Annotated in this window: 63 protein-coding genes (2 of these 63 only partly in view); 31 read left to right on the forward strand and 32 right to left on the reverse strand. The window is 37.9% G+C overall.

The annotated features are described in order from the left end of the window. Nucleotides 1-321 carry the start of an SDR family oxidoreductase gene (locus tag AC07U8_RS12405; RefSeq protein ID WP_096734377.1) on the reverse strand. It extends 426 nt beyond the left edge of the window, so the window shows 321 of its 747 coding nt (coding positions 1-321); its start codon is at nt 319-321; its stop codon lies beyond the left edge, outside the window. A gap of 95 nt (nt 322-416) precedes the next feature. Here AC07U8_RS12405 and AC07U8_RS12410 point away from each other — a divergent pair, with 95 nt between their 5' ends. The 4 genes from AC07U8_RS12410 to AC07U8_RS12425 all read left to right on the forward strand — a co-directional run bounded on the left by AC07U8_RS12410 (nt 417) and on the right by AC07U8_RS12425 (nt 3,083). After that, entirely contained in the window at nt 417-983 is a 567-nt protein-coding gene (locus AC07U8_RS12410) for a TetR/AcrR family transcriptional regulator (protein WP_096734378.1), read from the forward strand. Nucleotides 984-1,050: 67 nt separating this feature from the next. Continuing rightward, nucleotides 1,051-1,767, forward strand: coding sequence for a glutamine amidotransferase (locus tag AC07U8_RS12415; RefSeq protein ID WP_494737968.1), 717 nt, complete (start codon nt 1,051-1,053; stop codon nt 1,765-1,767). A gap of 311 nt (nt 1,768-2,078) precedes the next feature. Then, nucleotides 2,079-2,348, forward strand: coding sequence for a putative hemolysin (locus AC07U8_RS12420; RefSeq protein WP_494737969.1), 270 nt, complete (start codon nt 2,079-2,081; stop codon nt 2,346-2,348). Nucleotides 2,349-2,549: 201 nt separating this feature from the next. Continuing rightward, nucleotides 2,550-3,083 (forward strand): ClbS/DfsB family four-helix bundle protein, encoded by a 534-nt coding sequence (locus AC07U8_RS12425; RefSeq protein ID WP_494737970.1) that lies wholly within the window; start codon nt 2,550-2,552, stop codon nt 3,081-3,083. Nucleotides 3,084-3,172: 89 nt separating this feature from the next. Here the strand turns inward: AC07U8_RS12425 and AC07U8_RS12430 are convergent, their stop codons facing one another. After that, nucleotides 3,173-3,328, reverse strand: a complete 156-nt coding sequence (locus tag AC07U8_RS12430) for a hypothetical protein (protein WP_494737971.1) — start codon at nt 3,326-3,328, stop codon at nt 3,173-3,175. A 211-nt stretch (nt 3,329-3,539) separates the two neighbouring features. On the opposite strand from AC07U8_RS12430, the gene AC07U8_RS12435 reads away from it, so the two are divergent. Together AC07U8_RS12435 and AC07U8_RS12440 are read left to right on the forward strand one after the other, a co-directional pair. Then, complete coding sequence (locus AC07U8_RS12435) at nt 3,540-3,749, forward strand: hypothetical protein (RefSeq protein WP_034615229.1); 210 nt, start codon at nt 3,540-3,542, stop codon at nt 3,747-3,749. A gap of 76 nt (nt 3,750-3,825) precedes the next feature. Beyond that, nucleotides 3,826-4,380 (forward strand): lipocalin family protein, encoded by a 555-nt coding sequence (locus AC07U8_RS12440; RefSeq protein ID WP_494737972.1) that lies wholly within the window; start codon nt 3,826-3,828, stop codon nt 4,378-4,380. A gap of 81 nt (nt 4,381-4,461) precedes the next feature. Here the strand turns inward: AC07U8_RS12440 and AC07U8_RS12445 are convergent, their stop codons facing one another. Continuing rightward, nucleotides 4,462-5,688, reverse strand: a complete 1,227-nt coding sequence (locus AC07U8_RS12445; protein ID WP_494737973.1) for an MFS transporter — start codon at nt 5,686-5,688, stop codon at nt 4,462-4,464. 66 nt (nt 5,689-5,754) lie between these two features. On the opposite strand from AC07U8_RS12445, the gene AC07U8_RS12450 reads away from it, so the two are divergent. Beyond that, nucleotides 5,755-6,156, forward strand: coding sequence for a helix-turn-helix domain-containing protein (locus AC07U8_RS12450; RefSeq protein ID WP_494737974.1), 402 nt, complete (start codon nt 5,755-5,757; stop codon nt 6,154-6,156). Nucleotides 6,157-6,415: 259 nt separating this feature from the next. Next, nucleotides 6,416-6,721, forward strand: a complete 306-nt coding sequence (locus AC07U8_RS12455) for a hypothetical protein (protein ID WP_494737975.1) — start codon at nt 6,416-6,418, stop codon at nt 6,719-6,721. Nucleotides 6,722-6,809: 88 nt separating this feature from the next. On the opposite strand, the gene AC07U8_RS12460 is transcribed toward AC07U8_RS12455, so the two are convergent. Next, complete coding sequence (locus tag AC07U8_RS12460; RefSeq protein ID WP_004719471.1) at nt 6,810-7,388, reverse strand: YceI family protein; 579 nt, start codon at nt 7,386-7,388, stop codon at nt 6,810-6,812. Nucleotides 7,389-7,698: 310 nt separating this feature from the next. On the opposite strand from AC07U8_RS12460, the gene AC07U8_RS12465 reads away from it, so the two are divergent. Next, nucleotides 7,699-8,109: an OsmC family protein gene (locus AC07U8_RS12465; protein ID WP_494737976.1), complete on the forward strand. Its 411-nt coding sequence runs from the start codon at nt 7,699-7,701 to the stop codon at nt 8,107-8,109. Between the two features lie 207 nt (nt 8,110-8,316). Here AC07U8_RS12465 and AC07U8_RS12470 read toward each other — a convergent pair whose 3' ends face one another. The 3 genes from AC07U8_RS12470 to AC07U8_RS12480 all read right to left on the reverse strand — a co-directional run bounded on the left by AC07U8_RS12470 (nt 8,317) and on the right by AC07U8_RS12480 (nt 10,992). Continuing rightward, a complete protein-coding gene (locus AC07U8_RS12470) occupies nt 8,317-8,532 on the reverse strand; it encodes a hypothetical protein (RefSeq protein WP_004719469.1) in 216 nt (71 codons plus the stop codon). Nucleotides 8,533-8,705: 173 nt separating this feature from the next. Continuing rightward, the gene (gene tkt / locus AC07U8_RS12475; RefSeq protein ID WP_096734390.1) at nt 8,706-10,694 is read right to left on the reverse strand and encodes a transketolase; all 1,989 of its coding nucleotides are present in this window, start codon (nt 10,692-10,694) and stop codon (nt 8,706-8,708) included. Nucleotides 10,695-10,857: 163 nt separating this feature from the next. Continuing rightward, nucleotides 10,858-10,992, reverse strand: coding sequence for a hypothetical protein (locus AC07U8_RS12480; protein WP_262086376.1), 135 nt, complete (start codon nt 10,990-10,992; stop codon nt 10,858-10,860). Nucleotides 10,993-11,262: 270 nt separating this feature from the next. Here AC07U8_RS12480 and metK point away from each other — a divergent pair, with 270 nt between their 5' ends. Next, nucleotides 11,263-12,429 (forward strand): methionine adenosyltransferase, encoded by a 1,167-nt coding sequence (gene metK, locus AC07U8_RS12485; RefSeq protein WP_004719464.1) that lies wholly within the window; start codon nt 11,263-11,265, stop codon nt 12,427-12,429. 256 nt (nt 12,430-12,685) lie between these two features. Here metK and AC07U8_RS12490 read toward each other — a convergent pair whose 3' ends face one another. Beyond that, the gene (locus AC07U8_RS12490; protein ID WP_419301554.1) at nt 12,686-12,937 is read right to left on the reverse strand and encodes a hypothetical protein; all 252 of its coding nucleotides are present in this window, start codon (nt 12,935-12,937) and stop codon (nt 12,686-12,688) included. A 296-nt stretch (nt 12,938-13,233) separates the two neighbouring features. On the opposite strand from AC07U8_RS12490, the gene AC07U8_RS12495 reads away from it, so the two are divergent. Beyond that, nucleotides 13,234-13,422 (forward strand): hypothetical protein, encoded by a 189-nt coding sequence (locus AC07U8_RS12495; protein ID WP_056512843.1) that lies wholly within the window; start codon nt 13,234-13,236, stop codon nt 13,420-13,422. Here AC07U8_RS12495 and AC07U8_RS12500 read toward each other — a convergent pair. Both AC07U8_RS12500 and AC07U8_RS12505 read right to left on the reverse strand, forming a co-directional pair. Continuing rightward, on the reverse strand, nt 13,419-14,048 hold the full coding sequence (locus AC07U8_RS12500) for a LysE family transporter (protein ID WP_056512737.1): 630 nt from the start codon (nt 14,046-14,048) through the stop codon (nt 13,419-13,421). The two genes, AC07U8_RS12495 and AC07U8_RS12500, sit on opposite strands and share 4 nt — an antisense overlap. A gap of 464 nt (nt 14,049-14,512) precedes the next feature. Further along, on the reverse strand, nt 14,513-15,082 hold the full coding sequence (locus tag AC07U8_RS12505) for an FxsA family protein (protein WP_034616867.1): 570 nt from the start codon (nt 15,080-15,082) through the stop codon (nt 14,513-14,515). Nucleotides 15,083-15,393: 311 nt separating this feature from the next. On the opposite strand from AC07U8_RS12505, the gene ruvC reads away from it, so the two are divergent. After that, nucleotides 15,394-15,939 (forward strand): crossover junction endodeoxyribonuclease RuvC, encoded by a 546-nt coding sequence (gene ruvC, locus AC07U8_RS12510; protein WP_004719459.1) that lies wholly within the window; start codon nt 15,394-15,396, stop codon nt 15,937-15,939. A gap of 130 nt (nt 15,940-16,069) precedes the next feature. Here ruvC and AC07U8_RS12515 read toward each other — a convergent pair whose 3' ends face one another. From AC07U8_RS12515 to AC07U8_RS12530, 4 genes are read right to left on the reverse strand one after another with little or no spacing between them, the layout of a single operon-like run. After that, a complete protein-coding gene (locus AC07U8_RS12515; RefSeq protein WP_096734393.1) occupies nt 16,070-16,411 on the reverse strand; it encodes a hypothetical protein in 342 nt (113 codons plus the stop codon). Continuing rightward, a complete protein-coding gene (locus AC07U8_RS12520; protein ID WP_494737977.1) occupies nt 16,404-17,288 on the reverse strand; it encodes a hypothetical protein in 885 nt (294 codons plus the stop codon). The genes AC07U8_RS12515 and AC07U8_RS12520 overlap by 8 nt, the downstream gene beginning before the upstream one ends. Nucleotides 17,289-17,338: 50 nt before the next feature. Continuing rightward, complete coding sequence (locus AC07U8_RS12525; protein WP_270383953.1) at nt 17,339-17,611, reverse strand: acylphosphatase; 273 nt, start codon at nt 17,609-17,611, stop codon at nt 17,339-17,341. Further along, nucleotides 17,611-19,098, reverse strand: coding sequence for an NAD(P)H-hydrate dehydratase (locus AC07U8_RS12530; RefSeq protein WP_494737978.1), 1,488 nt, complete (start codon nt 19,096-19,098; stop codon nt 17,611-17,613). The genes AC07U8_RS12525 and AC07U8_RS12530 overlap by 1 nt, the downstream gene beginning before the upstream one ends. Before the next feature lie 46 nt (nt 19,099-19,144). On the opposite strand from AC07U8_RS12530, the gene queG reads away from it, so the two are divergent. Together queG and bioB are read left to right on the forward strand one after the other, a co-directional pair. Continuing rightward, complete coding sequence (gene queG / locus AC07U8_RS12535) at nt 19,145-20,254, forward strand: tRNA epoxyqueuosine(34) reductase QueG (RefSeq protein ID WP_004822356.1); 1,110 nt, start codon at nt 19,145-19,147, stop codon at nt 20,252-20,254. Between the two features lie 290 nt (nt 20,255-20,544). Next, nucleotides 20,545-21,534 carry a biotin synthase BioB gene (gene bioB / locus AC07U8_RS12540; protein ID WP_004719449.1) on the forward strand — a complete coding sequence of 330 codons (990 nt, stop codon included), beginning with the start codon at nt 20,545-20,547 and terminating at the stop codon, nt 21,532-21,534. 111 nt (nt 21,535-21,645) lie between these two features. On the opposite strand, the gene AC07U8_RS12545 is transcribed toward bioB, so the two are convergent. The 9 genes from AC07U8_RS12545 to AC07U8_RS12585 all read right to left on the reverse strand — a co-directional run bounded on the left by AC07U8_RS12545 (nt 21,646) and on the right by AC07U8_RS12585 (nt 30,815). Then, nucleotides 21,646-23,538 carry a M48 family metalloprotease gene (locus AC07U8_RS12545; RefSeq protein WP_239045418.1) on the reverse strand — a complete coding sequence of 631 codons (1,893 nt, stop codon included), beginning with the start codon at nt 23,536-23,538 and terminating at the stop codon, nt 21,646-21,648. Between the two features lie 85 nt (nt 23,539-23,623). Beyond that, nucleotides 23,624-25,168, reverse strand: coding sequence for an amidophosphoribosyltransferase (purF, locus tag AC07U8_RS12550; RefSeq protein ID WP_004719445.1), 1,545 nt, complete (start codon nt 25,166-25,168; stop codon nt 23,624-23,626). A gap of 24 nt (nt 25,169-25,192) precedes the next feature. Continuing rightward, nucleotides 25,193-25,786 carry a CvpA family protein gene (locus AC07U8_RS12555; protein ID WP_004719444.1) on the reverse strand — a complete coding sequence of 198 codons (594 nt, stop codon included), beginning with the start codon at nt 25,784-25,786 and terminating at the stop codon, nt 25,193-25,195. A gap of 3 nt (nt 25,787-25,789) precedes the next feature. Next, nucleotides 25,790-26,794, reverse strand: a complete 1,005-nt coding sequence (locus AC07U8_RS12560; RefSeq protein WP_270383963.1) for a quinone-dependent dihydroorotate dehydrogenase — start codon at nt 26,792-26,794, stop codon at nt 25,790-25,792. Between the two features lie 89 nt (nt 26,795-26,883). Then, nucleotides 26,884-27,363, reverse strand: a complete 480-nt coding sequence (locus tag AC07U8_RS12565; RefSeq protein WP_239045417.1) for a type II secretion system protein M — start codon at nt 27,361-27,363, stop codon at nt 26,884-26,886. Next, a complete protein-coding gene (gene gspL / locus AC07U8_RS12570) occupies nt 27,363-28,505 on the reverse strand; it encodes a type II secretion system protein GspL (protein WP_004719438.1) in 1,143 nt (380 codons plus the stop codon). Before gspL ends, AC07U8_RS12565 begins: the two co-directional genes overlap by 1 nt. Before the next feature lie 38 nt (nt 28,506-28,543). Continuing rightward, nucleotides 28,544-28,999 (reverse strand): SixA phosphatase family protein, encoded by a 456-nt coding sequence (locus AC07U8_RS12575; protein ID WP_004822364.1) that lies wholly within the window; start codon nt 28,997-28,999, stop codon nt 28,544-28,546. Between the two features lie 91 nt (nt 29,000-29,090). Beyond that, the gene (locus AC07U8_RS12580) at nt 29,091-30,164 is read right to left on the reverse strand and encodes an NAD(P)H-dependent glycerol-3-phosphate dehydrogenase (RefSeq protein ID WP_151957715.1); all 1,074 of its coding nucleotides are present in this window, start codon (nt 30,162-30,164) and stop codon (nt 29,091-29,093) included. A 75-nt stretch (nt 30,165-30,239) separates the two neighbouring features. Further along, the gene (locus AC07U8_RS12585; RefSeq protein WP_494737979.1) at nt 30,240-30,815 is read right to left on the reverse strand and encodes a nitroreductase family protein; all 576 of its coding nucleotides are present in this window, start codon (nt 30,813-30,815) and stop codon (nt 30,240-30,242) included. Between the two features lie 325 nt (nt 30,816-31,140). Here AC07U8_RS12585 and AC07U8_RS12590 point away from each other — a divergent pair, with 325 nt between their 5' ends. Further along, nucleotides 31,141-31,521: a hypothetical protein gene (locus tag AC07U8_RS12590; RefSeq protein WP_004719430.1), complete on the forward strand. Its 381-nt coding sequence runs from the start codon at nt 31,141-31,143 to the stop codon at nt 31,519-31,521. A 93-nt stretch (nt 31,522-31,614) separates the two neighbouring features. Here AC07U8_RS12590 and rhlB read toward each other — a convergent pair whose 3' ends face one another. Then, nucleotides 31,615-32,766 (reverse strand): ATP-dependent RNA helicase RhlB, encoded by a 1,152-nt coding sequence (gene rhlB, locus AC07U8_RS12595; RefSeq protein WP_004719428.1) that lies wholly within the window; start codon nt 32,764-32,766, stop codon nt 31,615-31,617. Between the two features lie 106 nt (nt 32,767-32,872). After that, entirely contained in the window at nt 32,873-33,085 is a 213-nt protein-coding gene (locus AC07U8_RS12600; RefSeq protein WP_004822370.1) for a cold-shock protein, read from the reverse strand. A 382-nt stretch (nt 33,086-33,467) separates the two neighbouring features. Here AC07U8_RS12600 and AC07U8_RS12605 point away from each other — a divergent pair, with 382 nt between their 5' ends. The 8 genes from AC07U8_RS12605 (at nt 33,468) to AC07U8_RS12640 (ending at nt 38,684) form a co-directional block, all read left to right on the forward strand. After that, a complete protein-coding gene (locus AC07U8_RS12605; protein ID WP_004822372.1) occupies nt 33,468-33,707 on the forward strand; it encodes a sulfurtransferase TusA family protein in 240 nt (79 codons plus the stop codon). A 138-nt stretch (nt 33,708-33,845) separates the two neighbouring features. Continuing rightward, the gene (gene rpoH / locus AC07U8_RS12610) at nt 33,846-34,715 is read left to right on the forward strand and encodes an RNA polymerase sigma factor RpoH (protein ID WP_004719424.1); all 870 of its coding nucleotides are present in this window, start codon (nt 33,846-33,848) and stop codon (nt 34,713-34,715) included. Nucleotides 34,716-34,891: 176 nt separating this feature from the next. Next, nucleotides 34,892-35,257, forward strand: coding sequence for a DUF423 domain-containing protein (locus AC07U8_RS12615; protein WP_004719421.1), 366 nt, complete (start codon nt 34,892-34,894; stop codon nt 35,255-35,257). A 50-nt stretch (nt 35,258-35,307) separates the two neighbouring features. Next, entirely contained in the window at nt 35,308-35,505 is a 198-nt protein-coding gene (thiS, locus tag AC07U8_RS12620; RefSeq protein ID WP_004719420.1) for a sulfur carrier protein ThiS, read from the forward strand. A gap of 14 nt (nt 35,506-35,519) precedes the next feature. Then, nucleotides 35,520-36,320: a thiazole synthase gene (locus AC07U8_RS12625; protein WP_004719418.1), complete on the forward strand. Its 801-nt coding sequence runs from the start codon at nt 35,520-35,522 to the stop codon at nt 36,318-36,320. Between the two features lie 77 nt (nt 36,321-36,397). Further along, nucleotides 36,398-37,078: a hypothetical protein gene (locus AC07U8_RS12630; protein ID WP_494737980.1), complete on the forward strand. Its 681-nt coding sequence runs from the start codon at nt 36,398-36,400 to the stop codon at nt 37,076-37,078. Then, on the forward strand, nt 37,078-37,782 hold the full coding sequence (locus AC07U8_RS12635; protein ID WP_494737981.1) for a hypothetical protein: 705 nt from the start codon (nt 37,078-37,080) through the stop codon (nt 37,780-37,782). The genes AC07U8_RS12630 and AC07U8_RS12635 overlap by 1 nt, the downstream gene beginning before the upstream one ends. Before the next feature lie 194 nt (nt 37,783-37,976). Beyond that, complete coding sequence (locus tag AC07U8_RS12640) at nt 37,977-38,684, forward strand: hypothetical protein (protein WP_494737982.1); 708 nt, start codon at nt 37,977-37,979, stop codon at nt 38,682-38,684. A 109-nt stretch (nt 38,685-38,793) separates the two neighbouring features. Here AC07U8_RS12640 and AC07U8_RS12645 read toward each other — a convergent pair whose 3' ends face one another. The 3 genes from AC07U8_RS12645 to AC07U8_RS12655 all read right to left on the reverse strand — a co-directional run bounded on the left by AC07U8_RS12645 (nt 38,794) and on the right by AC07U8_RS12655 (nt 40,551). Next, nucleotides 38,794-39,108, reverse strand: coding sequence for a putative quinol monooxygenase (locus tag AC07U8_RS12645; protein ID WP_096734404.1), 315 nt, complete (start codon nt 39,106-39,108; stop codon nt 38,794-38,796). A 49-nt stretch (nt 39,109-39,157) separates the two neighbouring features. Further along, nucleotides 39,158-39,739: an NAD(P)H-dependent oxidoreductase gene (locus tag AC07U8_RS12650; RefSeq protein ID WP_151801503.1), complete on the reverse strand. Its 582-nt coding sequence runs from the start codon at nt 39,737-39,739 to the stop codon at nt 39,158-39,160. Nucleotides 39,740-39,939: 200 nt separating this feature from the next. Beyond that, nucleotides 39,940-40,551 (reverse strand): glutathione binding-like protein, encoded by a 612-nt coding sequence (locus tag AC07U8_RS12655; RefSeq protein WP_004719407.1) that lies wholly within the window; start codon nt 40,549-40,551, stop codon nt 39,940-39,942. Between the two features lie 214 nt (nt 40,552-40,765). Between AC07U8_RS12655 and AC07U8_RS12660 the strand changes: the two genes are divergently transcribed. The 3 genes from AC07U8_RS12660 (at nt 40,766) to AC07U8_RS12670 (ending at nt 45,242) form a co-directional block, all read left to right on the forward strand. Then, nucleotides 40,766-42,217 (forward strand): SulP family inorganic anion transporter, encoded by a 1,452-nt coding sequence (locus tag AC07U8_RS12660; protein WP_494737983.1) that lies wholly within the window; start codon nt 40,766-40,768, stop codon nt 42,215-42,217. Between the two features lie 446 nt (nt 42,218-42,663). Then, on the forward strand, nt 42,664-43,356 hold the full coding sequence (locus AC07U8_RS12665) for a LuxR C-terminal-related transcriptional regulator (protein ID WP_096735528.1): 693 nt from the start codon (nt 42,664-42,666) through the stop codon (nt 43,354-43,356). Continuing rightward, the gene (locus AC07U8_RS12670; RefSeq protein ID WP_494737984.1) at nt 43,302-45,242 is read left to right on the forward strand and encodes a sensor histidine kinase; all 1,941 of its coding nucleotides are present in this window, start codon (nt 43,302-43,304) and stop codon (nt 45,240-45,242) included. Before AC07U8_RS12665 ends, AC07U8_RS12670 begins: the two co-directional genes overlap by 55 nt. A gap of 185 nt (nt 45,243-45,427) precedes the next feature. Here the strand turns inward: AC07U8_RS12670 and AC07U8_RS12675 are convergent, their stop codons facing one another. From AC07U8_RS12675 to AC07U8_RS12690, 4 genes are all read right to left on the reverse strand, one after another. Then, nucleotides 45,428-47,893: an ExeM/NucH family extracellular endonuclease gene (locus AC07U8_RS12675; protein ID WP_494737985.1), complete on the reverse strand. Its 2,466-nt coding sequence runs from the start codon at nt 47,891-47,893 to the stop codon at nt 45,428-45,430. 216 nt (nt 47,894-48,109) lie between these two features. Further along, on the reverse strand, nt 48,110-49,756 hold the full coding sequence (locus AC07U8_RS12680) for an AMP-binding protein (protein WP_494737986.1): 1,647 nt from the start codon (nt 49,754-49,756) through the stop codon (nt 48,110-48,112). Between the two features lie 274 nt (nt 49,757-50,030). Next, a complete protein-coding gene (locus AC07U8_RS12685; RefSeq protein WP_494737987.1) occupies nt 50,031-51,164 on the reverse strand; it encodes an acyl-CoA dehydrogenase family protein in 1,134 nt (377 codons plus the stop codon). Between the two features lie 206 nt (nt 51,165-51,370). Next, on the reverse strand, nt 51,371-52,141 hold the full coding sequence (locus AC07U8_RS12690; RefSeq protein ID WP_209828552.1) for a 3-hydroxyacyl-CoA dehydrogenase: 771 nt from the start codon (nt 52,139-52,141) through the stop codon (nt 51,371-51,373). Nucleotides 52,142-52,333: 192 nt separating this feature from the next. Here AC07U8_RS12690 and AC07U8_RS12695 point away from each other — a divergent pair, with 192 nt between their 5' ends. From AC07U8_RS12695 to AC07U8_RS12715, 5 genes are all read left to right on the forward strand, one after another. Next, a complete protein-coding gene (locus tag AC07U8_RS12695) occupies nt 52,334-53,362 on the forward strand; it encodes an AraC family transcriptional regulator (protein WP_494737988.1) in 1,029 nt (342 codons plus the stop codon). 227 nt (nt 53,363-53,589) lie between these two features. Beyond that, on the forward strand, nt 53,590-53,937 hold the full coding sequence (locus AC07U8_RS12700) for a hypothetical protein (protein ID WP_004719389.1): 348 nt from the start codon (nt 53,590-53,592) through the stop codon (nt 53,935-53,937). 276 nt (nt 53,938-54,213) lie between these two features. Further along, nucleotides 54,214-55,197 carry an aliphatic sulfonate ABC transporter substrate-binding protein gene (locus AC07U8_RS12705; protein WP_494737989.1) on the forward strand — a complete coding sequence of 328 codons (984 nt, stop codon included), beginning with the start codon at nt 54,214-54,216 and terminating at the stop codon, nt 55,195-55,197. Then, on the forward strand, nt 55,197-56,030 hold the full coding sequence (locus AC07U8_RS12710) for an ABC transporter permease (RefSeq protein ID WP_151801495.1): 834 nt from the start codon (nt 55,197-55,199) through the stop codon (nt 56,028-56,030). The genes AC07U8_RS12705 and AC07U8_RS12710 overlap by 1 nt, the downstream gene beginning before the upstream one ends. Before the next feature lie 112 nt (nt 56,031-56,142). After that, nucleotides 56,143-56,921, forward strand: the 5' portion of a protein-coding gene (locus tag AC07U8_RS12715; RefSeq protein ID WP_004822414.1) for a bestrophin family protein. Its footprint extends 133 nt past the window's final position; 779 of the gene's 912 nt are visible here — the first part of the coding sequence; it begins with the start codon at nt 56,143-56,145; its stop codon lies beyond the right edge, outside the window.

Here is a 56,921-nt window from a genome sequence, read left to right on the forward strand (position 1 = left end):
TGTTTCTTCAAGTATGCTACATGGAACATTGGCACCGATATTAAAAACCAGTACCTCTATTTCGCCAATGTTGCTTTCAATTTCTTCGATCAATTGTATAACTTGCTGTTCTTTTCGAGCATCAGATGCAAAACCATATGCTGTTCCACCTGCCTGTTCAATCTCATCAATCAGTGGTTGTAACTTGTCAGCATTACGACGGGTCATACAACTAATATATCCCCCTTTGGCAAAACGTTTCGCAATTGCGCCACCTGTTGCATCACCTGCTCCAATAATCAATGCAACCTTCTGATTTGATGTTGTTATTTCATCTTGCATATCATGCTTCCCTTTTTGCATAACGATCGTTATTATAACGATTACTATGTTATAGTTTTACTAGAGCGTCAAGGAAAAATTTGATCGAGGAAAATATGCGATACAAATCTGGCTATAAAGAAGAAAAAAGAAAAGAGCTATTAAAAATCAGTGGACAGCTTGCTAAAAAAGATGGTTTTGCTGCAACCGGTGTAGATGGCTTTATGAAAGCTGCTGGTGTGACCAGTGGTGCATTCTATTCACATTTTTCTTCCAAGCAGGATTTGTTTAAAGCATTGATTGAAAACGAACTCAAAAATAGCATTCAGATGTGGCAAAACAATCCCCATGAGCAGGCTGAGTTATGGATTGAATTTGAACTCAATCGTTACTTAACCCTCTCGCATGTTGAACATCCAGATTATGGTTGTGTATTGCCAACACTCGCTACAGAAGTTGCACGTTCTGATGAGGAGATTAAACAACGCTATCAACAAGAATTACAACGCGGTCATGACCTATTTACTCAACGCCTCGGAAGTGAAGAAAAAGCTTGGGGCGTCTTATGTCAACTGGTGGGTGCTATACTGATAGCAAGAAGTGTTTCTGATGATTCGGTTAAATTGACCATTTTGGAATCAAGCAAACACTGTATTTATTCTATGTTGCAAATCACAGCATAAATTTAGTTTTCAACCCAACACAATCTAGTATAAATTAGCAATATTCTCGTTAAATCATTATAAAACCATGACTTCCTCCACACACGCTTTGCCGAAGACAATCTATGCCATTCAACATTTAGCATTTGAAGATTTAGGTATTCTTGAAGACACTTTTTATGATTTAGGCTATCGCATACGTTATTTTGAAGCGGGTATGGATGATTTAAAGCAAGCATTTGAATTTGAAGGTCTAGTCATCATTCTAGGTGGCCCAATTGGTGTTTATGAAACTGAAGATTATCCTTTTTTAAATGATGAAATCGCTTATCTTAAACAACGTTTGGCCAAGAATTTACCAACGATCGGTATTTGCTTAGGTGCACAATTGATTGCACACGCTTTGGGCGCAAAAGTTTATGCAGGCCATCAAAAAGAAATTGGCTGGAGTCAATTGAAGCTAAATCTAGCTCAAAATAATCCGTTATTACCACTTGTTAATACCAAAGTTTTACATTGGCATGGTGATACCTTTGACTTGCCTGTACAGGCTGAATTACTTGCAAGCTCTGCAATTTATACAAATCAGGCATTTAGAGTTGGGCAAAATATCTTGGCACTACAATTCCATGTCGAAGTTGCGGCAGACGATATGGAAAAATGGCTGATTGGTCATACCTGTGAATTACGTAAAGCTGGCTTAAATATTCCTCATTTACGATCTGAAAATGAAAAATATGCCCCAAATCTTGAATTAAAATCACCATTGGTTTTAGAGCATTTTATCAAACACTTAAATGTATAAAGCTTTTTAAATATCAGCACGAAATAGACTTTTCTGTTTCGTGCTTTTTATATCTTATTTACTCTTCCCCCATAAATACAGCGTTGCTCGAAATATAATATCAATACTGCATTGCCTATATTTAACTGACTATAGCATTTACATTAAAAAGATTTTCTTTATTTACATGTAACATTACTTAATCACACTTAATATTTTATACTAAGCCGTACTCATCATTATTTTTGAGCTACAGGATTATACAGAGTAGATACATTAAAACTTGCTGATTTATTTATACTGCATACTTTAAAACCAAGACTTTGTTTGCAATGAATAAAATATATATTGGCGCATCTGTGCTCATGACAACACTTCTTTCTGCATGTTCTACCCCTGAAGTAAATACTCAAAATGCTAAACCGCTTGGTATGGCCAATCCTGCAAGTGTGTATTGTCAAAAAATAGGCGGTGAGTCTCAGATTAAAAAAGATGCATTAGGAAATGAAGCTGGATATTGTAAGCTTCCAAATGGAACAGTGGTTGATGAATGGAAGTTGTTTAGAAGTGCACAAGGCGATGAGCAAGCTGCTGCTAAATAATTTTGAATAATCGCTGCGGAATATAAACAATAGACAAGCCTTCTGGAATGACTGATTCTCTATTGGTATAAATTTTAGACTCATTACTGTATATTCACTACGGTAATGAGTTGCTCCACCCTTTTCATAGTTAAAATAAATTAGATCTAAACATGCACTAAATATAAACAGTATTGTATTTATTTTGGGAATATTGAATAGATGAAAACCTATCAATCTAAACAGGAACTGATTGTTGCAATCAATAATTCATTAAAGCAATATTTAACAGAATTTGAAGAAATATCCGAAGACTTAAAAGATCATAAAGTTGCAGCTGTAGATAAAACCCCTGCCCAAAATTTATCCTATCAATTGGGATGGGTAAATTTATTATTAGAATGGGAAAGCAAAGAACTTGCAGGTTTCCCCGTTTTAATGCCGAAAGAAGGCTATAAATGGAATAACTTAGCAAGTCTATATCAAAATTTTTATCAAACCCATGCCCAGCATTCATTAAAAGAAAATACTCAGTTATTGTCTAAACGGGTCAAAGAAGTCACACACTGGATTGAAAATCTAACAGATGAAGAACTATTTGAAATAAATCAACGTAAATGGGCAACCACACCTGCCAACTGGCCATTGTATAAATGGATTCATATCAACACTGTCGCCCCTTTTACCAATTTTAGAGTTCAAATCAGAAAATGGAAGAAACTCAACATAAATACTAAACCAACTAAAAAGCCTTAACAGGTTATCTTTTTCAGATCTAAGTATTGAGTAATGGTGTTATTTAATTCATCCAAATAATACTGTTTGGGTTTTTCTTGTCCCAAGGATTAGTCTAATTTCATTAAAGTAGGCAGGTATTCTGTTTTATAGACACGCTCATATTCACCACAGAATAATGCTCTATTTACCTCAGTACTGGTATTTTCATCATCCAGTTGCTCATGCATGACTTCAATGGATTTTTCTTTTTTCATCAATACCAAACTATTTTTATCCTATATCACCTTCTCAATTTATCGATAACAATTAAAATTTGAGTTTTACTAAAGTACGTATTAAAATCTTGATTAAGTAACAAAATCAAGATTTGATATAAACAGATCGAATATCATTCACTAAAAGTGCAGAGCGTTAAAATTCAATCACTTGTAGTTTTATTGATTATCAGCCATCAAGGTGTAAAGAATTTAATCCATGTCCCCTAGAAATAAGCCAAACAGAAAACAATTGTTATCCTCTGCTTGGTCAACAGATCAAGATTGCTTTCTGATTGAAAACAACCATTTAACTGTTGATCAATTGGTTGAAATACTGCCCTACCAACATGATGAAATTATCGCAAGAAAAAGTCAACTTGGACTGCTTAGAAGAGATTTTTACATGAAAAAACTACATGACTTGTAAGCAAAATTACAATATCCCCGCATCGGGCGCGACATAATGAATATATATATTAAATACTTAAATATAGGGCTATGTCATGAACAACAAGTTTAAAATATTAACGCTCGTCGGTGGAATATCATTACTGAGTGTTGCGGCATTTGCTTATGCAGGAAATGAGAAGATTCAAACCGTTAAAAATGTAGATTTAAAGAGGTATCTGGGTACTTGGCATGAAATTGCACGCAAGCCAATGTATTTTCAAAAGAAATGCGATTATAACGTTACTGCTGATTATTCCTTAAATGAAAATGGCTCAATCAACGTGGATAATCGTTGTTACGATAAAAATGGCAAGCTTCAACAATCAATTGGCGAAGCATCTGTACAAAACGCGCCTACAAATTCTAAATTAAAAGTGAGTTTTTTACCAAAAGCACTTCGTTGGTTACCTGTAGGGCGTGGTGATTATTGGATTTTAAAGCTGGATGAAAATTATCAAGTTGCATTGATTGGCACACCCAATAAGAAATATTTATGGTTACTCAGTCGATCTCAACAGCTTGATCCAGTCACGACTGAAGAATATTTAAATTATGCTAAAAGCTTAGGATATGATTTAAGTGATTTAATTGAAACCAAACAAAAATAAATGCATACAAGCCCTCTTTTTGAGGGCTTGTTGAATCTGGCTCATTTTATACGATTGCACTACAAGCCCTTCTGATCAATATTATCTAAGAAATGAGACACAACTGATGAGTAAGCCCACAACCATCAATGCTCCAGCACAGATAAAGGTAAGTTGCATCCCATCAATGATTGCTAAAGCCGTTGCCTGAGTGAGCTGATTTGTGCCGACACCAAATGAAAAAATAGCTCCCATCACTGAAGCCCCGATAATTAAGCCCATATTACGAGATAAGCTAAGAAGTCCTGATACCATCCCTTGTCGAGCTTTGGGAACATCTGCCAAGGTCATGGTATTGTTGGCTGCCTGAAACAGCTGATAACCCGAAGTCAAAATAATGATCGGCATAATATAGCCACTTATACCCATCAATTTCGGTAAGATAGCGAGCATTGAGCTACCGATAATCAGAAAAATTAACCCTGTAATGACGATATAGCGACTGCCCCAACGATCGACAAGTCGACCCGATGGAATCCCACTTAAGATAGCAACCACTGGCCCAATCCCCATAATCAAACCCACTTGTATTTGATCCAAGTTTAGACCAAGACTGAGATAAAAAGGTCCAATGACAACTGTGGTCATCATAACAGCAGCAACCAACAAATTAACCATAAGGTTTGGTGTTATGTTCTGGTCTGTTTGCAAAGAAGTTAGCGCAGGAATTTCTTTTTTAATGTAATCATTAGGCAGCAGTACCCTAGCCAGAATAATCGCGATACCCGCAAGTATAAACTGTAATCCAAAAATGCTTTGCCAACCGCTCACGACAATCAGAAACCCGCCCAACACTGGTCCAAGTGCTGTACCTAAAGCAGATATTGTTCCAAGCATTCCCATTGCGCTTCCCAACTGTGATTTATTGACGGTCTGACGTGTCAGTGCCATTGCAAGTGTCATTAAGAATGCCGCACCTATTCCTTGAAATGATCGTGCAGCAACCAATATCCATAAGCTGGGTGCAACACTACATAGCAGTGAAGCCAAACTGAATATAACCAGTCCAACGATCAGCATAGACTTACATCCATATCGATCACCTAAGCGTCCAGCAATCACAACCGTGATCGTCAACGAGATCAGATATCCAATTACAACAGCCTGTACTTGAATAAATGGCAGTAAAAAGACCTCAGCTAGTGTGGGTAATGCGATATTAGCAATGCTTGTTCCCAGCGATGCCAATAACATGGATAACGCCAAAGTGATCGTGATTCCAGTTTGGGTCTTGTTTGTCAATGTTAATGATTCTGTCTGCTCTGTCATGTTGTACTCTTGTCAGCAGTGGTGTTTAATCACATACTACTAATTCAAGTTGACTTGAGGTCAAGTATGAAATTTCTTGATATTGGTGAAGTTTCAGCAAAAAGCGGAATTAAACCTTCAGCACTACGCTATTACGAAGAAATCGGTCTGATTTTCTCAATTTCTCGCCATGGATTACGTAGACAATTCTCTTCGGAAGTTCTGTTACGACTCACTTTGATTTCAATGGGGAAATCAGCGGGCTTTTCACTTAAAGAGATCGCAGCAATGTTCGATAGTCATGGCGCACTTGATCTTTCCCCAAGTGTTATTCATCAAAAAGCCGATGAGATTGATCTTCAAATTCATAAATTGATCGCACTCCGTGACATACTTCGTCACGTAGGTGACTGCCCTGCACCATCGCATTTGCAATGCCCTAGTTTTAAGCGACTTGTTGAGAAGGCTGGTAAAAGTAAGCTAACTTGAATGCAATTAAATTCAAAGAATTAAAATTATTGGTATTCAAATAGTGCTGGGTACTAGAGAGATTCAATTGAAAAATTTTGATTAAAAGATAAAAAGAAAGAAAAGTGTTAGAAAAAAGCAAATGTAAATTTTATAAATTGTAGTTGTTGATAAAAATACAGGCTTCTCTATGAGAGGATCACATCTTATCTAATTTTTCTTTATTAAATTCAATCTCATGCCGTATTATTTAATCACTTATAAATATTGGCCTAATTAAATGATTAAAAAAATCAAAGTTAAAACTATACTTTATGGGTTTGGAATCACACTACTTGGCGGTTGTGCTGCCAACTCTGGTATTGTGCCCATGGGAAGCAATACTTATATGGTATCGCGTCAGGCTGCATCAGGATTCACAGGCATGGGAACATTAAAAGCCGAAGCAATGAAAGAAGCATACTCTGAATGTAAAAAAACGGGCAAAGCAGTTAAGGTATTAGAAACAATTGATGCTAAACCTCCGTATATTTTTGGTAATTTCCCTAAGACAGAAATTAGATTTAAATGTGTGGTGGACGAATAAAATATCACCTTTTTAAAAGTAATAGGCGATAAAAAAGGCCCATAAAGCAAGTTATATTCACCTTATAAGCCTTTGATCTATTACAATATTACTTCGCTACAGAAGCTTCTGTTGTAATATTTACAGTGATTTTATCACCTACATTCGGGACATATGCTCCAACACCAAATGCTGAACGATTAAATGATGTCGTTGCATTGAAACCAATTGACTGTGCTTTAGTCATTGGATGCTCACCTTGTTTGTTTAAAACAGCATCTAAAACAACAGGTTTAGTCACATCTTTCACAGTTAAGTTACCTGTGATTTTGTATTTGTTTTTACCTAAAGCTTGAACTTTCGTACTTTTAAAAGTGATGTTTGGATACTTTGCAGCATCAAAGAAATCTGCATTTTTTAAATGTTCATCTAATGCTGCGACATTGGTATTTAAACTAGACAATGGAATAGTTACATTGACAGATGAGTCTGCTGGTTTTGCATTATCAACAGAGATCGTACCTTGAATGTCACTGAAGTTTGCTGAAGGTGTTGAAAAACCGAAATGATTCCAAGTAAATACTGTTGCGGTATGTGTTGGATCAATTTTGTAATCTACAGGCTTTGCCATGCTGAAAGTTGCAACTGATGCTACGGCTAAACCCAATGTTAATGCTTTAAAGTTCATCTTTATATTCTCGCTATCGAATGGATATTAGTTTATACACTTCCCGTATAAATTCATTGTTATTGATAATACGATATGTTGCATATATGCAACGATTCTATAATGACCTTTTTTAAAACTTGATCAAGACCTTAAAAATAAATATAAAGCATTGTTTTATAATTATTTAATTTTTTAAAATCTAATTAAGCAAAGCATAGACCATAGGTTAAATTCAAAGCTAAAATTTATAAAGCAATAAATTACACTAGACCATTTTAGGGAAATTTTATATTTATGGTACTGGTCTTTTTTATCTGATGAATGTTTTATGGCAAATATTGCTCAAGCACAAAGTACACAAACACCTTATCGTGTGACACTCACCAATCCCCAAGGACATACATGGTATGCCGATGAACCTAGCGATAAAGGTGGTCAAGATACCGCACCGAACCCGATTCAAATTTTATTATCTGCATTAGGTGCTTGTACTGTGGTCACCCTAGAAATGTATGCAAATCATAAAGGGCTTAAAATTGAACATGTACAATTAGATTTAGTTTTAAATCCTAAGGGTGATCCTGAAGCAGGTCAAAATAATATTTCAAGGAAAATTGTTCTTAAAGGTGATTTCACCGAGGAGCAACATAAACGACTGCTAAAAGTTGCAGAAAGCTGCCCTGTTCATAAATTATTGACTTCAAATATCCAAATTCAGACAGAGTTGGGTATTGAATAAGAATTCCCTCATTTTTTAACAAGAAGATCAGGTATTCTTATTAATAAATACCCCGCTCAATGCCCTCTATCCATTTTCTGACCCTGTTAGCATTTCCTTGATCATAGATTGTATTATTATAATTTTTTTCAGCTGTTAATTTAAATGAAGATTAATTCTTAAAATTACAAACGATAAAAATCAAAGCCCCTTTCGGGGCTTTTAAACTTATAACTTTTCAACCAAGACACGATCGACCTGTTTTAAACCAGATTGTTTTTCATGGTTTTTACGGCGGATCTTAATCAACTTATCTTCTTGAAAATCCTGTAACAGCAACTCAACTGCAACCATAGATTCAAGCGGCAAATCCTGCCCAATCCACTTTTGCTCACCTGCGTCCATCAAGGTAATTTCATCACTAATTTGTTCATAAAGGCTCATATTTTCCTCACTTCTGGGATATGTATCACCATGTTTCATGAATACCCAATGAATGGCACAACTATATACCTATTGCTAAAAACTGCTACTAAAATTTAATTAATTTACAAACAAATCTCACAAAATAAAAACGCCCCTAGCGGAGCGTTTCCATATTTAAAACGATGCAAGAATTAAGCAGTTAATTCTTTTACAGCGCCAACAACAGCTTCAGTAGTAATACCAAAGAATTGGAATAAATCTTTGGCTGGTGCAGACTCACCATAAGTCGACATACCAATAACTTTGCCGTCTAAACCTACAAATTTCCACCAGTAATCTACATGTCCAGCTTCAACTGCAACACGTGCACGGATATTTGATGGTAATACCGCTTCACGATATGCAGCATCTTGCTTCACAAATTCTTCCGCACATGGCATAGACACTACACGTACACCATCAAGTTGTGCATATGCTTCCATTGCCAATGAAACTTCTGAACCAGTCGCGATGATGATCGCTTTTAATTCGCCTTTTTCTTCAGCCAATACATAACCACCTTTCACAACATTCTCAATCTGAGCTTGAGTACGTGTTTGGAATGGTAAGTTTTGACGAGAGAAAATTAACGCTGTAGGACCTTCGTTACGTGTTAAAGCAGATTTCCAAGAAATAGACGCTTCAACTGTGTCACATGGACGCCATGTATTTAAATTTGGCGTACCGCGTAAAGAAGCAATTTGCTCAACAGGTTGATGCGTTGGACCATCTTCACCTAGACCAATTGAGTCATGAGTATAAACATGGATCACACGTTGTTTCATCAATGCAGACATACGAACTGCATTACGAGCATATTCCATAAACATAAGGAAGGTTGCTACATAAGGAATAAAACCACCATGCAATGCTACACCATTGGCAATTGCAGTCATACCAAACTCACGCACACCATAATGTACGTAGTTACCCGCAGGATCAGACTCAACCCCTTTCGCACCTTTCCAAAGTGTAAGGTTTGAACCAGCCAAGTCAGCAGAACCACCTAAAATTTCAGGTAGTAAAGGTGCAAATGCTTGAATCGCATTTTGGCTTGCTTTACGTGTTGCAATGGTTTCACCTTTGGCATTCACTTCAGCAATATAAGCATCCGCTTGTGCCAAAAATTCTGCAGGCAAGTCACCATTCACACGGCGTTTTAACTCAGCCGCTTCTGTTGGGTATTTTGCAGCATAGCTTGCAAAAACGTCATTCCAAGCAGCTTCTGAAGCTGAACCCTTTGCTTTTGCATCCCAAGCGGTATAGACATCAGCAGGAATAACAAATGGCTCTTCTTTCCAACCCAATGCTTCACGAGTTAATGTAATTTCATCATTACCCAATGGCGCACCATGGCAATCTTCTTTACCTTGTTTGTTTGGAGAACCTAAACCAATGATCGTTTTACAGATAATCAAAGTTGGTTTCGAGCTTTCTGCACGCGCAGCAACTGTCGCAGCACGAATTGCATCTGCATCATGACCGTCTGCACGAAGTACTTGCCAACCATAAGCTTTAAAGCGCTCTTCTGTATCGTCAGAGAACCAACCTTCTACTTCACCATCAATAGAAATACCGTTGTCATCATAATAAACAACGAGTTTTCCAAGACCTAATGTTCCCGCAAGTGAACATGCTTCATGGGAAATACCTTCCATTAAGCAACCATCACCCAAGAAACAGTAAGTGAAGTGATCTACAACTTGAATATCTTCTTTATTAAATTGTGCCGCTAAAGTTTTCTCAGCAAGTGCAAAACCTACAGCATTGGCAACACCTTGACCAAGTGGACCTGTTGTCGTTTCAATCCCTGGTGCATAACCTAATTCTGGGTGACCAGGAGTTTTAGAATGTAACTGGCGGAATTGTTTAATATCTTCAATAGAAAGATCATAACCAGTTAAATGAAGCAAAGCATATTGCAACATTGAACCATGACCATTTGACAATACAAAACGGTCGCGGTTTGCCCATTGTGGGTTGCTTGGATTATGGTTTAAAAATTCACGCCATACGACATCAGCGATATCTGCCATCCCCATTGGAGCACCTGGATGTCCAGAATTAGCTTTTTGCACAGCATCCATAGCCAATACACGAATTGCGTTAGCTATACGACGTTCATTCAGCGGGGTTGTCATAAATCAGAGTCCAATAAATTAAAATATAGGAAGATGAATAGAAAATTCAAAAACTGGGATGTATTGTCTTAAAAAAAGCGATCAGGGTAAAGACTTAAGTCTATATTTATCCGCTTAGGTTGCAAATTAATTAAAAAATATACCGAATAGTCTTAAATCAACGTTAAAAACGGTCTTTTTTCTTATTCACATCGAACATCTCAACATCAGCAAAACAAATTTGATTATGTTTAAGCGATGCAGTTACATTCGGATATTCTTGCACCATCCGATTCAGTCTAAATTTTGAAAATTTCATGCTGATCATTATTCAATAGAACAAGATCTTGCTAAAGCGTTTCACGCGATAAAAAGTCATGTTAACTTGAATGCAAATCGCCCTGCTTTTGCAAATTTTCCAAGAAACAGCACTCAATCATAATCTTTTATCAATTTTTCTAATGAGCATATCAATTAAAAACACATGAAAATGAATTTAATTCATGCATTTTAGTCAGGTAATGCTAGTCCTCAGGCTGAAGTCGATGTAACATATTGCGTCTTTATAAATTACTGTGATAGGACTTTCATGCGCGAGTATGCTGTTTTTACTTCGGAATCTGTGAGCGAAGGCCATCCAGATAAAATGGCTGACCAAATCAGTGACGCTATCTTGGATGCAATCTTAAAAGAAGACCCATACGCTAGGGTTGCATGCGAAACATTAGTAAAAACTGGTGCAGTCGTTCTTGCAGGTGAAATTACAACGACTGCAAATGTCGATTTTGAAACTATTGTCCGCAATACCGTAAATGGAATTGGCTATCACCATACCGATTTAGGTTTTGATGGTTCAACTTGTGCTGTGATTAACATGGTGGGTAAACAATCACCTGAAATTGCACAAGGTGTAGATCGTCAGAAACCAGAAGACCAAGGTGCAGGTGACCAAGGTTTAATGTTTGGTTATGCAAGCCGTGAAACTGATGTGTTGATGCCAGCACCGATTTCATATGCGCATCGCTTAATGGAAAAACAAGCTGAATTACGTCGTAACGGCGCACTACCGTGGTTACGTCCAGATGCAAAAAGCCAAGTAACATTTGCCTATGAAAATGGTAAACCTGTTCGTTTAGATGCAGTTGTTCTTTCAACTCAGCACGATCCTGAAATTTCACAAGCCAATCTTAAAGAAGCTGTGATTGAAGAAATCGTGAAAAAAATTATCCCTGCTGAAATGTTCCATGCGGGTACTAAATTTCACATCAACCCAACTGGGTTATTTGTGATTGGTGGTCCAGTGGGTGACTGTGGTTTAACCGGTCGTAAAATCATTGTAGATACTTACGGTGGTATGGCGCGTCATGGTGGCGGTGCTTTCTCGGGTAAAGACCCATCAAAAGTTGACCGTTCTGCTGCTTATGCAGGCCGTTATGTTGCAAAAAATATTGTTGCGGCAGGTTTGGCGGATAAATGTGAAATTCAAGTGTCTTATGCAATTGGTGTTGCTGAGCCGACTTCGATTTCGATCAACACATTTAATACAGGCAAAGTATCTGATGAATTGATTATTCAATTGGTTCGTGAGCATTTTGACTTACGTCCATACGGTATCACTCGTATGCTTGACCTAATTCAACCAATGTATAAGCAAACTGCTGCTTATGGTCATTTTGGTCGTGAAGGTTCAGATACTGCATTTACTTGGGAAAAAACAGATAAAGTTGAAGCGCTTAAAGCTTCTGCAAATTTGTAATTCTAGCCTAAGATCTAAATCTAAAAAAGCTCGCAAATGCGAGCTTTTTTATTGAATTAATGTTATCGGGATGAATACCTCAAAATTTTTCCTCCTCTACTCCACTTAATATCTATATCTTAAATATCTTATCGATATTTATAGCTTTAAAACACATCTAATGGTTTGTTTATTTTAATCATTAGCATGATCTAATTTTATTGTTCTTTAAAGCCCAATCAAACCTTTACACAATTCAACCAATCATTTACAGCACTTATTGACCACCTGATTTAGAATCTGGCTGTAACACACTCAATAAAGAAACTTGCGCTGGCGTTTCTGTATTGTGATTTTGCAAATAAATATGTCCCACTTTAAACGTTACTGCTGCAACCAAACAAGCAGCCAGACAAAACGTCCATAATCTATATGGGCTTTTAATATGTTGAGAGCCACATTTTGGACAAACTTTTTGTGTTGAACTGACCGCTTCATCACAACAAGCACAATGATATTGTAGAATCATATTCAGATCTCCTTTTATGGCGCTATTATTGTTTTTAATTATTACACTACAATTATATCCATATATGTAATGCAAAAAATCTGTTTCTTTTTTTAGTGTACATGATTCGTATCTTTTGACAAGACAAATTTGTTTCAATATATTCTCATATAAATTCAATAACTTAACTTTATATACTAAAAATAATTGATTATAAATCAACACCTATCAAATTGTGGATCATTCATTCAATATTCTGTATTACATTGATTCAAGCTATAATCTGTAAAGTGAAAGATATTGTTTTGGAGATTATTTTGGTACAGCTGATTAAAAAAGGCGGATTAAGAGAACGTGCAAATCGCAGTCGTAAATACACGCAATCTGAAAATAATATTAAAACCTTAGATCCACATCGTTATACCACTCAAGATCAAAACCACAGTCGCAATGATCAACAGTCACAAGAACAGCCTTTAATTCCTCAACAACATCCTGACCACTAAAACATCTTCAAGACATCGACCCAAAGGAAAATGGCAAATAATAAGAAAAAGCTTCCTGAAACAATATCGATATAACTTCCTGATTTTTGATAAATCCGCTTAATTTTAGGAATTGACATGATCATCATCAACAGGCTGAAAACTAAAAATGTTTGAATGGGAATAATCACTGCCAATTGCGGCTTTAAATTTGCACCTGCTGTTGAACTCAATGCCAATGAAAAAACACTACTAAAATAAATCACAATCTTAGGGTTGGCTAAATTGGTATAAAGCCCCAATAGAAAATAGTTTTTAGGGGGCTGCTCGATCACGCCATCTAAATTGGTATTTTGTTTAAGTGTTGCAATGCCGCCTCTCAACATTGCATAGCCCATTTTGGCAAGGAACAAGCCTCCGATCAGCATCAAGACTTGTTGAATCCATGGCCATTGTTCCAATAAAACCGTAAAACCAAGCAAAGTTAAAGCAACCCATACCACCACACCGGCAGAGATGCCTAGAATGATTTTTAAAGTATTGGCACGTGTTGTCGATGCTGAGCTTTTAGCGACAAGTAATACATCTGGACCAGGACTCAACTGTGCAACAAAATGTAGTGCACAAATGGTCAATAACATCGACATAATAAAATCTTAGAAATTGTGACTCAGTGATTATATCGTTTGATCAAAAATATATTTAAGAAATTATGCTTGCTTTAGGGTTTGTTGACATTTCATAAATGGCTTGCGTTGTAGGCTAAAATTGAGCATGAGACGTATACGTCGTAAAGCATGAAAGAGAATAGCGAGACTATTTTCGAGTTTCATAACGCAGGCTGAGATAATTTTAGCCACAACCCTGAGCAAGAACAAAGCACTGCTTTGTTTGCAGCGCAAGGCGCAGTGGGGGGACTAGCGTGTTTTTTGCCGCTACTTTGTTACGAACTACTTATTTAGAATGACTAAATTTCGTATTTCGTGCCTAGTATCGCCTAAAAAACACTCGTAGTCGCAAACGTAGACGAATTGTCAACAGACCCTAGATTTCAGGCATAAAAAAGCCGAATCATTGATTCGGCGTTCTATTCAATATCGTAGACTATATTTTATTTTTTATTTACATCTTTCAATTCAATTTGTTTATGCTGCGGTTCAACTTCATGCGCTTCACCATCAATAATGGTTGAATCACGATATTGCCCACCAGATTGCTGGTTCTGCATATCCTGCATTTGACGCATCAAATCTGCAAATGGGTTTTGACCTTGAGCACCACCCATGTCCCCCATTCCACCCATCATATTGTTCATCATGGCTTGTTGCTTTTTCGCCATATATTTCATACCTGCATTTTTAATCGCATTCTGTACAGGTGGAAGAATAACCAGTAGCGCCAAGACATCGGTGATTAAACCTGGAATCATCAACAAAATACCAGCAAATGCTGTCGCCATTTTTTTGGCAATTGCAGGATCATTTCCCATCATTCCTGTCATTTGCATTTGTTGTAATTGCGGCATAATTGTTGCGGTACTTGAACGCAACAAGTTTAAACCAATTACAAAAGCAATGATAAACCAGAAAAATACGTACCAACCGCTAATGAATTGGGCTACACCAATCCATACAGCAATTTCAAGAATCGTACCAATTAAAATAATAGGAAAAAGTTTCATCGAAACAAGGCATCTCAAAGATAAATTAAAAGTGAGCTTGAAAATTCACATATAAAAATAATGAATTTCGTTGCTTCTATCATTTATATGGGCAGTTAAAAATTTTTAAAGGGTAATTTTGTGTTCTGACAACGATTTTATTTATTTGTGCGATTTATTGACTGAGGTTTTATAAATAATGAGCACCCTAGCGCTGTGCTTAAGGGAAATAATACTGTTGTGTACTTTGATTATACAACTAAGTTAAAATTTTACTTACAATTCATTTTTAGAATCATATAATTGAAGCAAGACTTACGATAAGCAGTATTATGCCTTTAATTATTGGAATTGACCCCGGTTCACGCTTAACAGGTTATGGCATCATTGAAAAAGATGGTCAAAAACTTACTTTTGTTGATGCTGGTACAATTCGCACTGAAACAACAGAAATGCCTGAGCGACTCAAACGAATTTTTGCTGGAGTTGAACGTATTGTTCAGTTTCATGGCCCTACAGAAGCTGCTGTAGAGCAAGTATTTATGGCACAAAACCCTGATTCCGCTTTAAAACTTGGACAAGCGCGTGGCGCGGCAATTGCAGCATTGGTCAATTTAGACTTACAAGTTGCAGAATATACGGCCCGTCAAATTAAACAATCTGTTGTGGGCTATGGTGCTGCAGACAAAGAACAAGTTCAGATGATGGTGATGAAGTTACTTAACTTATCAATCCAACCCCAACAAGATGCTGCCGATGCACTCGCTGCAGCAATTTGCCATGCCCATGCTTCTGGCAGTATGAGCAAATTAGCTGTACTGAATGCTTTAGGCGGTATGGCTCGTGGGCGGAGTCGTAATAGTAGTCGTCGACGTTAATTTATATACACCACCAAAACGCCTCGCTCTACCCATGTCAAAGTCTAGGCTATCGCAATCATCAACAAGCTATCGCAATCACCAAGATGATCTGAAAGGCTTTTTATTTATTGAGATGGTAGAGCCCATCTCAAGTGAGATAAGGCAAAGTATCTTTTCGAATCTCACGAATGCTGGGTTGCTTCGTATAGGTTGCAATTAACATTTTTCCAGAAGTTCTTAGATTTTTCTTCTGTTCCGAATCAACACGAATCAATACCAACTCTTCTGGGATACGCGGATTATTTCCTTCTCGACAAATTATGAAATTTTGATTCCGTTCAAGAATGGTATAATTTGGAAATTCCTTTTGTAACTTTGCTTTGAATGACAAAGACTTATCTTCTTTTTTTCCACTATCGAGTTGGGTATAAATGATCAATACCAAACACGCAGCAAATACAATTCCAACAACTAAATATTTATCAATCATGTAATTTCACTCGAATATACTTCTGCTGTTTTTCATTATACTGATAAACATGGGTTTCATTTATAGGCACAATTTTAGCGATATCACCAACATAGATTTGTTGCGTACCAGAATAGTGAATTTCAATATCGTACAAACCATCATGCTCAGTGCTTAAAAAGCGATAATCAGCTTGTGTATTGTAGATTTTATCACTTCCTGTCACTTCATTGTCATTCCCAATTTCTGCAACTTCCAATTTGACCATTACAGGGTTTTCATCAAATGGGATGATATAGAGCGTGCTCGTTGAATAGCCTTGTCGACTATACGCTTGTTCTTCGACATAGCCTTTTATTCGAGGACCAATTTTTCGAATATTTTTAACTATATTTTCAGTCGGATAAGGCAAATAATTAAAATCTGCATTCATCCAACTATTTTCATTCTGACTCTGGCTCACTAACTCAAATTGACCTAAAGCATTTTTCTTAAACAGGTAGACTTTAGTAAATGTTGCGCATACACCACAAAAGTTTAGTAATTGATTATTTTTATCTATTGAAACTTCTGTTGTACTTATAAGATAGCGCAACTCATTTTGAGCATTTTGATAAGCACTCGCAAGACTAAATACAATCACAGCATCATCACGATCGAAGACATGGGTATATTCGGCATTTTTAATCCCGACATACTGTATATTGCTCTGATCTAATTGAGGGATTTTGACATATTGGATCTGCTGTTGATAAAAAGATTTCATCACAGTTTTAAAGTCCAAATCTTTTAAAACAATCTTATTCTTATTCATCACAGCGTTTACTGGTTGTGCAACAAGCTCAGTATGAATACCGCACATCAAAATACAGCTGAATAAAATTTTGTTGATCATCATAGGTAATATTGATTTATATCAGTATGTGGTTGCTATTCTAAATGATCACTTTAACGAATCATCTTAAAATCAGTATAGTCTAAATCATGATTCAGGTTTTGTTGTTCAATACTGCTCACATCAGCACGTAAAGGCCCAACATAGCAATGACGAATCAAACTTAAAATCGCTTGTTCATCTCCGACCACAACAGCTTCAACCTCGCCTGTAGTTAGATTTTTCACATAGCCTTTTAAATCCAATTGTAAGGCTTCTTTTTCAAACCAACGACGATAGCCTACAGCTTGAACTTTACCACGAATTAACAATTTAACCACTTTCATCACATACTCACTCCTGACAATGAATGATTGACCACATAATACACAGCATCACGCATTTGCTGGGCCTGTAAACCACGCATACCGTTTTTTGCGAGCCTATCACCTGCCAAAGCATGTAAGGTGACAATTTCATGTAAGTGAATATTCTCATCAAATTGTGCTTTTAAACTGGCAATCATTCCTGCAAGAACATCTCCCATTCCACCAGTGCCCATGCCTGCATTCCCCGCAGTACAGATCCATAGATGCTTTTCTAAAATCAAACTTCCAGAACCTTTAAGTACCCATTGTCCTGAATATTTTTGCTGAAGTTTTTGAATCGCAGCAATACGATCATTTTCAATCTCTGCCACTGAGCAATTTAATAATTTAGCAGCCTCACCTGGATGAGGCGTCAGGTAAGTTCGTTGATTGAGTTGAGCAGCTTGTTCAGCTAAAAACCATAAAGCATCAGCATCTAAAACCACTTGTAGCTGTGGGGTTAAATAAATGGGTGAAAACCATTTTGAAAATTGTTGTTTCGCCCAAGCATCACGCCCTAAACCCATTCCAAAACTGACAGCATCCACATGGCTTAATAAATTTTGAATATCCACATCAGTTAAAGCATTGATATCTCTTAGCATGATGTTAGGAGAGCGTGCCAGAATTGCTGTGTGATGCTTGGCATGACATACAATCGTGACTTTTCCTGCACCCGCACTAAATGCAGATTCAGCAGCTAACATGACTGCACCGCCCATCTCTGCATGCCCACCGACCACCAAAACATGCCCATAACTGCCTTTATGGCCGAACGCTTGGCGTTGTGGCAATTGAATCTGGGTAGGTGACAACTGTGCGACTGCTTTTAATTCTGGGTCTATTGGAACAATTGAAATGAGCTCAATTTGACCCGCATATTCTCGACCCTGCCCTGTAAACAAGCCCGCTTTCAGGCCTAAAACAGTCAATGTTTGATCTGCTTTTACCGCAACAGGTAATGGCTGTCCAGTATTGGCATTTAAACCACTTGGAATATCGATGGCTACTTTTAAACCTGATTGGGCATTATAGTGTTGAATAATCGCTTGCAATGGATCGTCCAAATCACGGTTTAAACCAATACCAAACAGTGCATCAATATGACAATCAAAGCGCTTTTGGATATTAAAATGTGGATGAATTTTTATTTTATCTGTCTGCACTAATTCAATTGCCGCCTTTAACTGCTGAGAATGCCCTGCTTCAGTTGCAAATATTTCGACTTGATAACCGTATTGATGCAAATAATGAGCAACACAATAGCCATCACCTGCGTTATTTCCTGCACCGCACCACACTGCAACAGTGGTAATTGGGGGAGAAGCTTGTTGAAACAAAATATTTAAGCGTTGCGCAGTCGACCAAGCCACCTGTTGCATTAAACCAAAAACGCTATTTTGCTGAGCAAACCAACGCGCTTCCCATGCTTGTATTTCACGGCTGTGATAAACTTGCTGATGCATCATTCTGTCCTTTTCTTCTCACTATTTTATAGCGCATTGATTCATTATGTCGGCAACTTTAACTTCGCAATCCATTCCCTTGCAACAGCTTGATCTTCAAGAACTAAAATCTTGGATCAAACAACAGGCTTTGCAACTGGGCTTTGCTGATTGTGTCATTGCTCGTCCTGATGCTCAAGCTGAATTACCACGATTTAAAGAATATTTAAAACGCGGATACCATGGCGATATGAAGTTTTTAGAAGAAAATTTAGAAAAAAGAGCGGATCCAACACTACTGGTTCCAGGCACAAAAAGTATCATCTGTGTACGAATGAATTATTTGGTGGAAACACCAAAACCGCGTTATGTACCAGATGAGCCCAATTCAGCAATTATTGCCCGTTATGCACGTGGACGTGACTATCATAAAATCATGCGTGGTCGGCTAAAAACCTTGGCAACCCTTATTAAAGAAAAAGTTGGTCCGTTTGAATCCCGCCCCTTTGCCGACTCAGCGCCGGTGTTTGAAAAATCATTGGCAGAAAGTGCGGGTATGGGATGGACTGGTAAACATACTTTATTGATTCATAAAAAATCGGGTTCTTTTTTTGTTTTAGGTGAATTATTTACTTCACTTGATTTGCCCTTTGATGAACCAGCAACGCATCATTGTGGTTCATGCTCAGCCTGTATCGACATTTGCCCAACTCAAGCGATTGTTGAGCCGTATATGCTGGATGCGCGCAGATGTATCGCCTATTTAACCATCGAATATAAGGGAATCATTCCTGAAGAGTTAAGACGTGGTATTGGTAACCGTGTTTTTGGCTGTGATGACTGTCAACTGATTTGTCCTTGGAACAGTTTTGCCAAAAAAGCTTCGATTGAAGACTTTAACCCACGTCATGGCCTAGACGATATTAACTTATTGGATTTATGGCAATGGGATGAACAAACCTTCCTCAATTGTACTGAGGGTAGCCCCATCCGACGTACAGGCTTTCAAAGCTTTATGCGCAATATTGCAATTGGCTTAGGTAATGCACCGTATTCAGCCCAAATTATTGCAGCATTGACCCAAAATAGAGCCTTACATGATGAAGTTGTGCAAGTCCATATTGATTGGGCTATTACCGAGCAAAATGCTAAACAACACCAAATTTCAGCCCATTGATGCCCTTAAATTGTGCCGAGTGATAATTTTCAGATCGTTGCAAAGTTCGTAATTTTTGAATATTTTAATGACCAATACACTGAAGTTAATAAAAATTAAAGTTAAAATTTTGTGAGTAAATCACAAGGAATATGGTTAACTTTGCAACTATATTTATAATTTTAGTTTTCTATACTCTTGATCTTTTTAATCGTAAGATACCATCGTATTTGGACTTTTTTGCCCTATGGAATTGGCATGAATTATGTATTATATACAGGGATAGATAATGATTATCATGGATTTAATTAATGACAGTACGTAATGACTGGGCTCGTGAAGAAATTCAAGCTTTATATGAACAGCCTTTTTTAGACTTAGTTTTCAAAGCACAGCAAACTCATCGTGAACACTTTGATGCCAATACCATTCAAGTCAGTACTTTACTTTCAATTAAAACTGGTAAGTGCCCTGAAGATTGCAAATATTGTTCGCAATCTGCACGCTATGATTCAAAATTAGAAGCTGAAAAACGTATTGCAGTTGACAAAGTGATCAGTGAAGCAAAAGAAGCCATTGAATCAGGTTCTTCGCGTTTTTGTATGGGTGCAGCATGGCGAAACCCACATGAGCGTGATATGCCTTATGTTCTCGAAATGGTCCGCGAAGTTAAAGCATTAGGTTTAGAAACCTGTATGACACTGGGTATGCTCAACCAATCACAAGCTGAACGTTTACATGCAGCAGGTCTAGATTATTACAATCATAACTTAGATACATCTCGTGAATACTATTCACATATCATCAGCACCCGTACTTTTGATGATCGCTTAGACACCTTGGATCATGTCCGTAATGCGGGGATGAAAGTCTGTAGTGGTGGTATTGTTGGATTGGGTGAAAATCGTAATGATCGTATTGGTTTATTACATGAATTAGCAACCCTGCCTGTTCATCCTGAATCTGTACCTATCAATATGCTTGTTCCAATTGAAGGCACGCCACTTGCAGATGTTGAAAAACTTGATGTCACAGAATGGATTCGTACGATTGCAGTTGCGCGTATTATCATGCCACACAGCTATATCCGCCTCTCTGCAGGCCGTGAATCGCTCACTGACTCAGATCAAGCTTTAGCCTTTATGGCAGGTGCAAACTCGCTATTTAGTGGTGAAAAATTATTAACCACACCAAATGCTGGTGAAGGCAAAGACAAACAATTGTTTAATAAGCTAGGTCTAAAAGCAGAAAAAGCCAAGCCAACAGTGGCTGAGCTTTCTGTCGATGCGATGGCGAGTTAATTCAGTGTTTTTTCTAACACCACTTAAGATCAAGTGGTGTTAGCATTTCCCAGCTAATTCTTTTTATTATCATTACTAAGATTACTTTTTCTACAACTCATTTTACCCTTATTAAATAATCATCACACTGTTCTTTTTCTGCATTTGATCTACGATATCATCTGTGGCAAAGCCTAGTCGCCAATACAGCAATTGCAGTACATCTAATTCATCTTGGGTAATAATTCGATCATTCCACAAACAAATTTCAGCCACACCTAAAATGCTGAGGCGATCACGTAATAACAACCCTGCAATATCATTTAAGATTTCACCCAAATCAATAGGTTCATCTGAGATTTCTTCAAACAGCTCTAACTCATCCTTAGACAAAACCCGTTCTAAAATCTCATACCGTACATCAAGCTGATTGGCACTGTTAATTTGCTGTACATGCAGCAAGGCATCAATCAAGCGCACAATTTGCGGCTTCACCGTTTCCAAGGATGACGGTGTGTGCATCGGCAGCAAATGCAATTCAGCCTTTACACGCTCAATCAGCAATGCATCCAACAAACCAATCTCGCCATCTTCTTGAATAATTTTCGCTAACTTGGTGACGAATTGACGTGCACTGGTCGCAGGCATATTACCAAGGTTTTCACAGGCATCATGGAAAATTTGAATATGTACCCGACCATCTAAATTTAAAAGTGAGTCAATAATGGCACGACTTACCTCCGCATCAGACGGAATAAACTCGCGATACTGTCGAATCATTAAGATTGCGACCATCACCTCACGAGAACCCGTTGCAGTTTGCATAGCGCGCTGAATCAAGTCAGAACGTTCAATTTGACGGCGTACTTCTGGATTTAAAGGTTTAATCGCATCGTTTAAAGCAAAACTAATTGGAGATAAGCGTAATAAAGGTAAAGGCTGTGGAGATACCCACGGGTTATAAACATCCCCTGTTGATTCTTCCAAAGGACGCAACAAACTAAATAAAGGCTGACTACGTAATTTTTTTAAATTTTCCAGCTGTAGATCCTGTAACAGTGTTGGATTTAACTCATAAATACGGTCTTCAATACTTGGATGGATATTTAACCAACTTTGCGGACTTAAGGAATTGGCAAAACACATATGCGCAATAGCTTCAGAAAACTCACTATGAATTTGAGAACCTGCGTGATGCACATAGATACGTAATAAGGTTTGTACATTGGCATTATTGAGCAATAATTTTTTAGTTTTATAATCGTTATAAAAAGTACGACCACCCAAAGTAAAATATTTAATCAAACGATTAATTAAAATCCCCATACTGCCGAGCAGCCAAATCACCCCGCCAACTGCGACAAAGCTGGTTTCAAATTTATGCTGATTTCCCTTGGCGTTATAACGATTAAAGCCCTGCTTTGCGATTTTGCTTCCCAACTGGCTAAAGGTAATTAAACCACTATATAAAATTTTAAGTCGGGTATTTTCGCGTGCTTCACCGGATAGAATTTGATTGAACTCATGCCCCAATAAACCATAAAGCTCTAATTCATCCAGATTCTGTAATGCACCCCAGGTCAGAATAATCACCGTATCTCTTGGATGAAACCCAGCAGTTAAAGCATTGACTCCGACTTCATCTGGCAATACATACAATGTAGGTGCATCAATCTCAAAAGTCTCTGCAAATCTATCTGCAAGCTTTAATGCTACACTTTCTTCTGGAGTGCTTTCAATTTGACTTAAACGACGAGCTTTTAATTGCTTTGCAAGTGAGTGACCACCTGTACGGAACACATAAAATTCATATGCGATTGACCAACCAATGATGACGATGATCAAACCAACACAGTAAGGGCTGAGAATATTCCACCAGATCTCTTGATCTGGATCCACATAGTGAACCAGCAACCCTAAAACAGTATTTAGAATAAAAATGGTCAAAATGACCGCAAGTAAGCAAATACTTGCAGACCACAACATATTCTTGTTTTTTATCAAATAATGACTGACATCTTTCAATGTAAAATTCCTCATTACATTGCAAAATACTATAAATGAAAAAAGCGGGAACTTCCCGCTTTTTCTCAATGTAAATCAAAGTTGCTTACATTTCTTCTTTGATACCGCTTAAATCCACAGATGCTGCATCGATATTGACATCAATATAACCATCTTTTTCTTTTTTCGCAGTATCACTACGACTTTGCTCAAGATCAGTTAAATATTGCTCATCGATATCGCCTGTGACATAAACACCATCAAACACTGAACAATCAAAATCTTGAATAACAGGTACTTTACTGGTTCTTACTGCCGCTTTTAAATCATCCAAGTCTTGGAAGATTAAACGATCAGCACCAATAATCTCCTGAATTTCTTCAACACTACGATGTGAAGCAATCAACTCTGCTTTTGCTGGCATATCAATACCATACACATTTGGATATTTCACCATCGGTGCAGCAGAGGCAAAATAGACTTTTTTCGCACCCGCATCACGTGCCATTTGAATGATTTCATTACAAGTGGTACCACGTACAATCGAATCATCAACTAACAAAACGTTCTTGCCTTTAAACTCAAGCTCTACAGGGTTGAGTTTTTGACGAACAGATTTGGTACGTTGTTGCTGACCCGGCATAATAAAGGTACGACCGATATAACGGTTTTTCATGAAACCTTCACGGAATTTCACACCCAACATATTCGCCAATTCTAAAGCAGAAGTACGGCTCGTATCTGGAATTGGAATCACCACGTCGATGTCATGCATATCCCCCCATTCACGAAGAATTTTCTTCGCAAGGGTTTCACCCATTTTCAAGCGTGCTTTATATACCGAAATACCATCGATGGTTGCATCTGGACGCGCAAAATAGACATATTCAAAAATACATGGGCGGTAACGCGAATTTGCCGCACACTGTTGTGAAAAGAACTCACCTTTTGAATTGATAAAGATCGCTTCACCAGGCTCAATATCACGTTCTACTTTAAAACCTAACGCGGTAATCGCAACAGATTCAGAAGCGATAATATATTCTGTTTCACCATTTTCAGTTAAACGCGAACCATAGATCAGTGGACGAATACCATTCGGATCACGAAAACCTACGATACCATGCCCTGTGATCATTGCAACGACGCCATAAGCACCTTTACAACGCTCATGCACACGTTTAACTGTATGAAAAATATCTTCCGGCATTGGCGTTAATGATGCACATTTTTGCAATTCATGAGCAAAAACGTTTAGCAATACTTCTGAGTCTGAATCTGTATTCATATGACGTAAGTCAGTTTTGAATAAGTCATCGTGAATATCAGCCGCATTGGTTAAGTTACCATTATGCGCCAATGTAATCCCATAAGGTGAGTTTACATAGAAAGGCTGCGCTTCTGCACTACTTGAAGAACCAGCAGTTGGATAACGCACGTGACCAATACCATAGTTACCGAGTAATGCGCGCATGTGGCGAGTATGAAATACATCACGTACCATACCATTATCTTTTCTTAGAAAAAGACGTCCATTATGACAAGTCACAATCCCAGCCGCATCTTGCCCACGATGTTGTAACATCGTCAACGCATCAAATAACATTTGGTTTACAGGTGCTTTACCTGCTATACCAACGACTCCACACATAACTACCTCGCAGACCAGCTAGGACTAATAAAACGGATTCTTTGTCGAATGTGCTGATTTTTCATCGCTTTGAGTATCCGATGATCGATCAGCCTTAGTTACAGAAGTATCATCGGAACGATCTTCTGAATGTATATGATGTAATGCTTCATTTGCAGCATCTTTAGAGATTTCAGATGCCAAAGGTGCAAATGGTAACAGCGTCTGAATGAATTTGGATTGTTTCCACGTTGGAGAACTTTCAACCCACGGCCCTAAACCTTGCATAGTAATGAGGACGATGAACAAACCTTTCAAGGTCCCTAAAGCACTTCCAGCTAAACGATTTAACGGACCGAGTTTTAAAGTTTTTAAAATCTGATTGAGTAAGGCTGTGACAATCCATGTTAAAACAATAATGACCAAGACAATAAAAGCAAATGCAGCAATTTTCTGCACCACAGGATCCTGACTGAGTGCAGACATTGAAGGTGCGATGATATTGGCATATTTAGCACCGACAATCAGTGCAAAAATCCATCCTATCAAGTTCGCAAAGGCTTTCACGAATCCTTGTCGCAAACCGTTTAGCCCTCCAATGAGCAATAGAATCAGAATAATAATGTCTAAGGTATTCATATTTTAAATCATAGCGTCAACACAGTCTTTAATGAGTGTAGGACCTGTATAGATCATACCACTATAAATTTGGACTAAGCTTGCACCGGCTTGTTGTTTTGCAACAGCTTGTTCACCAGATAAAATTCCACCAACACCAATCAAAGGAATTTTACCTTGTAAAATTTTTGAAAAAGCCGCCAAACATGCCGTGCTCTTTTCAAATACGGGCGCACCTGATAAACCACCCGCTTCATCACCAAATGGCAAACCTTCAACCCCCTCACGGGATAATGTTGTATTGGTCACGATCAATCCATCAATTTTAAACTGCAACAATTGTGATGCAATAAATTCAATATCTGAAGCTTCTAGATCTGGTGCAACTTTCAACACTAAAGGAACATAGTGTTGCAATTCTTCTGCCAACTCTAACTGACGTTTTTTGAGTGTTTCCAAAAGTTCAGTGAGCGCATGGCCACTTTGTAAAGAACGTAAATTCTTGGTGTTTGGAGATGAGATATTAACAGTAATATAAGATGCGTAGTTATAAACTTTTTCAAGACAAACTAAATAATCAGAAACTGCATCTTCAACTGGTGTGGTGGCATTTTTACCAATATTGATACCAAGAATGCCTTTAAATTTTGCGGCTTTAACATTCTCAACCAATTGATCCACACCATCATTATTAAACCCCATACGGTTAATAATTGCTTTGGCTTGGGGAATACGGAAAAGGCGTGGCTTGGGATTGCCCTCTTGTGGCTTAGGCGTAATGGTTCCAATTTCAATAAAACCAAATCCTAAACCCGCTAAGGCATCGATATAAGCGCCATTTTTATCCAGTCCAGCTGCTAAACCAACTGGATTTGGAAACTCAATTCCCATGCAAGTGACTGGTTGGGCAGCAACAGTTTGACGAATCGCCCCCATTTTATGGGCAGATTTAAGCATGGATAATGTGAGTTCATGTGCACGCTCTGGTGCTAAAGAAAACAACAAAGGGCGAGCAAGTGAATACATCATAGCTACAAAAGTCTACTGCTTTTTAAGTTGCCATATTATAGGCACAGTATGTTGAAAAGGCTATGCTTGAACTGTGTTTATTTTCACTACTACTGTACCGTCGCTGTTAATTTAATCTGCCCACCTTCTTTGGCTAACTCCATCTTTTCCAAACTCACACCCATTTGGGCAATTTGGGTTAAAAAGTTAGCTAAAACGGCATAGTTTTGATGTTGTGCAATAATCTGAAATTGCTCACCCACTTGCTGCGAGGCAACCGAAAGCCCTTGTTGTTGTGCCACACGCTGAATTTTATCCGCAGTAGTTAAGGCCAAATCATCTGCGGGCTTCATGGCCACTACATTACTCTGCATCCACACCACAAGATCTTTCATCTGATTTAAACGTGCTTGTTGTTTTTCGGCAGCTTTATGGGTGTACCACAACGCCGCACCCACAATTGCCACAATGACAAAAATCGTAGTAAAAATAACCATGACACGTTCACGTGGAGATATTTTTTCTAAATTCTCTGCGATTTTCTCAGACCATATATCCAGTCGATTTTGCACATTTTCCATTGTTTTCATTATTGTATCTTCACCAAACCAACGACAGATGCGCCTTGCGTCTGAACATTGCCTAATTCTGCTTTAAAGCCCTGTTGATTCAGTTGCGTCACCAAGGTCTGCAAGCCTTCAGCATTTTTCGCCACCAGATCCATATTTAACACAGCTGTATCATAATTCACACGACTGGCAATAATCTGATGCTGCATTAAAATTGGCCCAACACGACTGAGTAATTGTAAAGCTTGGGTATTTGCACTCTGACTTAAAGCCAATTTATTTTTAAACTGACGTTCTACAGACTCTTCTGTAATCCGTTGCTCATTTGGAAACCATTTTTTGTACTGATCCACTGCAATCAAAGCAGTTTGATCCGCAACTTTCTTCAGCTTAATCCAACGCAAAGCATCGTAACTCAATTGCGCAATGATCAAAACAACCACCAAAACTGCACAGGCTTGCCAATAACGAGAAACGCCTTGATTGGCTTGCTTGGCTTTTGGCAATACATTATAAGGATGTAGTTTCGGTTTTTTGATTTCACTAAATTGATAATCAAAAGGCTCACGCTGATCCGCTGTAGCAATCGCAAATAAGCTGACCGCTTGCTCATCTGTCAATCCGCTATATAAATAGCTTTTCTCTCGATCAGCGAAATCCAAATATACATTCAGATCATCAATCGAATTACCAAGGAACTCGCCTTCTCGAACCAATAACTGTCCGTTGACATTGGCCAAAATCGTCTGTCCGACTTCTGGTACAGGCAGCATCAAAAAGTCAGGTAATAAAGAGACAATTTTTAACGGAATCAATGACAAGGAATGCTGCATTGTGGTGACAGCATATTGATGAATCCCCAATATTGAAACCTGATCGGGTTGTTGAAAGTGTGAAAACACTTTCATCTGATCAATCGGCAAAATCACATATTCTTCTAATAAATATTTGACACCATCTACACCCAATTGTTTATATTGAGTTTTACTGAATTTCTGTTGAAGAATTTGCACTTCACGACTTGGGAAGAAAACCACAGCTTCTTCACCTTGGTAAAGTTTAATATCTTGTATTAATTGTTCTAGGCTCGAAGATTTAGTCCAATCACTTCCTCGAGACCACTGCCAAACCCCATTGGCTTCAGGCATCCATAAGTACAACATTTATCGTTTTCTGCCGTTAAGTTCTTTTAACAATGCTTTTATACAGTTGGAATAAAGGCTTTATCTTGTGTAGATAGACCATTTGCAATCACAGTTTGCTCATAGATACGAGCTTCTGCCAAGGCAAAAGGATTAAAATGTTCATGTGTCAGTTGTTCTGCAATATGTGCCACAACATTCATATGACATACCACCACAATACGTTCAAATGGCAATTGTGACAACCATTCGATTGCTAATTTTGCATCATCATCTGGCTTTATTTTGTCACAGACCAATACAGATATATTCGGGAAGTACGTCTGTATGTGCGCCAATGTTTCTTGTGCTCTTAATAAAGTGCTGACAACAAATACATCCGGCTGCACGATTTCTTTTAAAAAATTAGCCGTTTGTTGTGCTTGTAAATGCCCACGTTGTGTTAAAGGCCGTTTACTGTCCACCCCATTGACGGGTGGAGCTGCTTCACCATGACGCACCAAAGTCAGTTGCATAAGATTTCCTTTTTAATACTGCACTGATTATAACGAGGCTTTGTTACAAATCCATCTCTAAAGTTTTGAATATTGTGCCAACAACACACGATTAAACTTCGTTATGCGGAAGCACAAACTCTACATCACTACGATGCCCATTCTTCATCAAAGAAACGGCAATATTCAGTGGTGGCGCACCTTCAAAAATAACTTCATACAATGCAGTGGTAATTGGCATATAGACATCCAACTCCTTTGCACGTGCATTGACTTGTACAATGGTGTTGATCCCTTCAGCGGTTTGTCCCAATTCAGAGGTTGCTTGTTCCAGTGTCTTTCCAGAACCCAAGGCAAAACCAACTTGATAATTTCGGCTCAACGGGCTGTTACAGGTTGCGAAAAGATCACCCACACCAGACAAACCTAAGAACGTTAAAGGATTTGCCCCCAACTTAACTGCAAAGCGACTCATTTCAGCCAAGGCACGGGTTAAAATCATACTCTTGGTATTTTCCCCAACTTTATAAGCAGCGGCCATTCCCATTGCAACAGCATAAATATTTTTAAGTGCGCCACCCAGCTCGACACCATGTACATCGTCACTGCCAAATACTCGAAACAAGGCACTGTGCAGTGCTTGTTGTACGGCATAACGTACTAATTCACTATCACTGGCAATTACGGTACCTGCAGGTTGTCCTGCAACAATTTCTTTGGCTAAATTAGGTCCTGAAAGAACACCATAAGGGACTTCAGGAAGCTCTTCCCGAATGATGTCACTCATAAAGCTAAAGGTTTTTGCTTCAATCCCTTTGGTTAATGAAACAACGGCTTGTGCGCTAATAAAAGGTTTAATTTGACGTAGAACATCACGAAAAGAATGGCTTGGAATTGCCACCAGAATAATATCGCGATCACGCACTGCATCTTCTAAATTTGACTCAGCACGTAAACCCGCCTCCAATTGAAAATCAGGTAAATAGCGTTTATTGACATGAGTCGCATTAATTTCAGCTGCGATACTTTCATCGCGAATCCAAATCATGGTGTCACAACCATTACGTACTGCTGTATTTGCCATTGCTGTACCGAAACTACCACCACCCAGTACAGTCACACGCAACGCTGTTTTCTGGCCCAATACAATAGGTTCAACTAAATCTTTAAATTGTAAATCCGACATTTATTGTTATCCTAAAATGCTTATCCTAATAACCCAATGATTTTTTCAATCTGAAAATATCAATAACTTTTTGACTCAAGCTTGCCAAAAATGAACATATTGTGTTGTTTCAACCTCTGCACGCGGGGCAATCGTTTTTGCCGCTGTACCAACATAAATAATGCCAGAAATTAAATCTCGTTCAGCTAAACCCAGTGCTGATTTTAATAATTTAGATTCGACCACAGCCCCACTCCGCCACATAGTTGCGAAACCTTGTGCCTGCATCGACAATAAAAAGTTTTCAATTGCAGCCCCTGAACTCAGCGTTTGTTCAAAAAAAGGCACTTTAGGGTGATCCTGAAATTTAGTCACGGCAAGCACCAAAATAGGCGCTCTAAAAGGATGAAGTTTTACCCGTTCAACTTGGGCTGGATCTAATTCACCTAAGTCAGCAATAGATTGTGCCAGTAATGCACCAAATGCTTCACGTTGCTCAACATCCACGACAATAAATTGTGTGGGTTTTAAACGATGATGATCAGGTGCTGTTAAAGCGGCTTTAAATGCAATATTCAGTTGTGCGTGTGAAGGTGCAGGTTCAACCAAATGACCAATCGATTGACGTTGATGAATATTGTCATGTACTGCTTTGAAGTTTAAATCTGACATTGACCTATCTATTATCTGGTTAATTTCACTTGTTTCAAGATTAGCATAATCTAAAATCATTAAGCTATCTCCGACAAAATTTACTTGGCATCTGTCAATATTGCATACAACTTATTGTTAGGTTATCAATGAGCATGATTGCTCGCAAAAAATGCCTTCAATACCCTTTGGCTTCGAAAATAAAGCCAAATCATCAATAAACTTAAAAAAAAACTGCAAAATTTATACATGTTTCTCAATATTTAGCCCACATTCTATGCTCAAATTATAACTAATTTAAAAGCAGTATCTTTTTAATTTTTAGTACAGGAATTTGAGAATCAATATGAATAAATTAACAACGATCACTTTACTTGCTAGTTCAGCGTTACTCTTCACTGCGTGTGCATCAAATCCAACACAAACTTTAGCGATTCAAAAAGCAGATAACCAGTATGAAGTCACTGGCTTAGGTAAAGACCAAATTACCGCAAAAAATAATGCCATTACTGCAGCAAACAAGGCTTGCGGTAAAAAAGGTGCACCGGTGTTAGTGGATGAAAAAACTGAATATCATGGCAGTTTAAAAGGTGTCGTCGATGAACAGACTGGAAAAATGATCACGGCAGCAGCAGGCGTATTAGGTTCAGTAATGGGCAAAAACTACGGTATTGAAAAAGATACTGACTATCAAACTACACTGACCTTTAGCTGTAAAGCAAGTTAATCCGTTTAGCCGTCTAAACTAAAATAGCCAATAAAAAACCCACTTTAAATAAGTGGGTTTTTTTAAACACAATTCGATAAAGAAACAAAAAACTTAGCAATAACCATCTAGTCGCGTTAAAGGCAATTTTTGCCCAATCGCTTTCTCAATAGTCGGTAAATTAAATGCATCATCTTCAGACAAGAAACTAATACTTACACCCTGTGTACCTGCACGACCTGTACGACCAATACGATGTACATAATCATCTGACTGTTCAGGTAAAGTGAAATTCACCACATGAGATACGCCATCAACATGAATACCACGGCCAGCAACATCCGTTGCGATCATAATATTATGTTGACCATTTTTAAATTGATCTAACATTTTCAAACGTTTATCTTGCGCTATTTCACCAGATAGCATCACCACCTTATAACCATCTGCTTTTAAATGATCATAAAGTTTACGTACTTGATCACGGCGATTGGCAAAGATCATCACTTTTTCAATGGGTTCATCTGCCAAAATTTCGCGCAATAAGCGATATTTATCTTTCTTTTCGACCACATATACACGTTGCTCAACATCAGCATTGGTTTTCTTTTCTGGTTCGATTTCGACTGTAACTGGCTCACATAACCATTGTTGGGCAAGATTGAGAACATCATAGCTAAATGTTGCCGAGAACATTAAGGTTTGACGTTGCTCTTTACGTGGCGAAAAACGCACAATCCGTTTAACTGAAGGGATAAAGCCCATGTCTAATAAACGGTCAGCTTCATCAATCACCAAAAATTCAATTTGATCTAACCAAACTTCTTTTTGTTCTGTGAAATCAATTAAACGACCAGGAGTTGCCACTAAAATATCAACAAAACCTTGATCCAGTTGTTTTCTTTGCTTATCAAAATCAACGCCGCCAACCAAAGTCACGACATTTAGATTGGTATATTTGACCAAATCTTTTGCATCATTTTCAATTTGAATTGCAAGTTCACGTGTTGGGGCAAGAATCAATGCACGTGGTTCACCACGGAAACGTTGTTCTTTAATTGGGTTTGTGAGCAAATCATTAATAATACTGACTAAAAATGCCGCTGTTTTACCTGTGCCGGTTTGAGCACGACCAATTGCATCATGACCTGCTAAAGTATATTTCAATACTTTTTGCTGAATTGGGGTCATTTCTTTAAACCCTAAAGCATCAATCGCTTGTTTAAGTTGCGGATGTAAATTAAGGGTTTCGAAACCTGATGACATAAATACGAGCTCTAACTGTAGACACTTTTAATTGCGCCCATTATAAACAAAAAACGCCCCAATTTATAAGAAATTGGAGCGCCACTTAAATTTTAAAAATTTAAGATTAGTCTAAAGGCTGAACTTCTTCAGCTTGAAAACCTTTTTGACCTTGCACAACACTGAATTCAACGCGTTGACCGTCACGAAGTGAACGATGACCGTCACCTTGAATAGCACGGAAATGAACGAATACGTCATCACCGCCTGCGCGTTGGATAAAGCCGAAGCCTTTAGTGTCGTTGAACCATTTAACTACGCCTTGTTCACGAGCTGTCATAAGTTAATCCTCAGTTATTAAGAAAAAGGGACCACCCGGTGTTGCAAACAGCAGAGCAAACAAAGTTTTAAAATATTTTCTAATTTCAAAGCTTGTAATCATTCTGTAAAACTATTAACAAAATCCCGGTTACATCCATCTTGTAATAGGGTTTCAAAACAAGAATTGTTTCTGATAAATCCTAAATACGCAACGAGCTTAACATGGGTTTATGACAATTAATAGAATTTTTTTTGATAATTATTTTCGATATCAAGCGTGTTTTTTAAACAGCTTCACGATTATTTTTTATTTGTTGAAGAATATTCCAATTTTTGTTGGGGTGTTTCAATAAACTTGGTAAAATATGTGTTCCATAACCCTGTTGTTACCTTGCCAAAAAATGAATGAACCTTTAGGTCAGACAGCGATTGAAATAAATTGTATGGGTAAACCCTGTCCAATGCCTCTATTAATGTTAAAGCGTGAATTAAAAAGAGCATTGCCTCATCAAATATTTCTTTTAATGTCCTCTGATCCACACAGTGAAATTGATATTACGCGTTATTGCGAGATCAACAAGATTTCCTGCCAATTGACTAAACGATCAGAGCATGAATTTCATTACTTAATTGAATCTTAATTATTTTCAATTCAAATTATTTTTTGCAAATTTGCATATATTTTTACATTTCGATACCCAAATTTCCTTACTTATGTACAATATTCGAATTAAGATGAATGCATTAGCTATACAACGAAATTCCTATAAGGAGAACCCATGAGTGACAGCAGCAATCAGTTGATGCCCCTGTCCTTATCTGCACCAGGTGTTAACTTAGGTGCTTATATCAGCACCGTAAATCAGATTCCAATCTTGACAGCTGAACAAGAAAAAGAGTTAGCTGATCGCTATTTTTACGATCAAGATTTAGATGCTGCGAAAATGTTAGTGATGTCTCACTTACGTTTTGTGGTGCATATTGCGCGCAGTTATGCGGGCTATGGTTTGCCACAAGGTGATTTAATTCAAGAAGGTAATCTCGGTTTAATGAAAGCAGTTAAACGCTTTGACCCAAATATGGGCGTACGTTTGGTGTCTTTTGCTGTGCACTGGATTAAGGCTGAAATTCATGAATATGTGATTCGCAATTGGCGTATTGTCAAAATTGCGACCACTAAAGCGCAACGTAAATTGTTTTTTAACTTACGTAGCCTAAAAAAATCAAGTAAAAAACTCACGCTTGAAGAAGCACAATCAATTGCCAATGACTTAAATGTAACAGCAGAACAAGTCTTGGAAATGGAAGGTCGTTTAACCGCTTATGATGCGGCTTTTGAAGCTCAAGGTGATGACGATGATGAAGGTTCAACTCATGTTGCACCAGCGCTTTATCTCGAAGATAACCGCTATGACCCTGCTCGTTTAGTCGAAGAAGAAGATTACGAAGAACAAAGTACTTCAGCTTTGCATAATGCTATGGAACAGTTGGATGATCGCTCACGCAACATCTTACAGCGCCGTTGGTTAGATGATGATAAATCGACCTTGCATGAACTGGCTGCAGAGTACAATGTCTCTGCTGAACGTATTCGTCAGTTAGAAAAAAATGCCATGGACAAAATCAAAGTTGCCATGTCATCCAACTAAATCTTCAAAACGGTCTGCATACCAGACCAATAATTTATATTTTCAATAAAAGGGCGACATGCCCTTTTATTTTGCCTGATATTTTTGTCAAATCTTTATTCTTAATAGATTTTGCCTTTAATCCCGCTTCGAAATTGTGTTAATGTTATGCGCAAATTTATGCAGATGACTGGCTTATGTGGATTGCAATTTCAGCACTGAATTTAGCGCTTGCAGTAATCTTAGGTGCATTTGGCGCACATGGTTTAAAAGCTCACGCAACTGAAGCTCAGTTGGCATGGTGGCAAACAGCAACTGATTATTTTTTCTACCACGCACTGGGCCTATTGGCACTGGCTATTCTCAGTAAAGTCATCCCACAACTTCCAATCAAAGCCAGCTTCTTACTCATCCAAATCGGTATTTTATTTTTCTGCGGTTCGCTTTATGTCATGGCACTGGGTTTACCACGAGGTTTAGGTGCAATTACACCCATTGGTGGAGCACTGATGATTGCAGGTTGGCTGGTCCTTGCATGGAATGCATTGAAATACGCTAAATAAAATTATTTTGATTTTAGACATCACAATTTGCGCAATCGAATGGAATGTATATGCAAATTTTCTTAAATGGTGAGCCTCAAGAAACCGCTTGCCAAAATCTTTTACAACTGGTTCAGGAACTTTCACTCGAAGGTAAACGCTTTGCCGTAGAAATGAATGAAATGATCATTTCCAAAAGTAAACTTGAACTTACCCCTATTGCTGAAAAAGACCGTATTGAAATCATTCACGCTGTCGGTGGCGGCTAATTTGGAGCTCTCCCATGCTAGATTTTCCTACTGAAAACTCCCCTCTTATTATCGGTTCTCGTACTTTTCAATCTCGTCTTCTCGTGGGTACGGGTAAATACAAAGACATGCAAGAAACTGATTTAGCAATTCAAGCCAGTGGCGCTGAAATTGTGACAGTGGCGATTCGCCGAGTAAACATTGGGCAAAATCCAGATCAGCCCAACTTACTGTCAATCCTTCCACCTGAAAAATACACCATCTTACCGAACACAGCGGGTTGTTTTGACGCCAATAGCGCAGTACGTACCTGTATGCTTGCACGTGAACTTTTAGATGGGCATAACCTGGTCAAATTGGAAGTATTAGGTGATGAGAAAACCCTTTATCCAAATGTAACAGCGACACTTGATGCTGCTCGCACATTGATTGAAGATGGTTTTGAAGTGATGGTGTATACATCGGATGACCCTATTGTGGCTCAAGAACTTGAAAGCATGGGTTGTGTTGCGATCATGCCTTTAGGTAGCTTAATTGGTTCTGGCCTAGGCATTTTAAATCCGCATACTATTTCAATTATTAAAGAAAATGCCAAAGTGCCAGTTTTGGTTGATGCTGGTGTAGGTACTGCAAGCGATGCCGCAATTGCAATGGAATTAGGTTGCGATGGCGTATTGATGAATACCGCGATTGCCGCTGCACATCATCCAATTTTAATGGCGTCAGCAATGAAAAAAGCGGTTGAAGCTGGACGTGAAGCCTATTTGGCGGGTCGTATGCCACGTAAACGAATGGCAAATGCGAGTTCACCAGAAACAGGTTATTTCTTTAAATAATCGTTTGAATTGCCTAAAAGGATTTTCCGAAGTCCTTTTAGGCTCAAAATATCTTGATAAATTCATTGAGAAAGATCATGAATAAAATAATAAATACCGCCCTGCTCCTGAGCGCTTATTCATCGCTAAGCTTTGCAAATCAGCCTTCTACCTCATTACAAAAATTTGTCCCAAACAATTGGGAAATTCTTGCTCAAGCAGAAGGTGATTTGAATCAAGATGGTAAAAAGGATATTGCCCTCATCATCCAACCTAAAAATGAAAATCAGCACAATCGAAAGCTTTTAGTGCTTTTTCAAAAAGGCCAACAATTACAACTTAAGCTAAGTCGACAAATTCCTAACTGGACCTATCGTTCAGAAGAACTCTGTATCGAAGATGCTCTAGATGACTCCTCATTGACGATAAAAAATCAACGCTTAGATGTGTTATTCAATACCATGTCATCCTGTAGCAATACGTATGGATTGATGTATACCTATGGGTTTAAACTAAAAAACAATCAATTCCACCTGATTGGATTTGATGCTTATGATTTAGATAAAATTAGTGGCAAACAAAAAGAAACCAGCCTTAACTTTCTAAGCAACAAAGCCAAAGTGACCACTACTCCAAATATCTTTGCAGAAGTTGAAACGCCAGCCAAAATTGTTTGGAAAACACTGAGAACCTCGACAAGCTATACCTTGGAGAATATTCCTTGGGATAACGAACAATTTATTTATAACTTTAGCGTTCAATTTATTGGAGAAAAATAATGAAAAACAAAACTGAATTACTTTTATTTTGTACATTAACAACATGCTCAGCTTTGGTTTGGGCAGACACCAACACCAAAGCTGACTATCAATCATTTATCCCTAAAAACTGGAAAGTGCTGAGTAAAGTACAAGATGATTTAAATGGAGATCAACAAGCAGATCTTGCTTTAATTATTGAAAATACAGATCCAAAAAATATTGTGACAAATGAGGGATTAGGTAATCCTCAGCTGAATTTAAACAATCGAAAGTTATTAATTTTATTTAAAGCCCCTCAAGGCTATCGTCTTGTTGCAAGTAATTCCACTCTACCCACCGAAGGTGATCAAGAATCACCTTGTCTTGCTGACCCTCTAGGTGAAGGCGATCCACTCACCATCAAAAATGGATTAGTTAAAATTAATTTACATTATTGGCTCAGTTGTGGTTCATGGTCTGTCTATAACAATGCTTTTACTTTCCGTTATCAAAACCAGTCTTTTAAGCTGATTGGTTACGATACAGATTACTTCCATCGTGCATCTGGTGAAACCAGTGCGAAAAGTATCAATTTTCTAACAGGTAAAATTAAAAACACTACAGGTGGTGGTGAGTTTGAAAATCAGGATCAAGCTAAGCAAGTTTCTTGGTCAAGATTAAAGAACAGTTATTCACTTAAACTTGAGCAGATCAATTTTAAAGACTACGGCGAGTTTGAATAAAACACGTTTCGTATCTACCAACGATTCATAAATATGCCATATTATTCTGAGAATAAAGGTGTCGAAGAGGACTCGATATTTGCCATAAAAAATTAGCTAAGACAAGGTAATCAAAAGTGATAGCTTGGAGAGATGCCTAAAAATAGGCGTAAATTTAACAACAAATTTACGATTCAGTGAATTGGAAGAAAACCATGAAAAATAACAATCTATTACTTCTATTTTTTACATTAACAGTCTGCTCAAGTTTAGTATGGGCAGAAACCGATACTGAAGCTGATGTTCAAGCTTTCATTCCTAAAGATTGGAAAATACTAAGCAAAGTTCAAGGTGACTTAAATGGTGATCAACAAGCGGATATGGTACTGATTATTGAAAATACGGATCCCATAAATATTGTTAAAAATAAATTCAATCATAAAAAGCCAGCAAATCTTCTACTTAACCAAAATGAGCGAAAATTATTAGTTCTATTTAAAGACGCTCAAACTTACCGCCTTATCACCAGTAATTCTTCACTCCCTAGAGAAAGCAACAATGAACGCCCTTGCCTTATCGATCCATTGATTGTAGACAATTCACCAATCATCCAGAATGGACAACTTAAGATCACATTAAATTACTCGTTTCGTTGTAATTCATGGGAGGTCTTTAATAATATTTATACTTTCCGCTATCAAAACCCATTATTCGATCTGATCGGCTATGATTTACATTATTTCGATATACCATCAGGTGACAGTCGAACTGAAAGTACTAATTTTTTAACAGGGAAAATCAAAAATGTCACCAGTACGCAAGAACTTGATCGCAAAAATACACCAAAGATATCCTGGTCAAAATTAAAGAAAGCACCTTTGCCCAAACTCGAGCAAATCAACTTTGAGCGTTATGTTCAATGATGGATGTCTTTTATAAATTATTTTTTAAAAACAATAATTCAACATAAAAGAATCCCTCACCTTAGCCTTCTCCCAAAGCGAGAAAGAAGCTTATAACAATAAATTAGCTTTAAAATCCATGTTCTAAAATACGGATTTTAACATCAGCAACATGCTCTTTTACTTCAAGTTGATACGCTTGCATATGCTCAGTTTGTAAGTGTGCATTGAGATGCTCAATACTTTCCCATTTTTCAAGCATCACGATCAAATCAGAATCCTTGCTTTGATAACTTACATCAACACCAGCGTCGACCAATAGCTGATAACCATGACAGCCTTGCTCTTGTAATACTGTCGGGGTAATTTTCTTAAATGCTTGGATAATTTTATCTTTGTGTAATCCATTTGGATATGCACGGATTTCAGCGACAATGGTCAACATTTTAGACTCCTTAAATTTTTTAAATGAGATACTCAAAATTCCAATTTGCTTAAGCAAAAAGCTGCTGTAAATGTTGGCGATATGCCTGTTCATATTGCGCAATTTGTGGTGCCTTAATCACATCATTGACAATAAATGTTTCTAAACTTTGCATTCCTAAGAATTGATTGGCTTTATGAAAAGGTAAATACACACCATCTACACCAACACCATGGAAAAATTGCTCAGGATCATCAAACGCTTGCAAGGGTGCATTCCAAGTTAACGACAACATATACTTTTTCCCCTGAATCAAACCACCTGAGCCATATTTCTTGGCAGCATCAGAACGGCTACGACCATCATTGGCATATAAACTGCCATGACCAGTGGTAAAAACATCATCAATATATTTTTTCATGGTCCATGGTGCACCCATCCACCAACCTGGCATTTGATAAATCACAACATCGGCCCAGAGATATTTCTCTACTTCTTCTTGAGCATCGTAATTTGCATCGGTACGTGTCACTTTTACACTGTGTCCCAAATCGCTAAGTACTGCTTCACCCAAGTCAGTCAGCGTGTCGTTTAATTCACCATTTGAATGTGCAAACTGTTTCGCACCATTTACGATTAAGATATTACTCATTGTTTACCTATGTTTTGCCAATACGCTTGATTTATGGCGCAACTATAGAGCTTATTTTTATCGCAAAAAATGCAAAAATAAGCAAAACATTATTGACTAAAAATCAACAATAAACATCCTTCCCTGTTTCTGCCCATTTCACATTAATCAATTCAATAAAAAAGCACCCGTAGGTGCTTTGTATATCGATTCAAGCATACTTAAGGAATTAAACCTTCATCACGCATTGCAATCTGTACAGATTGACGTTCAGCGACTTTATTGCGTAATGCCACAATATTGGTAAATGGGGTTAGATCATGATGAATTGAATTCGACCAATTTGTCAGTACAAACAAGTAGGCATCAGCAGGACCAAAGCGGTCATTGACCAAATAATCGTATTCAGACTCTGCAAGATAGTCATCTATATATTTCAACATTTTATCTATGGTTGCATAGCCACGTACTTTTTCATCTTCAGTGATCGCTGGGTCAAAGAAGACGGCATATTCATCATGCAACTCTGAGTTTAAATAACCCAACCATTCTAAAACTTTAGCACGTCCCAAACCTGATGGTGGGATCAAATCCTGTTTAGGATCGTGTTGTGCAATAAAAGGCAGTACTGCAACATTTTCAGTCAAAAGTAAACCTGGATTGATTTCTAATGCGGGTACATAGCCTTTTGGATTGATTTCGTAATAATCTGCACCCTTTTCTGTTTTATGCGTTTTTAAATCAACACGTTCTAGATCAAAATCAACATTAATTTCGTTGAGTAAAATATGGGCAGCTAAAGAACATGCACCTGGTGAATAATATAATTTCATATCTAATCCTTGTTATATGACTGTTTAAGTTGTAAATGGCTCAGATCACAATTTCAAGTCGTAAAACATAAAATTGCAAAAAGCATAAATTTATAAAATCAGCTATAACTTGAATATTCAACAAAATGAAGACTTTTTCAAGTCAAAGTTAACTGCTTTTTCACTAAGAGATGTTTTAACATACGCATCTTTAAAGAATGATGAAAGGTTTATAGTGATTAGTCTAAAAAAAGCGGAATGGTTTTCCAATATTCGTACAGATGTACTTGCTGGAATGGTCGTGGGCTTAGCACTTATTCCTGAATCAATCGCTTTTTCTGCAATTGCAGGCGTAGATCCACAAGTCGGCTTGTATGCATCATTTTGTATTGCAGTGAGCATTGCTTTCTTCGGTGGACGTACCGCAATGATTTCCGCAGCCACAGGCGCAATGGCGTTGCTGATGGTTACTCTCGTCAAAGATCATGGTTTACAGTATTTATTTGCCACCACAATTTTGACTGGAATTCTTCAGATTCTTGCTGGCTATTTTAAAGTTGCAAAACTGATGCGCTTTGTTTCACAGTCTGTCGTCTATGGTTTTGTTAATGCGTTGGCTATTCTCATCTTTGTGGCACAGATTCCTGAATTACAACGTATGGATTTGACGGCTTATCTATTTGTCGCCTTTGGCTTAGGGGTGGTTTATCTTTTCCCCTACATTCCCAAAATCGGTCAACTCATTCCCTCGCCTTTGGTGTGCATTATTATATTGAGTTTAGCTGCCTTATTTTTGGGTACAGATATGCGTACTGTTAGTGATTTAGGAAAATTTCCAGACACTTTACCGCTGTTTTTAATTCCAGACATTCCACTTAACTTGGATACCTTAAAAATTATTTTTCCTTATGCCATCACCTTGGCCACCGTGGGTTTACTCGAAACCATGATGACAACCACGATTGTTAATGAAGTGACCCAAACGGAAGGCGATCGTCATAAAGAATGCCGTGGGCAAGGCATCGCCAATATGGTCAGTGGGTTTATGGGGGGTATGGCAGGTTGTGCCATGATTGGGCAATCGATTATCAATGTGTCTTCTGGTGCACGAACTCGCTTATCGACCTTGGTTGCTGGTGTTTTTTTACTGTGTTTAGTGGTCTTTTTAAAAGAATGGCTGTCTTATATTCCAATGGCTGCACTGGTGGCAATTATGATTATGGTGGCTTTTACTACATTCAACTGGGACTCAGTCAAAAACTTTTCAAAACATCCCAAACAAAGCAATAGCGTGATGCTTGCGGTGGTGGTCATTGTACTGATGACGCATAATTTAGCTTTAGGTGTGTTGATTGGTGTACTTTTATCTGCACTTTTCTTAGTCAATAAATTAGAAAATGCAGTGCGTGTCCAGTCTCATCTATTGAACAGCACAACCCGCAAATATGAAATTTTTGGGCAAATTTTCTTTAGCAGTTCAGAAAAATTCTTTCAGTTTTTTGATTTTAATGAATCTGTTGATCATGTCATTATCGATTTAACCCATGCCCATATTTGGGATATTACCTCTGTCAGTATGCTCAATCAGGTACAAAACAAGTTTCTGCAAAATAACATTCAGGTTGAAATTATAGGGATGAATGAAGCAAGTTGTAGCTTGGTTGCTCAATTTAGTGCGGTAAAATAAACAGCTTTATTTTTCTCAAGGCAGTGATGATCAGCGTTTAATACAGGTAAAGAACAATAGCCAAAATGGTAATTGCAATGCATTGTATCACTGCCAAATTTCTAAGGAATTTAATCATCGTAAGCTACATCCATTATAAAAATAATCCATTATTCAGCGAATATAACCGATATTTTGCTGTTAAATTGTGATTTTTATCTACTAAAATTTGAATATTTACTTAACTTGTCTCAATAACCTTATCTCAAAAAGTTAACTTGGTCTCAATAAATTGACTTTAGGCATCATTTGATACTCAGTAAGTGCGTTAAAACGCGATTGTAATAAAATGAATATTCATTCCATATCGCTGAATCAAATACTAAAAATACCTATTATCAGGTATAGATAAAGCCATCAATATCTGAAAAACTAAGTCCAATAGACATGGGCGAGTTTTTTACATCATGAACAATGAGTTAAGTTTACCTGTTCCAGTCATCATCGTAGAAGATGAGCCGCTTATACAAAAAAGACTGACTGACATATTAATTAATCTAGGATACTCAATTGCAGATTTACGTTTTGCCCAAAGTTTAGCTCAAGCCAAAGAACAACTCAGTATACATTCAGCCTCTTTTGCATTGGTTGATTTAGGCTTGCCTGATGGAAATGGAATTGAGTTTATTGAGATTTTAAAAAACTATGATCCAACCATCATGATTTTAGTGATCTCTGCATGGAGCACTGAAGATGCGATCCTCAATGCATTAAGTGCAGGTGCAACAGGCTATGTGCTCAAAGAAAGAGATGACTTAGAAGTTTCTCTTTCGATCAAAAGTGTCTTACGTGGTGGAGCGCCGATTGATCCATTTATTGCCCAAAAAATTTTAAAACAACTACACTTTAATGAAAAAAATAATTCAAATAAAACTGCACCCTGTCAGAAAGTCACTGATCAGGACAGTGTATTATCCAAAAGAGAATTGGGAATTTTAGAACTGGTTTCTCAAGGCTTAAGCAATAAGGAAATTGCAGATCAACTCAATTTATCCCGTTATACCGTTGAATCTCATATTAAACATATTTATCGGAAACTTGCGGTATGCAACAGAGCCAAAGCCATCGATACAGCACGCAACTTAGGTTTACTCGACTAATTCTAAAATTAATCGGGTTGTTCGGTCTTATCCTAAGTTTGACACAGCATTTTGCTTTTGCTGGTGCTGACTTAACAGGTCAGTCCAATACAACAGATGCAGCCTGCCATTTTCAAATCCAAAGCATACAAGTTGCTCAAGCGCTTGCAAATCTGGAACAGGTTCCCCAACAGGGATGGGAAACAGTCAAGTTGCCAGATGACTGGGAAACGCGCTGGAAAAACTACACAGGCGCTGCTTGGTATAAAATCAAATGGCAATATCAGTGCAATCAGGAAAATCAACCTGTCGCCTTACTGATTGAACGAATCAATATTGCAGGAGCTGTCTATAGCAATAATGAACTGTTATGGAAAGACAAATCCCTAGTAGAGCCATTGTCTAGAAGTTGGAATATGCCAAGGTATTGGGTGCTTCCTGCTACTTCTATTCAAAACCAGCAAAATGAAATTCTAGTCCGTGTTGTAGGGGTTGCTTCACAACATTCAGGTCTAGGAAAAATTAAATTTGGTCAGGCCGAAGATATCGCCAATCAACAGGATCAGTTGGTTTTTGAACGGCGAACTTTATTTTTTATCAATATTATTATTACTTTTGTGGTGGGAACTACAGGTTTTACCATTTGGCTATTTCGACGCCAAGAAAAAGCCTTTGGGTGGTTTGGTTTAACTTCATTTTTATGGGCATTGTTTGCCTATAATATTATTTCGACCATCCCTCTTCCTTTTACTGACAGTATCTTAACAGCACGTCTCAATCTGGTATTTTTAGTTGGATATACCTATTGCCTCTGTTTATTTGCTTGGCGTTTTGCCAATCGCCATTATCCGTATTTAGAACGTTTACTTTTATTGACCTCTACAATCGCGATTGCTGCATTACTGTTGACACCGATCAATTATCTAGAACGTAGCTTATCCTCTGTCTTTTTCTATTCTGGCATGGTATTTATTTTTAATTGCTTGTTTTTTCAATGGATTGCTTTTAAACGTAGAAAGATGGACATTCTCCTGCTTGCGTTTATTTTCCTCATCTATTTACTTATTATTGTTCATGATTTTTATAGCATGATCCATCATCTAGATCAGACGCTCTATTGGACGCCATTGGCCGCACCAATTACCAGCTTAGCGATCTCATTTATTTTGGCTTATCGTATTTCACAGAATGTCGGACGTATTGAAAAATTTAATCAGACGCTCGAAGAAACTATTGAAAAAGTCACGTTTGACTTAGAACAATCTTTAGATAAAAAGTACCAACTCGAAATTGATAATATGCGGTTGCAAGAGCGTCTAAACCTGTCTCATGAATTACATGATGGACTTGGTGGTTCAATTGTTCGCTCGATGATAATACTAGATCACAGTGAGCATATTGAAAAACAGCAAGTGATCTCTATGTTTAAACTGTTAAGAAATGACTTACGCCAAGTGATTGACTCAGGAAGCAGTGCTGGGGCAAAAATACCAGAAAGCCCAGTGATGTGGGTTGCGCCATTGCGTCATCGTTTTATACAAATTTTCGAAGAAATGGAGATTGAATCGACTTGGATTTTTGCAGAAAAATGGAAACATAAACCCCTTGCATTGATTTGTTTAACCTTTTCTCGTGTCGCAGAAGAAGCCTTAACCAATATTGTAAAACATAGTCATGCAACTGATGTCGAAGTTTCGTTGGTTGAAGATGAACGACAACAACTCGTTTTAACCATTCAAGACAATGGCATTGGCTTTGAAGTAGATCAGGTTCAAGCTGGTTTGCATGTGGGTTTGCAGAGTATGCAAGTACGAGTAAAAAGAATTGGAGGTAGTTTTGAAATCCATTCTCAGCATGGTTTTACCGTAATCCGTGCCATGGTACCGCTGAAAGATAAAACTGAATGATTTGGATGAATAAAACACATTTCTACCAATTTCATTCACTTCATCTATGAAGAGATTCAGTCTTAAATTAGCTGATGCAAATTACGATATTATACAAACTGTTATGTTATACAGATTCACTTTTCTACAATCATAAAAAAAGAGAAACTAGATCACTAGTTTCTCTTTAAAAGGATATCAGCGTATTAGGATTTCTTTCTAGAACGTGCAAATACTGAGGTCGCTGTAAGCAACATCAGTCCAAACAAAGACCACAGTCCCGTACTACCTCCACTGCTCTTGTTACCGCCTGTAGTACCACTTGATTCATTTAAATCTAAATCAACAATAACCGGATCGTGATCAGAAGAACGGAAAGCATCTGGCGCATAGAAAGAAGCAATTTGTTCTTCAGTCTTATATTCTTCATTGTAGTCTAATGCTGTTGGTTCATCAGCATTGATATGCCATGCAAAAGTACGTTTAACCATTGGGTATAAGTTTGCATCTGCAATTGCGTGATCTAAATTACCCGAACCACCATTCCCGGTTGCATCACTGGCCACCCCAAAGACATAGCTATATGCAGATTTACCTTGCCCAACTTTTTCATCATTTAACAATATTTTGTAGTTGGCTTTTTCAAATGCCAAGATTGGATCTTCTTTGGCATAACTGTTCATATCCCCGACCAATAAATAATTTGGTTTTTCAGCTTTGGTCGGATTTGTTGCAATCCACTGAATCAATTTTTGTACTGCAGTAACACGAGTCGGATTCCAACAGCCTTGACCATCACCTTGGTTTGCTTCTGGTGAGGTTTTATCCTCAGGACAACTACCTTTAGACTTTAAGTGATTTGGTACAACAGTAAAGGTTTTCCCGCCTGTTACCGCTTGGAAGCTTTGCGCCATCGTGACCCGGTTTTTCTGTGTTAAATCATCATATACCACTGGATTACCGACAGGTTTTACACGTTTGCTATTATAAATAATCGCAACTGCAATCACGTCAGTGCCTAACTTATCCATATTCGGTGGGATAACATATTTCCAATCTGCACCCAAAGCTTTGGTTAAATAATTCACAGCACTTTTTTCGCCATAACCATTGTTGGCAATTTCCATTAAGCCATAAACATCTGCATCAATGGTTTTAATCGCACTGACTATTTTGGCATGTTGACGATTAAATTCTGTCTCGGTGTTTGCACCACGATCTGGTTTAACACCAATTAGCGGCGAATTGTCATAATTTAAGACGTTAAATGCGGCAACACGAACCTGTTTACTCTCTTTTGCCAAGACGGTTAAATTCCGCAGATTGCTGTCTTTTACAACCTCAGGCAAAGCTTTGTTTTGAATCGGTTGAATACGCCAAGCATTGAAACGGTATTCCAAAATCCCTTCAACATTTTTAAGCTGATAGCCTGTACGTAAAGTGTTTGCCGCATTAAATGTTTGTGGCAACCATGGTGTTCTGTTTTGATTGTTATAACCATCATCCAAGATAATCTTAGACAATAAATTTTGTTTTGCTAAAGCAACCGCTTCATTGGATTTCGCAGGATATAAATTGGTTGGGATATATAAGCGTCCCAAACTTAAAGACAATTGACCATATCGACCATAATCATAATTCTCGCTAACCGTTAGGGTTTGAGGAATTTTCACCAACATGCCTTGATAGCGCTTAGGTGCATTGCCTGTAGCATCGGTTAAACTTGAAAATGGCAGTTGAATCGGAGTAGAACTCACCGAACTTGCGGCTTGATTATTACAGGTTTGAATATTGCTGCTCAGTTGATCAATTTGCAATTGATTTTCATAATTGGTTAAACGCCCTTTCAGAATAACTTCTTCACCCACTTTACCGCCAGTGATTGTGCTTGCAGCAGGGAGATAGACAAAGATCGCATTGCTCAAATTTGCTTTAGCTTTACTGTCAGGGGTTTGAATATAGAAACCTGAAAAACCATTTTGATAGCGATAATCCGCTGTAATGACACCTCGAACCACATATTGCTGGTTTTGTGCCGCAGATTGTAAATCTGCAATTGCAGTATCAGCAGTACTACAACTGATTGCAGTGATTGGCGGTGTCGTTGTACCAGTACCTAAATAGCTACTGAATGCATTACGATCTGACCATTTGCTCCACTCACTGTCCAAATCAAAAGCACTATTTGGATCTACAGCGCTGACATCATTTTTATTTTTTATTCTGCTTAGGCTGTTTCCAGCACTGGTGATTGTGGTCCCCCAACCGCCACTTGCAGGTCTTTCCCCAATCCGCCCAAAACGATCTACAGCTGTGCCTTTATACACAAGGACTAAGGCATCATCGCCATTAAATGACAAAGCATTTGCAACTTGATTTAATTTATTACCAATTTCTGCCTGTAATTCAGTACTGCCCACAATAAATTTGGCTTTGGTCGCAAGTGTTCCTTGTAAATCAACAGTTGTAGGAGTTGTTTTACCATTGCTATATAGCTGAATTTGATAATCAGCAAGGTTGACGGTTGATGCATCTGGATTATAAATTTCTAATCCTTTTCTACTTCCTGTACCATCAATGTATTGGCTAAACATCAATTGTGCATAGCTTGGAAATGAACAGCCCAATAGTGCAAGGCTTAAACAAAGTGTATGTGGTTTTAAATTTTGCATAATTTTTAACGTTTGTTGAAATTTAAAGCAGATTAATTTTTATTAATGACAATATCGTGAATTTGAATCATTCTATTTGATCCATTTATTATTTAGACAAAAAATATCACAGGTAAAGTGGACTAAAATTGTTATAAAGACCTTAGAAATACGAGATCTTATGCTGAGCATAAAAAAGCACCCTTTCGGGTGCAAAGCATGGAACTTTAAAAGATATTAAGCCTGCAATTGCATTTGCTGTAATTTAGCCACTTCTTGTTGCTTCAATAAATTACGTTGAATTTTGCCACTAGATGTTTTAGGTAAGCTTTCAACAAACTCAATTTCACGTGGGTAAGAGTGCTTAGATAATCGAGAACGTACATATTCTTGTAATTTAGCATTCAATTGGTGACAACCCGTGAACTGAGGCTTGAGCACAACAAAAGCTTTTACGATCTCTGTTCTTTCTGGATCAGGTTTACCAATCACGGCAGATTCTAAAACTTCAACACATTCCAAAAGGGTACTTTCTACATCAAATGGCCCAACACGATAACCGGAAGTTGTAATGACATCGTCTGCACGACCAATAAAATCAACCCCACCTAATTCATTCAAACGAACCGTATCCCCAGTTAAGTAATAATGACCAACAAAGGATTTACGATTATTTCCACCATAACCTTTAAACCATGTGAGTGGCGATTGTGAGAAGTCAATTGCTAGCGTTCCAATCTCACCTCGTTCAACTTCTTGGTTGTCTTGATTTAACACTGCAAAACGATGACCAGGATTAGCAAAGCCTGCTGAGCCAACTTTTATTGCATGTGCTAAAGCATGATGGTTACCAATTACCATACCTAATTCTGTTTGCCCATATTGGTCATAAATATTGACATTTAAGTCATGATTAAACCAGTGAATTACTTCAGGTGTTAAAGGTTCACCCGCACTGCTAACTGCTCGTAAATGCGCTTTGATCGAAGTACTAAATTTTTCTTTAAAGCCAAAGAACATACGAAATGCTGTAGGTGAACCGGTAAGATTACTGACTTGGTATTTTTGAATAATTTCCAAAGCATGGTCGACACTAAATGCACGTTCATCCATGATAATACTGTGTCCCAATCCCAATGGGCCAGCTATACCATAATATAGACCATATGCCCAACCTGGATCAGCAAGGTTCCAAAATGAATCATCTTCACGTAAATCGACGGCGTGACGCATATATTCTTTAAAGGCCAAAATCGCTTTTAATGGTACTGGAACCGATTTTGCCAAACCTGTTGTTCCAGAGGTAAACATCATTAAAAAATCATCAGTAAAACTCAACATGACGGGTGCACATTCAGCTGATTGACCTGCTAGTTCTTGCCAAAAATCTGCATCCTTTGTTGTAGCAAAATCTTGTGGATGAACGGTCAGAATATGTGGAAGTTCAATCCCGTTTAATTTTGGACGTTGTTCAGTGTTAGTGATGATCAGTTGGGTATTGGCTGTTGATACGCGATGCTCAATCGCTTTTGATTCAAAGGCGGTAAATAAGGGCTGATAAATTGCTCCGATACGCCAAGTTGCCAATATGGTGATCAATAATTCTGGAGTACGTGGTAATAAGCCAGCAATACAATCACCAGTTTTTAAGCCTAGCGACTGTAAATAATTGGCTAATTTTCCTGATGCTTGTGCCAGTTGTTCAAAGGTCCATTGTGAAGACTCACCGTTTTTGCCTTCCCAGATCAAAGCCACTTTATTTAAACCGACAAAACGCTCGCAGCACTCGATATAGGCATTGATTGACTGTGGGTTGCCAACCAGTTGTTCATTGATGAGTTTTTCATAATCGAATTCTTGATAGGCTTGTTCCAATGTTTTCATGGCAATATCCTTGTATTTTCAGCACAAATCATCTCGATGTGCGGTTCCATATTTTGCTTTCTAGCTTTTCTAAAAATGTTGAATCATTCAACATGTGTTCCTATGCGTATAGATAACCATGATTAGAAATCACACACAATTTCCAAATACCTCAATTGTATTGCGGTTTTTGAACATCTGCTTTTGCTGTCATGGTGGAAGGCTTTAAAATAAAAAAGACCAGTGCGAAGCTGGTCTTGAGATAGAATTTTGATGCGCTAATCTACAATTGAACTTACTGAATCACTGCTCTCGCGATAACTAAACGTTGAATATCGGAAGCGCCTTCATAAATCTGACTGACGCGAACATCTCGATAGATTCGCTCTACTGGAAAATCAGCAACATAGCCATAACCACCATGAATTTGTATCGCATCTGAACAGACTTTTTCAGCAATTTCAGATGCAAACAACTTCGCCATTGATGCTTCTTTTAGACAAGGTAAACCTGCATCTTTTAAACTTGCGGCATGGTAAATCAACTGCCGTGCTGCTTCGATTTGAGTGGCCATATCGGCTAAGCGAAATGCCACAGCCTGATGTTGTACCAACTCCACTCCGAAAGCTTTGCGCTGATTGGCATATTCAACCGCAGCATCCAACGCCGCTCGTGCCATTCCCACACATTGAGCGGCAATACCAATGCGACCTGACTCTAAATTCGACAAGGCGATTTTATAGCCTTCACCCTCATTTCCCAATATGTTCTCAGCAGGAATCCGACAATTCTCAAAAACAATTGTTGCGGTATCTGAGCAATGTTGTCCCATTTTATCTTCAATCCGAGAAACGATATAACCTTCTGTATTGGTTGGAACGATAAAACAAGAAATGCCTTTCTTTGCTGCGGATTTATCCGTAACTGCAAATACAATCGCCACTTGCGCATGCTGTCCAGAAGTAATGAATTGTTTGGTTCCATTAATTACCCACGAATCGCCATCACGTTCTGCTTTACATAGTAAAGCACCTGCGTCTGAACCCGCCTGTGGTTCCGTTAAACAGAAACAGCCAAGCCATTGACCTGTTGCCAATGGTATTAAGTAGTCTTGTTTTTGTTGGTCTGTCCCATATTTTTGGATAATTCCACAAGGCAAAGAATTTTGTACGCTGACTATAGTTGAAATTGCACCATCTCCTGCGGCAATTTCTTCAATTGCCGCCACCAAGGAAATATAGTCCAAACCTGCGCCACCCCATTGATCAGATACGGTCATGCCTAATGCACCCAGTTCACCCAACTCTTTGAGTTCTTGATGAGGAAATTTTGCAGTTTTATCACGTTCAGCAGCTGTGGGTTTAAGTTTATTATGCGAATAATTTCGCATCATTTCCTGAACCATTTTTTGTTCATCATTGAGAATCATTTGAGCATCCCTCTCAGCACTTTTAAATTTTAAATCACTGCAATCATGATCAGCGACCAATCAAAATCTCGTTGTTTGTATAAATTTAGGCTAAAGTCTGCCTAACATGATGGTTTAGATCATGTCAGGCAGTATTCAATTTTTTAAAAGTTTGCTATTGCTTGCGTTAAAGCAAAGTTAGAAATAAGCAGATGGATTAGACCAGGTTACTTTGGCTGCATACGGATTGCGCCGTCTAATCGAATTGTTTCACCGTTTAAATAGCTATTTTCACAAATATGACCAACAAGCTGTGCAAACTCTTCAGGCTTCGCAAGGCGTTTAGGAAAAGGCACCATTTCACCCAAAGCATCTTGAACATTTTGTGGTAACGATTTCAGCATTGGGGTTTCCATAATCCCTGGTGCAATGGTCATCACACGGATCGCATGTTGCGCAAGTTCTCTCGCCAAAGGTAATGTCATTGCAACAACAGCACCTTTAGATGCAGCATAAGCGGATTGACCAATTTGACCATCAAACGCAGCCACTGAAGCAGTGTTAATAATCACACCACGATCTTCCTCACCTGCTTGTAATTCATAACGAGAAATGACATCTGCGGCAAAACGCAGCATGTTAAATGTTCCTGAAACATTAATATTCAATACTTTTTGAAATGCGTCTAAAGCATGGATGCCTTTTTTACCCAGAACTTTGGCGGATGGACCAATCCCTGCACAATTAATTAAGCCATTTAATTGTGCATAATCCTGTTCCACATTTTTAAAGAATTGTTCAACAGCAACTTCATCCGTCACATCAAGTTGAACAAATTTTGATTTTTCACCTAAGCGCTTCTGCATTTCTTCGCCAAGTTGGTGATTCATATCCACCATAATCACTTTCGCACCTTGACCAATCAAATGTGTGGCTGTCGCTGCACCTAATCCAGATGCACCACCAGTCACAACAAAAACTTTTCCTTCAATTTTCATTTTATTTTCCTAGTTCATTGTTTGAATAGAGCAGTTTAAATGATCAATTAAACCCACTTTCGACTTAAGATGCAGAGTAAACATAGTTAAGCTTGAGTACAATTTCCAAAAGTTGCATCCTATATGATGTATTTGGACAATTTAAAACATCTTTTTGGAAAACTTCAGTCACAAAACACGTATCACAAGATAATGGAATACACTGTGAACAATCAACAATTCAGTGAAAGCAAAGGCACAATTTCAATTGCACTGGTACACGAAGCGCTGAGCAGTGCCCAAGACAAGGGCTATGATATACAGCAGATTTTGCATGATGCAGAAATCCCCTTGGAAATATTTCAGGCAACCAAATCACGTATTGCTGTTTCAGCTTATGCAAAACTTTGGACTAAAATAGCAGACCATATGAATGATGAGTTCTTTGGCATGGACTCGCATCAGATGCGACGTGGTTGTTATAAATTATTGTCTAAGATGGTCATGCAAGCGGATACGCTACACACAGCGATTGAACAAATTTTGCAATATTTTAATTTTGTCTTGGATGACTTCACCAGCAAACTAATTATAGATGAAAATTATGCATACATTGTCATTACAGACAAATTACAAACTAAGCGCATGTTCTGCTATGCCACTTATATTATGTTGATTCATAGTTTGATCTGTTGGTTAGTAGATCAAAGAGTTTTACTCAATCAATTGCAATTAAAATGCACGTCCCCTGAAGATGACAGCGATTATCGCGTTCGATTCTGTGAAAATATTACTTACCAAGCAGATGAAAATTATCTGCAATTCGATGCAAACTATTTAAACATTCAAATCAAACGCGATCAAAAATCTTGGTATGGCTTTATTAAAAACACCCCTGAAAATCTACTATTAAGATTTAAGAATCCTTTGGCTTTAAGTTCAATGATTCGCAAGCAATTACTTTCTATTGCTCCTGCTGAATGGTTAGAACTCGGTGAACTATCAGCGCAGCTCAATATTTCAGAAGCCACCATACAACGCCGTTTAAAAAATGAAGGCAGTAGTTACCAACAACTCAAAAATGATATACGGCGAGATATGGCGATTGAACTGCTTGGTAAAACCACACATACCTTACAAGACATCAGTGAGCTGTTGAATTTTCAGGATGCCAGCGCATTTCATCGGGCATTTAAAAAATGGACTGGAGTAAGTCCAGGTACTTATAGAGAACTCAAATAACATTGAAAGCATTGTTAATGGAAAAGATGATATTTTAAAAAATTTATTTAAAATCAAAATCATAATAAAAAATATATCAATATAAAGACAAGCTCGATATTTACAGCTTATCTGAATAAGGTTGCAAATTAATCAATAATGGTATATTTATTACCCAATTTAAAGCAGGTTTTCTGCTTATTTCCTGTGGTACCCTCCTCCCCTTTAATCACTTTTAGGTCACTAACATGATTAAGATGATTGATGTACTAGAGCAAAATCTAGTTCAAAACTTTATCCATTCCCTTTCTGCTCAAACTGAACATTTAGATGAGCTTATCGAAGGTATTTTAAAAGCTTCAGATCATGACTTTGAACATGCCATGAATGATTTTTTCAAAACCAATGATGCAGCAGAAGTCGCACAAGCGCTTGATATTCACCAAGAGCGATTAGATGCAATTCAATCAGGCTTAGCAATGAAGAAAGAAAACATTGCTGATACTGCAAAAATTGTTGCGCTTTGTCTGGCACTTGAAACCAATGCATTAGACCAAGTTGAAATTGCAGACAGTCTGGAAGATTATCCAGTTTAATTTGCCCAATCCCAAAATGCCTCGGTATAGAGGCATTTTTTATGTCTAATGACTAAAATTTAATTAGAATATTTTTTTATAACTCATTTCAATAATCATCTATTCAACAAGCAAATATGCATACGTTAAAAACATAAATTTATTCATATAGTTAAACTAATATTTTTTACATTTCATATTTTAAGAAGTGAATATCTGTTTTTCTTTTTTGTACTTTCACCCTAAAAAATATACATATCTAGCTCTGTGTTTCTCTTTGAATTTTATGGGGTATGTATGAAAGTTTTTAGCAAAAAAATGACGCGCTTAGTTTCCACCTTAGCCTTAAGCTTAACCGCAATGTCTTCTTTTGCAGCCATCCCAACAACATTGAAATTAGACTATGCCTATTACGCCCCAACAAGTTTAGTGGTTAAAGAACAAAAGCTATTAGAAAAAGCCTTACCCAAAACAGAGGTCAAATGGGTGTTTAGCCAAGGTAGTAACCGTTCACTTGAATATTTAAACAGTGGCAGTATCGATTTCGCCTCTACCGCGGGTTTAGCAGCAGTATTAAGTCGTGCAAATGGCAGTCCGATTAAAACGGTTTATATCCAAAGCCAGCCAGAATGGACCGCATTAGTGGTCGCTAAAAACTCGGCAATCAAATCTTTAAAAGATCTCAAAGGGAAAAAAATTGCTGCAACCAAAGGTACAGATCCGTTCTTATTTACGCTTCAAGCGCTTGAAACAGTCGGCTTAAATAAACGCGATGTGCAATTGGTACATCTACAACATCCAGATGGAAAAACAGCTTTAGAACGTGGTCAGGTAGATGCTTGGGCTGGTCTTGATCCACTGATGGCATCTGCACAATTGCAATCAGGCGCAAAACTACTCTATCGCAATATCGCTTTTAATAGTTACAGTGTGTTAAGTGTAAAAGATCAATTTAGTACCCAAAGCCCAGAAGCAGTTGAGGTAGTAATTAAAGCTTATGAACAAGCACGTAAATGGGCAAAAGCCAATCCAGATAAACTTGCAGAATTATTAGCACGTGAAGCAAAATTGCCACTTGAAGTGGCGAAGTTGCAATTGAGTCGAACCAACCTAGATCAAAACATTCCAACCGCGAAACAGCTTAATGCGCTAAAGAAAGCAGGCACTATTTTGACTGAAGAGGAACTGGTTCGAAAAGGCACCAATGTAAATCAAGTTGTAGATCAACTATTTGACAGCAAATATGCACAAAAGGTCATTGGCAAGGTTGCTGAGAAGTAATGACAAAGTCTACACATGCTCAATCGACGCAAAGCGAATCAAATGTACGTATAGCGCAGGCGGGTTTAAACAAACCTGCCTTTAAGGCCAATGTTTTAAAATGGGTAAAAGGAATTACACTTCCATTGCTGCTCATTTTATTATGTGAGTATTTAGTTCGTTTTGGATGGATTGAGTCTTATCTGCTCCCTGCCCCAAGTAGCTTAGTTGACTCATTCTTGCAGCTTGCTGCAGGTGATTTATTGACCCATATCTATACCAGTACTTGGCGTGTATTTTTAGGATTTTTTATTGGTAGCCTATCGGGGCTCATTTTTGCAATTGCAGTGGGTTTAAACAAACACGTTGAAGAATTTTTAGAACCTACATTTTCAGCGATCAAATCTATTCCAAGTCTTGCTTGGATTCCGTTATTGCTTTTATGGTTAGGCATTGATGAAGCCTCAAAAATTACCTTAATTGCGATTGGTGCATTCTTTCCCACCTATACCAATAGCGTATCTGCCATACATGGTGTTGATTCAAAGTTGTTAGAAGTGGCAAAAGTATACCGTCTGACCTATCTACAAAGTATCTTCCAAATTGTTCTGCCTGCTGCATCGCCTGGAATTCTCGTTGGACTCAGAAACAGTCTAAGCCTAGCGTGGATGTTTATGATTGCAGCAGAACTGATTGCAGCGACACAAGGTATCGGTTATCTACTCAGTGATGGTCGAGAAACCTCAAGACCTGATATTGTGATTATTGCGATTATCTTGCTGGCTGTCCTTGGTAAACTCACTGACAATCTGATGAAATTGATTGAAAACTGGTTTTTACGTTGGAGAACATAAACCGTTTAAAATACGGCTTTTGATCAGCCGTATTTTTTAAATTGCTTATTTGCAACTTGCATTTCTGCTTTTCTCTATGAAACACTGTCGCAGTAATAGTTAGGTAGACAGTATGATCATTCGTGATAAAAGTAACAGCTTCGCACTTCTCTTTGCTTGGCACGGCACCATTCTTCCCAAAGTCTTACCCGCATTAACTTTTGTTGTGCTGATCTCGACAGTTCTGGTTTACCTATCATCACATCACTATTTTACAATTCCTGCTGTACCTGCAATTGGGTTTACCGTGTTCGGGATTATCCTTTCTATCTTCTTAAGTTTTAGAAATACTGCATGTTATGATCGTTGGTGGGAGGGTCGTAAACTCTGGGGTGCCTTGATTGCAACCTCACGCCATCTTTCTCGTGACACACATGTTTTACAAGAAAACCAGCGTAAAGTTTTAATGTATCGTGTAATGCTATTTACCCGTTTATTAAGAAATCGTTTACGCAATCAAAATCAGTCCATTGAATTTTATAAAAATAAAGTTGATTTAGATGAATTAAGCTTTAGCCAACTGGCAAACCACATTAATGCTGCACAATTTGTTTTAGAAGAAATCCAAAAATCTTTAGTGCAATCACTTAAATCAGGTGAAATTTCTGACATTATCTATCAAGGTTTAAATCATCATATTGTTGCTATGGGTAATATTCAGGCTGGCTGTGATCGCATTCTAACCACCCCATTGCCTTATTCTTATTCAGTCTTATTACATCGCACAGTATATTGCTTTTGTTTGATTTTGCCATTTAGTTTAGAAGCAAGTTTAGGGATTTGGACACCCGTCATCGTCAGTTTAATTGCTTATTTATTTTTGGGACTAGATGCTTTGAGTGCTCAGCTTGA

Source organism: Acinetobacter sp. GW821-FHT01E09 (genome assembly GCF_059422385.1).

Excerpts from the sequence above, each read along its gene's own strand:
- AC07U8_RS12555 (WP_004719444.1), bottom strand. The coding sequence starts at position 25,786 with ATGAATACCTTAGACATTATTATTCTGATTCTATTGCTCATTGGAGGG.
- AC07U8_RS12490 (WP_419301554.1), bottom strand. The coding sequence starts at position 12,937 with ATGATTCTACAATATCATTGTGCTTGTTGTGATGAAGCGGTCAGTTCA.
- purF (WP_004719445.1), bottom strand. The coding sequence starts at position 25,168 with ATGTGTGGAGTCGTTGGTATAGCAGGTAAAGCACCTGTAAACCAAATG.
- metK (WP_004719464.1), top strand. The coding sequence starts at position 11,263 with ATGCGCGAGTATGCTGTTTTTACTTCGGAATCTGTGAGCGAAGGCCAT.
- AC07U8_RS12600 (WP_004822370.1), bottom strand. The coding sequence starts at position 33,085 with ATGACAGCTCGTGAACAAGGCGTAGTTAAATGGTTCAACGACACTAAA.
- AC07U8_RS12640 (WP_494737982.1), top strand. The coding sequence starts at position 37,977 with ATGAAAAATAACAATCTATTACTTCTATTTTTTACATTAACAGTCTGC.
- AC07U8_RS12625 (WP_004719418.1), top strand. The coding sequence starts at position 35,520 with ATGCTAGATTTTCCTACTGAAAACTCCCCTCTTATTATCGGTTCTCGT.
- AC07U8_RS12670 (WP_494737984.1), top strand. The coding sequence starts at position 43,302 with ATGCAACAGAGCCAAAGCCATCGATACAGCACGCAACTTAGGTTTACT.
- AC07U8_RS12505 (WP_034616867.1), bottom strand. The coding sequence starts at position 15,082 with ATGAAACTTTTTCCTATTATTTTAATTGGTACGATTCTTGAAATTGCT.
- AC07U8_RS12420 (WP_494737969.1), top strand. The coding sequence starts at position 2,079 with ATGAATAAAATATATATTGGCGCATCTGTGCTCATGACAACACTTCTT.
- AC07U8_RS12665 (WP_096735528.1), top strand. The coding sequence starts at position 42,664 with ATGAACAATGAGTTAAGTTTACCTGTTCCAGTCATCATCGTAGAAGAT.
- AC07U8_RS12590 (WP_004719430.1), top strand. The coding sequence starts at position 31,141 with ATGAATAAATTAACAACGATCACTTTACTTGCTAGTTCAGCGTTACTC.
- AC07U8_RS12525 (WP_270383953.1), bottom strand. The coding sequence starts at position 17,611 with ATGAAAGTGGTTAAATTGTTAATTCGTGGTAAAGTTCAAGCTGTAGGC.
- AC07U8_RS12565 (WP_239045417.1), bottom strand. The coding sequence starts at position 27,363 with ATGAAAACAATGGAAAATGTGCAAAATCGACTGGATATATGGTCTGAG.
- AC07U8_RS12710 (WP_151801495.1), top strand. The coding sequence starts at position 55,197 with ATGACAAAGTCTACACATGCTCAATCGACGCAAAGCGAATCAAATGTA.
- AC07U8_RS12470 (WP_004719469.1), bottom strand. The coding sequence starts at position 8,532 with ATGAGCCTTTATGAACAAATTAGTGATGAAATTACCTTGATGGACGCA.
- AC07U8_RS12675 (WP_494737985.1), bottom strand. The coding sequence starts at position 47,893 with ATGCAAAATTTAAAACCACATACACTTTGTTTAAGCCTTGCACTATTG.
- AC07U8_RS12415 (WP_494737968.1), top strand. The coding sequence starts at position 1,051 with ATGACTTCCTCCACACACGCTTTGCCGAAGACAATCTATGCCATTCAA.
- AC07U8_RS12500 (WP_056512737.1), bottom strand. The coding sequence starts at position 14,048 with ATGTCGATGTTATTGACCATTTGTGCACTACATTTTGTTGCACAGTTG.
- rpoH (WP_004719424.1), top strand. The coding sequence starts at position 33,846 with ATGAGTGACAGCAGCAATCAGTTGATGCCCCTGTCCTTATCTGCACCA.
- AC07U8_RS12455 (WP_494737975.1), top strand. The coding sequence starts at position 6,416 with ATGATTAAAAAAATCAAAGTTAAAACTATACTTTATGGGTTTGGAATC.
- AC07U8_RS12650 (WP_151801503.1), bottom strand. The coding sequence starts at position 39,739 with ATGAGTAATATCTTAATCGTAAATGGTGCGAAACAGTTTGCACATTCA.
- AC07U8_RS12560 (WP_270383963.1), bottom strand. The coding sequence starts at position 26,794 with ATGATGTATTCACTTGCTCGCCCTTTGTTGTTTTCTTTAGCACCAGAG.
- rhlB (WP_004719428.1), bottom strand. The coding sequence starts at position 32,766 with ATGTCATCAGGTTTCGAAACCCTTAATTTACATCCGCAACTTAAACAA.
- AC07U8_RS12465 (WP_494737976.1), top strand. The coding sequence starts at position 7,699 with ATGGCAAATATTGCTCAAGCACAAAGTACACAAACACCTTATCGTGTG.
- AC07U8_RS12460 (WP_004719471.1), bottom strand. The coding sequence starts at position 7,388 with ATGAACTTTAAAGCATTAACATTGGGTTTAGCCGTAGCATCAGTTGCA.
- bioB (WP_004719449.1), top strand. The coding sequence starts at position 20,545 with ATGACAGTACGTAATGACTGGGCTCGTGAAGAAATTCAAGCTTTATAT.
- AC07U8_RS12690 (WP_209828552.1), bottom strand. The coding sequence starts at position 52,141 with ATGAAAATTGAAGGAAAAGTTTTTGTTGTGACTGGTGGTGCATCTGGA.
- AC07U8_RS12680 (WP_494737986.1), bottom strand. The coding sequence starts at position 49,756 with ATGAAAACATTGGAACAAGCCTATCAAGAATTCGATTATGAAAAACTC.
- ruvC (WP_004719459.1), top strand. The coding sequence starts at position 15,394 with ATGCCTTTAATTATTGGAATTGACCCCGGTTCACGCTTAACAGGTTAT.
- AC07U8_RS12700 (WP_004719389.1), top strand. The coding sequence starts at position 53,590 with ATGATTAAGATGATTGATGTACTAGAGCAAAATCTAGTTCAAAACTTT.
- AC07U8_RS12685 (WP_494737987.1), bottom strand. The coding sequence starts at position 51,164 with ATGATTCTCAATGATGAACAAAAAATGGTTCAGGAAATGATGCGAAAT.
- AC07U8_RS12630 (WP_494737980.1), top strand. The coding sequence starts at position 36,398 with ATGAATAAAATAATAAATACCGCCCTGCTCCTGAGCGCTTATTCATCG.
- AC07U8_RS12530 (WP_494737978.1), bottom strand. The coding sequence starts at position 19,098 with ATGCATCAGCAAGTTTATCACAGCCGTGAAATACAAGCATGGGAAGCG.
- tkt (WP_096734390.1), bottom strand. The coding sequence starts at position 10,694 with ATGACAACCCCGCTGAATGAACGTCGTATAGCTAACGCAATTCGTGTA.
- AC07U8_RS12425 (WP_494737970.1), top strand. The coding sequence starts at position 2,550 with ATGAAAACCTATCAATCTAAACAGGAACTGATTGTTGCAATCAATAAT.
- queG (WP_004822356.1), top strand. The coding sequence starts at position 19,145 with ATGTCGGCAACTTTAACTTCGCAATCCATTCCCTTGCAACAGCTTGAT.
- AC07U8_RS12575 (WP_004822364.1), bottom strand. The coding sequence starts at position 28,999 with ATGCAACTGACTTTGGTGCGTCATGGTGAAGCAGCTCCACCCGTCAAT.
- AC07U8_RS12635 (WP_494737981.1), top strand. The coding sequence starts at position 37,078 with ATGAAAAACAAAACTGAATTACTTTTATTTTGTACATTAACAACATGC.
- AC07U8_RS12645 (WP_096734404.1), bottom strand. The coding sequence starts at position 39,108 with ATGTTGACCATTGTCGCTGAAATCCGTGCATATCCAAATGGATTACAC.
- AC07U8_RS12705 (WP_494737989.1), top strand. The coding sequence starts at position 54,214 with ATGAAAGTTTTTAGCAAAAAAATGACGCGCTTAGTTTCCACCTTAGCC.
- AC07U8_RS12580 (WP_151957715.1), bottom strand. The coding sequence starts at position 30,164 with ATGTCGGATTTACAATTTAAAGATTTAGTTGAACCTATTGTATTGGGC.
- AC07U8_RS12515 (WP_096734393.1), bottom strand. The coding sequence starts at position 16,411 with ATGATTGATAAATATTTAGTTGTTGGAATTGTATTTGCTGCGTGTTTG.
- AC07U8_RS12695 (WP_494737988.1), top strand. The coding sequence starts at position 52,334 with ATGGAATACACTGTGAACAATCAACAATTCAGTGAAAGCAAAGGCACA.
- AC07U8_RS12520 (WP_494737977.1), bottom strand. The coding sequence starts at position 17,288 with ATGATGATCAACAAAATTTTATTCAGCTGTATTTTGATGTGCGGTATT.
- AC07U8_RS12585 (WP_494737979.1), bottom strand. The coding sequence starts at position 30,815 with ATGTCAGATTTAAACTTCAAAGCAGTACATGACAATATTCATCAACGT.
- gspL (WP_004719438.1), bottom strand. The coding sequence starts at position 28,505 with ATGTTGTACTTATGGATGCCTGAAGCCAATGGGGTTTGGCAGTGGTCT.
- AC07U8_RS12605 (WP_004822372.1), top strand. The coding sequence starts at position 33,468 with ATGAATGAACCTTTAGGTCAGACAGCGATTGAAATAAATTGTATGGGT.
- AC07U8_RS12410 (WP_096734378.1), top strand. The coding sequence starts at position 417 with ATGCGATACAAATCTGGCTATAAAGAAGAAAAAAGAAAAGAGCTATTA.
- AC07U8_RS12435 (WP_034615229.1), top strand. The coding sequence starts at position 3,540 with ATGTCCCCTAGAAATAAGCCAAACAGAAAACAATTGTTATCCTCTGCT.
- AC07U8_RS12480 (WP_262086376.1), bottom strand. The coding sequence starts at position 10,992 with ATGAAATTTTCAAAATTTAGACTGAATCGGATGGTGCAAGAATATCCG.
- AC07U8_RS12445 (WP_494737973.1), bottom strand. The coding sequence starts at position 5,688 with ATGACAGAGCAGACAGAATCATTAACATTGACAAACAAGACCCAAACT.
- AC07U8_RS12655 (WP_004719407.1), bottom strand. The coding sequence starts at position 40,551 with ATGAAATTATATTATTCACCAGGTGCATGTTCTTTAGCTGCCCATATT.
- AC07U8_RS12615 (WP_004719421.1), top strand. The coding sequence starts at position 34,892 with ATGTGGATTGCAATTTCAGCACTGAATTTAGCGCTTGCAGTAATCTTA.
- thiS (WP_004719420.1), top strand. The coding sequence starts at position 35,308 with ATGCAAATTTTCTTAAATGGTGAGCCTCAAGAAACCGCTTGCCAAAAT.
- AC07U8_RS12450 (WP_494737974.1), top strand. The coding sequence starts at position 5,755 with ATGAAATTTCTTGATATTGGTGAAGTTTCAGCAAAAAGCGGAATTAAA.
- AC07U8_RS12440 (WP_494737972.1), top strand. The coding sequence starts at position 3,826 with ATGAACAACAAGTTTAAAATATTAACGCTCGTCGGTGGAATATCATTA.